The organism is Citrobacter freundii complex sp. 2025EL-00176 (genome assembly GCF_053309355.1).
In genome coordinates this window covers 57,672-115,342 of the sequence record NZ_JBRYHT010000010.1, presented here as the reverse complement: position 1 = coordinate 115,342, position 57,671 = coordinate 57,672, and the positions used below count along the sequence as shown (strand labels likewise).

General features: G+C 51.6%; 45 protein-coding genes and 1 tRNA gene (2 of these 46 cut by a window edge). 22 read left to right on the top strand and 24 right to left on the bottom strand.

All coding sequences use genetic code 11. From position 1 onward, the window contains the following. The 3 genes in view from entF to fes are tightly spaced (at most 30 nt apart) and all read right to left on the bottom strand, a layout consistent with a single transcriptional unit that may run on beyond the window. On the bottom strand, positions 1–652 hold the beginning of the coding sequence (entF, locus tag ACVXHP_RS18175; protein ID WP_447571972.1) for an enterobactin non-ribosomal peptide synthetase EntF. It extends 3,239 nt beyond the left edge of the window; only the first 652 of its 3,891 coding nucleotides appear in the window; the start codon lies at positions 650–652; the stop codon falls past the left edge of the window. Beyond that, the gene (locus ACVXHP_RS18170; protein ID WP_087857112.1) at positions 649–867 is read right to left on the bottom strand and encodes an MbtH family protein; all 219 of its coding nucleotides are present in this window, start codon (positions 865–867) and stop codon (positions 649–651) included. Before ACVXHP_RS18170 ends, entF begins: the two co-directional genes overlap by 4 nt. Before the next feature lie 30 nt (positions 868–897). Then, complete coding sequence (gene fes, locus ACVXHP_RS18165; protein WP_316128982.1) at positions 898–2,115, bottom strand: enterochelin esterase; 1,218 nt, start codon at positions 2,113–2,115, stop codon at positions 898–900. A gap of 253 nt (positions 2,116–2,368) precedes the next feature. On the opposite strand from fes, the gene ACVXHP_RS18160 reads away from it, so the two are divergent. Together ACVXHP_RS18160 and entD are read left to right on the top strand one after the other, a co-directional pair. Beyond that, entirely contained in the window at positions 2,369–4,663 is a 2,295-nt protein-coding gene (locus tag ACVXHP_RS18160; RefSeq protein WP_316128983.1) for a TonB-dependent siderophore receptor, read from the top strand. A gap of 49 nt (positions 4,664–4,712) precedes the next feature. Continuing rightward, positions 4,713–5,390 (top strand): enterobactin synthase subunit EntD, encoded by a 678-nt coding sequence (gene entD, locus ACVXHP_RS18155; RefSeq protein ID WP_316128984.1) that lies wholly within the window; start codon positions 4,713–4,715, stop codon positions 5,388–5,390. 20 nt (positions 5,391–5,410) lie between these two features. On the opposite strand, the gene ACVXHP_RS18150 is transcribed toward entD, so the two are convergent. Beyond that, positions 5,411–6,115, bottom strand: a complete 705-nt coding sequence (locus tag ACVXHP_RS18150; RefSeq protein WP_316128985.1) for a GNAT family N-acetyltransferase — start codon at positions 6,113–6,115, stop codon at positions 5,411–5,413. Between the two features lie 142 nt (positions 6,116–6,257). Between ACVXHP_RS18150 and ACVXHP_RS18145 the strand changes: the two genes are divergently transcribed. Together ACVXHP_RS18145 and ACVXHP_RS18140 are read left to right on the top strand one after the other, a co-directional pair. Beyond that, positions 6,258–7,376, top strand: coding sequence for a YbdK family carboxylate-amine ligase (locus ACVXHP_RS18145; protein WP_447571971.1), 1,119 nt, complete (start codon positions 6,258–6,260; stop codon positions 7,374–7,376). Between the two features lie 66 nt (positions 7,377–7,442). After that, on the top strand, positions 7,443–7,691 hold the full coding sequence (locus tag ACVXHP_RS18140) for a DUF1158 domain-containing protein (RefSeq protein WP_042309887.1): 249 nt from the start codon (positions 7,443–7,445) through the stop codon (positions 7,689–7,691). Positions 7,692–7,712: 21 nt separating this feature from the next. Here ACVXHP_RS18140 and ACVXHP_RS18135 read toward each other — a convergent pair whose 3' ends face one another. Together ACVXHP_RS18135 and ACVXHP_RS18130 are read right to left on the bottom strand one after the other, a co-directional pair. Then, positions 7,713–8,054 (bottom strand): RamA family antibiotic efflux transcriptional regulator, encoded by a 342-nt coding sequence (locus ACVXHP_RS18135; RefSeq protein ID WP_003021996.1) that lies wholly within the window; start codon positions 8,052–8,054, stop codon positions 7,713–7,715. A 17-nt stretch (positions 8,055–8,071) separates the two neighbouring features. After that, entirely contained in the window at positions 8,072–9,184 is a 1,113-nt protein-coding gene (locus tag ACVXHP_RS18130) for an MBL fold metallo-hydrolase (RefSeq protein ID WP_447571970.1), read from the bottom strand. Positions 9,185–9,374: 190 nt separating this feature from the next. Here ACVXHP_RS18130 and ACVXHP_RS18125 point away from each other — a divergent pair, with 190 nt between their 5' ends. From ACVXHP_RS18125 to ACVXHP_RS18110, 4 genes are all read left to right on the top strand, one after another. Beyond that, positions 9,375–9,956, top strand: a complete 582-nt coding sequence (locus ACVXHP_RS18125) for a TetR/AcrR family transcriptional regulator (RefSeq protein ID WP_069323121.1) — start codon at positions 9,375–9,377, stop codon at positions 9,954–9,956. Continuing rightward, the gene (locus ACVXHP_RS18120; protein WP_447571969.1) at positions 9,956–10,324 is read left to right on the top strand and encodes an MmcQ/YjbR family DNA-binding protein; all 369 of its coding nucleotides are present in this window, start codon (positions 9,956–9,958) and stop codon (positions 10,322–10,324) included. Before ACVXHP_RS18125 ends, ACVXHP_RS18120 begins: the two co-directional genes overlap by 1 nt. A gap of 118 nt (positions 10,325–10,442) precedes the next feature. Then, positions 10,443–11,096 carry an oxygen-insensitive NAD(P)H nitroreductase gene (gene nfsB, locus ACVXHP_RS18115; protein ID WP_447571968.1) on the top strand — a complete coding sequence of 218 codons (654 nt, stop codon included), beginning with the start codon at positions 10,443–10,445 and terminating at the stop codon, positions 11,094–11,096. A gap of 64 nt (positions 11,097–11,160) precedes the next feature. Further along, on the top strand, positions 11,161–12,405 hold the full coding sequence (locus ACVXHP_RS18110) for a mechanosensitive ion channel family protein (RefSeq protein ID WP_200007478.1): 1,245 nt from the start codon (positions 11,161–11,163) through the stop codon (positions 12,403–12,405). Between the two features lie 54 nt (positions 12,406–12,459). Here ACVXHP_RS18110 and pheP read toward each other — a convergent pair whose 3' ends face one another. Next, entirely contained in the window at positions 12,460–13,854 is a 1,395-nt protein-coding gene (gene pheP / locus ACVXHP_RS18105; RefSeq protein ID WP_137360461.1) for a phenylalanine transporter, read from the bottom strand. Between the two features lie 293 nt (positions 13,855–14,147). Between pheP and ACVXHP_RS18100 the strand changes: the two genes are divergently transcribed. From ACVXHP_RS18100 to ACVXHP_RS18090, 3 genes are all read left to right on the top strand, one after another. Then, complete coding sequence (locus ACVXHP_RS18100; protein ID WP_447571967.1) at positions 14,148–15,323, top strand: DNA repair protein; 1,176 nt, start codon at positions 14,148–14,150, stop codon at positions 15,321–15,323. A gap of 616 nt (positions 15,324–15,939) precedes the next feature. Then, complete coding sequence (locus ACVXHP_RS18095; protein ID WP_316128989.1) at positions 15,940–16,518, top strand: helix-turn-helix transcriptional regulator; 579 nt, start codon at positions 15,940–15,942, stop codon at positions 16,516–16,518. A 194-nt stretch (positions 16,519–16,712) separates the two neighbouring features. Next, complete coding sequence (locus ACVXHP_RS18090) at positions 16,713–26,051, top strand: autotransporter outer membrane beta-barrel domain-containing protein (protein ID WP_447571966.1); 9,339 nt, start codon at positions 16,713–16,715, stop codon at positions 26,049–26,051. Positions 26,052–26,139: 88 nt separating this feature from the next. On the opposite strand, the gene ACVXHP_RS18085 is transcribed toward ACVXHP_RS18090, so the two are convergent. The 4 genes from ACVXHP_RS18085 to rclA form a co-directional block, all read right to left on the bottom strand. After that, positions 26,140–26,907: a putative bifunctional diguanylate cyclase/phosphodiesterase gene (locus ACVXHP_RS18085; protein WP_447571965.1), complete on the bottom strand. Its 768-nt coding sequence runs from the start codon at positions 26,905–26,907 to the stop codon at positions 26,140–26,142. A 98-nt stretch (positions 26,908–27,005) separates the two neighbouring features. Next, a complete protein-coding gene (locus tag ACVXHP_RS18080; protein ID WP_200007498.1) occupies positions 27,006–27,587 on the bottom strand; it encodes a helix-turn-helix transcriptional regulator in 582 nt (193 codons plus the stop codon). Between the two features lie 21 nt (positions 27,588–27,608). Next, positions 27,609–28,304, bottom strand: coding sequence for a flagellar brake protein (locus tag ACVXHP_RS18075; protein WP_200007500.1), 696 nt, complete (start codon positions 28,302–28,304; stop codon positions 27,609–27,611). A gap of 624 nt (positions 28,305–28,928) precedes the next feature. After that, on the bottom strand, positions 28,929–30,254 hold the full coding sequence (gene rclA / locus ACVXHP_RS18070) for a reactive chlorine resistance oxidoreductase RclA (protein ID WP_447571964.1): 1,326 nt from the start codon (positions 30,252–30,254) through the stop codon (positions 28,929–28,931). Positions 30,255–30,490: 236 nt separating this feature from the next. On the opposite strand from rclA, the gene rclR reads away from it, so the two are divergent. Beyond that, positions 30,491–31,345 (top strand): reactive chlorine-specific transcriptional regulator RclR, encoded by an 855-nt coding sequence (rclR, locus tag ACVXHP_RS18065; protein WP_200007504.1) that lies wholly within the window; start codon positions 30,491–30,493, stop codon positions 31,343–31,345. 52 nt (positions 31,346–31,397) lie between these two features. Here rclR and ACVXHP_RS18060 read toward each other — a convergent pair whose 3' ends face one another. The 4 genes from ACVXHP_RS18060 to ACVXHP_RS18045 form a co-directional block, all read right to left on the bottom strand. Further along, positions 31,398–34,541 carry a CusA/CzcA family heavy metal efflux RND transporter gene (locus ACVXHP_RS18060; RefSeq protein ID WP_447571963.1) on the bottom strand — a complete coding sequence of 1,048 codons (3,144 nt, stop codon included), beginning with the start codon at positions 34,539–34,541 and terminating at the stop codon, positions 31,398–31,400. Positions 34,542–34,552: 11 nt separating this feature from the next. Continuing rightward, complete coding sequence (locus ACVXHP_RS18055; protein WP_316128996.1) at positions 34,553–35,845, bottom strand: efflux RND transporter periplasmic adaptor subunit; 1,293 nt, start codon at positions 35,843–35,845, stop codon at positions 34,553–34,555. A gap of 76 nt (positions 35,846–35,921) precedes the next feature. Beyond that, on the bottom strand, positions 35,922–36,269 hold the full coding sequence (gene cusF / locus ACVXHP_RS18050; RefSeq protein WP_304696852.1) for a cation efflux system protein CusF: 348 nt from the start codon (positions 36,267–36,269) through the stop codon (positions 35,922–35,924). Positions 36,270–36,300: 31 nt separating this feature from the next. Beyond that, positions 36,301–37,683 (bottom strand): efflux transporter outer membrane subunit, encoded by a 1,383-nt coding sequence (locus ACVXHP_RS18045; RefSeq protein WP_447571962.1) that lies wholly within the window; start codon positions 37,681–37,683, stop codon positions 36,301–36,303. Between the two features lie 195 nt (positions 37,684–37,878). On the opposite strand from ACVXHP_RS18045, the gene cusR reads away from it, so the two are divergent. The 5 genes from cusR to uspF all read left to right on the top strand — a co-directional run bounded on the left by cusR (position 37,879) and on the right by uspF (position 41,813). Next, on the top strand, positions 37,879–38,562 hold the full coding sequence (gene cusR, locus ACVXHP_RS18040) for a copper response regulator transcription factor CusR (RefSeq protein ID WP_447571961.1): 684 nt from the start codon (positions 37,879–37,881) through the stop codon (positions 38,560–38,562). Next, positions 38,552–40,003, top strand: a complete 1,452-nt coding sequence (locus ACVXHP_RS18035) for a Cu(+)/Ag(+) sensor histidine kinase (protein ID WP_447571960.1) — start codon at positions 38,552–38,554, stop codon at positions 40,001–40,003. Before cusR ends, ACVXHP_RS18035 begins: the two co-directional genes overlap by 11 nt. Before the next feature lie 120 nt (positions 40,004–40,123). Further along, on the top strand, positions 40,124–40,333 hold the full coding sequence (locus ACVXHP_RS18030) for a hypothetical protein (protein WP_032939981.1): 210 nt from the start codon (positions 40,124–40,126) through the stop codon (positions 40,331–40,333). Positions 40,334–40,416: 83 nt separating this feature from the next. Beyond that, a complete protein-coding gene (locus tag ACVXHP_RS18025; protein ID WP_447571959.1) occupies positions 40,417–41,220 on the top strand; it encodes an MBL fold metallo-hydrolase in 804 nt (267 codons plus the stop codon). 164 nt (positions 41,221–41,384) lie between these two features. Further along, complete coding sequence (gene uspF, locus ACVXHP_RS18020; RefSeq protein ID WP_200007534.1) at positions 41,385–41,813, top strand: universal stress protein UspF; 429 nt, start codon at positions 41,385–41,387, stop codon at positions 41,811–41,813. A gap of 64 nt (positions 41,814–41,877) precedes the next feature. Here uspF and torD read toward each other — a convergent pair whose 3' ends face one another. Genes torD through torC form a run of 3 tightly spaced genes read right to left on the bottom strand, consistent with a single transcriptional unit; the run spans position 41,878 to position 46,197 of the window. Beyond that, positions 41,878–42,492: a molecular chaperone TorD gene (torD, locus tag ACVXHP_RS18015; RefSeq protein ID WP_447571958.1), complete on the bottom strand. Its 615-nt coding sequence runs from the start codon at positions 42,490–42,492 to the stop codon at positions 41,878–41,880. Continuing rightward, positions 42,489–45,029 carry a trimethylamine-N-oxide reductase TorA gene (gene torA / locus ACVXHP_RS18010; protein WP_447571957.1) on the bottom strand — a complete coding sequence of 847 codons (2,541 nt, stop codon included), beginning with the start codon at positions 45,027–45,029 and terminating at the stop codon, positions 42,489–42,491. The genes torD and torA overlap by 4 nt, the downstream gene beginning before the upstream one ends. Continuing rightward, on the bottom strand, positions 45,019–46,197 hold the full coding sequence (torC, locus tag ACVXHP_RS18005; RefSeq protein WP_200007540.1) for a pentaheme c-type cytochrome TorC: 1,179 nt from the start codon (positions 46,195–46,197) through the stop codon (positions 45,019–45,021). Before torC ends, torA begins: the two co-directional genes overlap by 11 nt. A 131-nt stretch (positions 46,198–46,328) precedes the next feature. Here torC and torR point away from each other — a divergent pair, with 131 nt between their 5' ends. Beyond that, positions 46,329–47,021, top strand: coding sequence for a two-component system response regulator TorR (gene torR, locus ACVXHP_RS18000; RefSeq protein ID WP_447571956.1), 693 nt, complete (start codon positions 46,329–46,331; stop codon positions 47,019–47,021). On the opposite strand, the gene torT is transcribed toward torR, so the two are convergent. Beyond that, the gene (gene torT, locus ACVXHP_RS17995) at positions 46,994–48,025 is read right to left on the bottom strand and encodes a TMAO reductase system periplasmic protein TorT (RefSeq protein WP_447571955.1); all 1,032 of its coding nucleotides are present in this window, start codon (positions 48,023–48,025) and stop codon (positions 46,994–46,996) included. The two genes, torR and torT, sit on opposite strands and share 28 nt — an antisense overlap. 82 nt (positions 48,026–48,107) lie before the next feature. Between torT and torS the strand changes: the two genes are divergently transcribed. Next, a complete protein-coding gene (gene torS, locus ACVXHP_RS17990) occupies positions 48,108–50,864 on the top strand; it encodes a TMAO reductase system sensor histidine kinase/response regulator TorS (RefSeq protein WP_447571954.1) in 2,757 nt (918 codons plus the stop codon). Between the two features lie 38 nt (positions 50,865–50,902). Here torS and ACVXHP_RS17985 read toward each other — a convergent pair. Together ACVXHP_RS17985 and ACVXHP_RS17980 are read right to left on the bottom strand one after the other, a co-directional pair. Next, positions 50,903–50,979, bottom strand: a tRNA-Arg gene (locus ACVXHP_RS17985). Between the two features lie 38 nt (positions 50,980–51,017). After that, complete coding sequence (locus ACVXHP_RS17980; protein ID WP_137370905.1) at positions 51,018–51,197, bottom strand: hypothetical protein; 180 nt, start codon at positions 51,195–51,197, stop codon at positions 51,018–51,020. 37 nt (positions 51,198–51,234) lie between these two features. Between ACVXHP_RS17980 and fimW the strand changes: the two genes are divergently transcribed. The 3 genes from fimW (at position 51,235) to fimZ (ending at position 54,155) form a co-directional block, all read left to right on the top strand. Further along, a complete protein-coding gene (gene fimW, locus ACVXHP_RS17975; RefSeq protein WP_447571953.1) occupies positions 51,235–51,828 on the top strand; it encodes a fimbria biosynthesis transcriptional regulator FimW in 594 nt (197 codons plus the stop codon). 385 nt (positions 51,829–52,213) lie between these two features. After that, positions 52,214–52,936 (top strand): fimbria biosynthesis regulator FimY, encoded by a 723-nt coding sequence (gene fimY, locus ACVXHP_RS17970; protein ID WP_316129009.1) that lies wholly within the window; start codon positions 52,214–52,216, stop codon positions 52,934–52,936. Between the two features lie 586 nt (positions 52,937–53,522). Then, positions 53,523–54,155: a fimbria biosynthesis transcriptional regulator FimZ gene (gene fimZ / locus ACVXHP_RS17965; protein ID WP_200007553.1), complete on the top strand. Its 633-nt coding sequence runs from the start codon at positions 53,523–53,525 to the stop codon at positions 54,153–54,155. A 49-nt stretch (positions 54,156–54,204) separates the two neighbouring features. Here fimZ and sfmF read toward each other — a convergent pair whose 3' ends face one another. The 3 genes in view from sfmF to ACVXHP_RS17950 are tightly spaced (at most 4 nt apart) and all read right to left on the bottom strand, a layout consistent with a single transcriptional unit that may run on beyond the window. Continuing rightward, complete coding sequence (sfmF, locus tag ACVXHP_RS17960; protein ID WP_200007555.1) at positions 54,205–54,741, bottom strand: fimbria assembly protein; 537 nt, start codon at positions 54,739–54,741, stop codon at positions 54,205–54,207. Further along, positions 54,734–55,741, bottom strand: a complete 1,008-nt coding sequence (gene fimH, locus ACVXHP_RS17955; RefSeq protein WP_316129004.1) for a type 1 fimbria D-mannose specific adhesin FimH — start codon at positions 55,739–55,741, stop codon at positions 54,734–54,736. The genes sfmF and fimH overlap by 8 nt, the downstream gene beginning before the upstream one ends. 4 nt (positions 55,742–55,745) lie before the next feature. Continuing rightward, on the bottom strand, positions 55,746–57,671 hold the 3' portion of the coding sequence (locus ACVXHP_RS17950; RefSeq protein WP_447571952.1) for a fimbrial biogenesis usher protein. 696 nt of this gene lie beyond the right edge of the window; the window shows 1,926 of its 2,622 coding nt (coding positions 697–2,622); its start codon lies off the right edge, out of view; the stop codon is at positions 55,746–55,748.

The following is a 57,671-nucleotide window of genomic DNA, read 5'->3' as shown; positions in this document are numbered from 1 at the left end:
GCCCCGGTAACGGTTTGTTCGACAACGAGGCCGGGGGCGGTAGCTGCTTGCGTTGCTCGGTCCAGAAAGCACCATCACGTTGCCAGGCATCGCTATGACGATACTGTTGATACTCTTCCACGACCTCAGCGAACGGCGTAAAAGGCGAGTCCGGCGTGGGTTCGCCACTCTGCCAGGCGCGGTAAATTGCGGCTATCTGGCGGGTAATAGCCGGGAAACTGAAGCCATCAACCAGCAAATGATGGTAACGCTGATACCAGTACCAACGTTTATCTCCCACCTGAATGAGCTGATGGAAAACCAGCGGCTTGCCGCCATCAGCACGTAAGCCCTGTTGCAGATCAGCCTGCATCAATGCGCGTGCTGCTTCATATGGGCTGGATTTTTCGCGCAGGTCGATAATTTCGGGTTCCACGAAGGTGAGCGTAGGATCAACCCATTGCCAGACCTCGCCGTTATCTTCGCTAAACCGCATCCGTAGAGTATCAGCCTGCTCCAGACCGGCAACGATTGCCTTTGCCAGCAACGGCGCGTTCAGTTCACCGGTTAATTCTACATAGTGCGCAACGCTCCACGCCGAGGGCAAGGTGGAGAGTTTTTCCGCCATCCAGATCCCCGGCTGAGCCGCGACTAACGGTAAACGCTGAGTCATGGAGCCTCCTGCACATCAACGTAGTTTGCTGGCGTCAGCGTGGTCCAGTTTGCATCCAGCCATTGCTGGCAGGCTTCCTGCGATTGCGGTTCGCACGCGACTTGCCAGCCAGCAGGAAGTGAGCACTGCTGCGGCCAGAGGCTAAACTGACGCTGTGGGTTTTGCAGAATGTAAAACTGGCCCTGCGGATTATCGAAGGGGTTACTGAATTCCATACTCAACTCCTGTCGTGGAACATCGTCCGGTTAAATCGTGGTGGTAAGCGGCTGCCAGAGCGTCATTAGCCCTTGCATCAGGCCACCGCGCCAGCAAAGCGCATCGTGTCCGCCATCAACCTGACGCCAGAAAATAGATTGTGGTGCAGAGGGTAACTGAGCATATAACGCCTGATTGGCACGAAAAATAATCGGCTCGCGGATCCCGGCCTCCAGAACAATACGCAGTCCCTGAACGCTAACCTGGCCGCTCTTCAGTTGCTCAACAATCACCCCATCCTGATGACCACCGCGATGCGGCCACCAGTAAGAACCGGACTGGCTCAGCACACAGCCGAAGCGCGCGGGCCAGTTCAGCCCGGCATACAGCGCAGACAACCCGCCAAAACTTTGTCCGGCGACCACCGTACGCTGCGGATCGTCACTGTACGCAGTAGTCTTCTTCACCAGCGGCAATAGCTCCTGCTGTACCGCTAACCAAAAATCGGCGTTACACGGCAGTTCGCGGCTACGATGAGATGTGTCGATAGCGTCAATCAGGAGATATACGGCGGGTGGGAGATCTCCACGATGCGTGAGCGCAGCCAGTGCAGGCCAGACCGGCATACTTTGTGCCCAAAACTGACCATCCAGCAGGATAGCCAGCGGACGCGCTTCTGGTCGGGCGTCGCCGGTGGTAAATACCCATACGCGACGCGTATTCCCAAGCCTGGTGCTGTGCCATTGCAGGCAAACTGCGGGGCAAGCGGGAGCTTCAGGCTGATCCCATCCGGGCTGTACGGGAGCGTCTGGCATTTCCAGCGCTGACACCGCATGGCCACGACCTCCCCGCCAGCTCTGCGGATTGAGAGGATCGGCAATCGCCTGCGGTAACAATTGTCGCCAGCCATCACGCAACATGGTTCGGTCAGGTGCTTCGTCCACCGCCAGCGTGGCAAAAATATCGTCCCGAGCAGTGGGAATGAAACAGTAGCTACCGCGCCAGTGGGCGCTGAGGGAAACACTCCAGCACCAAACATTTGTACCGTTAATACGTTGCATCGACTGAGGGTGGACATTTTGATGATGGTCGGTGACGCCGGTGATATAGACCCACACACGACGAATGGCTGACTCTTTTTCCGTTCCCTGCGGGTCTCGCCACCAGAAGGTTACCCGATAATTTCCGTTCTCTTCACGCTCCCACTCCGGGCCTTTTTTCGACTGCCACCACGCTTCGCTTCCCGTCTTTAACGTCGTCACCGCCATAACCCCATGTTTATCGTGAATTTTTATGATCTATCTTGAAATATATTGATAATATTATTGATAACTATTTGCATTTGCAATAGCGTATTGTCGCGCTGTGGGAAGCGTGCACAGTTTTTCACCACTTATAAACCGACCTGGCGCTGCGTACTTTTTCTGGAACGGAGGGTTTACGCGGATGCGGGCGACATCAGACCAAATGCCGCACCACGGCACATGGGTTCTCGTGGCTAAAAGAACAGCAGGACATACAATGAACAACAAGATTCATTCACTGGCCTTATTGGTCAATTTAGGGATTTACGGGGTAGCACTGCCAGCAATGGCAGAAGATCAAACTGATAACGCCGCTGTCTCTCATGAAGACACCATCGTCGTTACCGCCGCGCAGCAAAACCTGCAGGCGCCGGGTGTTTCAACCATCACCGCGGATGAAATCCGTAAAAATCCTCCCGCCCGCGATGTGGCGGAAATCATCCGTACCATGCCTGGCGTGAACCTGACCGGCAACTCAACCAGCGGTCAGCGTGGTAACAACCGTCAGATTGATATTCGTGGTATGGGTCCAGAAAACACCCTGATTTTGATCGACGGTAAGCCGGTGACCAGCCGTAACTCCGTGCGTCAGGGCTGGCGCGGCGAGCGTGATACCCGCGGCGATACCGCCTGGGTGCCACCGGAGATGATCGAGCGTATTGAAGTGCTGCGTGGTCCTGCCGCAGCGCGTTACGGCAACGGTGCTGCGGGCGGCGTGGTGAATATCATCACCAAAAAAGGCAGCAATGAATGGCACGGTTCCTGGGATACCTATTTCAATGCCCCGGAACACAAAGACGAAGGCTCGACCAAACGTACCAACTTTAGCCTGAACGGCCCAATGGGCGGGGATTTCAGCTTCCGTTTGTACGGTAATCTGGATAAAACGCAGGCCGATGCCTGGGATATCAACCAGGGTCATCAGTCGGCTCGTACAGGGTCATACGCCGATACGATGCCAGCGGGTCGTGAAGGGGTAAAAAACAAAGATATCAACGGCCAGCTGCGTTGGGATTTTGCGCCGATGCAATCGCTGGAGTTTGAAGCAGGCTACAGCCGCCAGGGCAATCTGTATGCTGGCGACACTCAGAACACCAACAACGATAACAAAACCAACGGGTTGGTAAAAAAATACTACGGTAAAGAAACCAACCGTATGTACCGTCAGAACTATGCGCTGACGTGGAACGGCGGTTGGGACAGCGGCATTACCACCAGCAACTGGGCGCAGTACGAACACACCCGCAACTCTCGTTTAGGTGAAGGTCTGGCAGGAGGTCTTGAAGGGTTATTTAACAGTAATCATTTTACCGACACTGACCTGGCGGATGTCACCCTACACAGTGAAATTAGCATTCCATTCGACCTTTTGGTTAATCAGAACCTGACGCTGGGTACCGAGTGGAACCAGCAGCGTATGAAAGACATGAGTTCCAATACCCAGACTTTTATGGGGGGGAACATACCTGGTGCCAGCAGTACAGATCGTAGCCCGTATTCACAAGCTGAAATTTTCTCTCTGTTTGCTGAAAACAACATGGAACTGACCGACAGCACCATGCTAACGCCAGGTCTGCGTTTCGATCACCACAGTATTGTGGGCGATAACTGGAGCCCGTCGCTGAACCTGTCTCAGGGTCTAGGCGACGACTTTACGCTGAAAATGGGCATCGCGCGCGCCTATAAAGCACCTAGCCTGTACCAGACAAACTCGAATTATATTCTGTACAGCAAAGGCCAGGGTTGCTATGCCACCGGTTCTGCCACCGGTATTGGCTGCTATATGATGGGTAACGACGATCTGAAGGCCGAAACCAGCATCAACAAAGAGATTGGTCTGGAGTTCAAACGTGACGGCTGGCTTGCAGGCATAACCTGGTTCCGCAACGATTACCGTAACAAGATCGAAGCGGGAACCGTACCGCTAAGCAGAACGTCAATTACCCAAAAAAACCCAACTACAGGCAAAGAAACAACAACCTACACCGATATCTACCAATGGGAAAACATTCCTAAAGCGGTGGTTGAGGGTCTGGAAGGTACGTTGAACGTGCCGGTTAGCGAAACCGTTACCTGGACCAACAACATCACTTACATGCTGCAAAGTAAGAATAAAGAGACTGGCGAACGCCTGTCGATTATTCCTGAGTACACGCTGAACTCGACTCTGAGCTGGCAGGCACGCGAAGATTTGTCGCTGCAATCAACCTTTACCTGGTACGGTAAACAGCAGCCGAAGAAATACGATTACCAGGGTAAACCGGTTACCGGCAGTTCAGCCCAGGAAGTTAGCCCGTACAGCATCGTTGGTCTGAGCGCGACCTGGGATGTAACGAAAAACGTCAGCCTGACCGGCGGCGTGGATAACGTCTTCGACAAACGTCTGTGGCGTGAAGGTAATGCCCAAACCACCAGTGATATCAAAACTGGCGACTATATGGCGGGCGCAGGCGCATACACCTATAACGAACCGGGCCGGACGTGGTTCATGAGCGTGAACACGCACTTCTGATAACGTTTATCCCTCTCCTCGCTGCGGGGAGAGGGAAATCATCGCTAGCATGCGCACCACGCACACACCGCTCACTTTCGCAGACCACACGCTGCATATTGTCGAGTTTGATCCCCCCAGCTTTCATGAGCAGGACCTGCTCTGGCTCCCCCACCACGCTCAGCTCCTGTCCAGCGGGCGCAAGCGTAAAGCTGAACACTTAGCTGGGCGGATCGCCGCCGTACACGCTCTGCGTGAATTTGGCCTCAAAACCGTACCCGGCATCGGCGGGCAACGCCAACCGTTGTGGCCGCAAAATCTGTTTGGCAGCATCAGCCATAGCGCATCAACTGCGCTGGCGGTGGTGTCGACGCATCCCGTTGGAGTGGACATCGAAACTATTTTTACACTACCAACCGCCATTGAGCTGGCTGATGGCATTATCGATAACCCCGAACGACAGATTATGCTTCACGCCAGCGTGCCCTTTCCGCTCGCCTTAACCCTGGCATTCAGCGCAAAAGAGAGTCTGTATAAAATGTTTTCGCAACACACTACGGCGTTACCGGGGTTCGCCAGCGCTAAAGTTACCGCCCTCACCCCAACCCAGATAACCTTGCAAATCCTGCCCTTATTTGCGCAAAGCCTCGCCGGGCAGGAAGTTAACGTTCGCTGGTTTCAGCGCGATGAAAACGTCATTACCTTTTGCACGAACAGTACACCATGCTCGCGCTCCTTTTCTGTCTGAGTCGTCAACGGAGAAACGAGCTATGCCTGCTGGTACGCCGCCAGCGATCGGCGTTGCCGCCCATGTTCATCAAAGTTGTCGGCAGCCAGCCAACGCTGCAATGCAGCATCGCGCTGCGGCCATTCGCTATCAATCATTGATAACCAGTCGCTGTCGCGGTTGCGGCCCTTACGCACAATCTTCTGGCGAAAACGCCCTTCGAAGATAAACCCAAGGCGCTCCGCCGCCCGTCGGGACGCGGTGTTTAACGAATCGCATTTCCACTCCACACGACGGTACCCTAACGCAAACGCCTGACGCAGCAGCAGCCAGACGCTTTCGGTGCCGAGTACCGTATTTTTCATGCGCGGCGACCAGGTCACATGACCAATTTCAACCGAACCATGCTCCCGCTCGATCGCCATAAAACACACCAGCCCAACGGCACGCCCGGAACGCTGTTCAATTACCGCATAGGGAACCAGGGAGGCGTCGGTGGATTTTGCCGCAATCCAGCAAGCGGTGGCTTCAACGCTCGTTGGGCGAGAGCTTGCAAGCCAGGTCCAGTCGCGATCGTCGGGTGCCTGCGCATAGGCATCAAACAGGTCGGCGGCATGGCTGTCGGCATCCAGAGGAACCAAACGGCAATACTGCCCGACAAGCTCTTCCCGTGGCAGCACGGAGGCACCTTTCCAGTCTGGCACAACATCGCCGACTGTCTGTCCATAAAGATTTATTTCCGGCACGACTCAACCCCTGTTGCGAAGCAAAAAATAGTTATAGCACCTGCTATTTCGCCTTCAAAGCGTCATGCGATGATTTCTTACGCCGAACAGAAAATCAGCCGCCCTTCTATACTGATTAAAAATCAACGCGGAAGAGAACCCTATGTCACTACCCGATTTTCATGTTTCCGACCCTTTTACGTTAGGCATTGAACTGGAAATGCAGGTGGTTAATCCGCCTGGCTACGACCTCAGCCAGGATTCTTCCCGGCTGATTGACGCCATTAAGCCGCAGCTTACCGCCGGGGAAGTGAAGCACGATATCACCGAAAGTATGCTGGAGATGGCAACCGGGGTTTGTCGCAATATCGACCAGGCTGATGCTGAATTATCAGCCATGCAGCAGATAATCATGCGGGTTGCGGCAGAGCATCACCTCGCCATCTGCGGCGGTGGTACACACCCCTTTCAAAAATGGCAACGTCAGGAAGTCTGCGATGACGAACGCTATCGACGCAACCTGGAAAATTTTGGTTATCTTATTCAGCAGGCGACCGTTTTCGGTCAGCACGTCCATGTTGGCTGCGCCAACGGTGATGATGCTATTTACCTCCTGCACGGGCTGTCGCGATTCGTTCCTCATTTTATTGCGCTTTCTGCCGCCTCGCCTTATATGCAGACATCCGACACGCAATTTGCCTGCGCGCGCCTGAATATATTCTCCGGATTTCCCGATAACGGTCCGATGCCATGGGTGAATAACTGGCAGGAATTTACGGGACTATTTCGTCGACTGGCTTACACCAGCATGATTGATAGCATTAAAGATTTGCACTGGGATATCCGCCCCAGCCCGCACTTCGGTACGGTTGAGGTTCGGGTAATGGACACTCCGCTGACCCTTAAACACGCGGTCAATATGGCGGGACTGATTCAGTCCACTGCTCACTGGATACTCACCAAACGTCCTTTCAAACACCAGGAGCGTGATTATTTACTGTATAAATTCAACCGTTTTCAGGCCTGTCGCTTTGGTATGGCGGGGATTGTCACCGACGTGAATACGGGCGATGGGCATCGCCTGTCGGATGACACGCTACGGCTGCTGGAGAATGTCGCCGCCTCTGCGGATAAAGTGGGTGCGACCAGCGCGATTGAAGCCTTACGCCGACAGGTTAAACATGGTCATGATGAAGCACAGAATATGCGTGATTTCGTGGCGGAAGGCGGATCGTTGAGTGGTCTGGTGAAAAAACACTGTGAGATTTGGGCAGGGCTTTAAGCGTGGGGTTTGCGTTGCCCGCAGAGATCCCGGACAATGGTATTTTAACTCAAGTTTAACAATACCATGAAACACCCGCTTGAATCGTTGATGACCGCCGCTGGGATCCTGCTGCTGGCTTTTCTGTCCTGCCTGCTCTTGCCAGCCCCTTCACTTGGCCTGGTGCTGGCGCAAAAACTGGTCGCCACCTTTCATCTGATGGATCTCAACCAGTTTTACACTTTGCTGTTTTGCCTGTGGTTTTTACTACTGGGGATGATTGAGTATTTTGTGCTGCGCTACATTTGGCGGCGCTGGTTCTCACTGGCGGATTAAGCCCGCGAGAACCCGGTGCCGTTAATGCGTTCGGCTATGATTTTCTTTGCGATAAGCGCCTGGCGGTTGACTAAACGTACGGGTGAAAATACGCGTAAAGGTCTGCTGCGAATCAAATCCGTACTTCAAACAGATGTCGTACACTTTCTGATCGGTATCGCGCAGATCGCGCGCCGCCAGCAGCAGTTTACGCTCGCGGATGTAACGCCCCAGGCTCTCGCCTTTGTACTGCATAAAAAGACGCTGTAGGTGCCATTTAGAATAACCCGCATGGCGTGCAATATCATCAATGCGCAATGGTTGATTCAAATTATCATCAATCCATTCAACAATCGTATCAATTACCTGAGCAGAAATCGTCATCATGCTCTCCCCTGTGTTCATTGATTTGCCTGCTGCCACCAGGCCGTAAACGTTTGGTCCGGTTCGGACAGTATTACCGGTTCACCCAGCATCGGCGTCAGCAGTCGGTAATCTTGTTGGCGGCTGGCAAGCGCCAGTCGTTTGTACGGATCATCCCAGGTATGTTTCGCCAGAACAAAACGACCGGCGTGCCCGGGCAAAACGGCTTTCGCATGCAGATCCGCCGCAGCCTGAGCCGTCTCTTCCGGCATCATGTGAATAAACTTCCAGTCCTGGTCATACTGACCGTTCTCCATAATCGCCAAATCAACCGAGCCAAACTGCTCACCAATGGCTTTAAAATGCGGGCCATAGCCGGAATCGCCGCTGTAATAAACATTCTGCTCCGGCGTTTCAAACATGAAGCTGGCCCACAGCGTCTGATTACGCTTAATGCCTCGTCCCGAAAAATGGCGGGCTGGCAGAACGTGAACAATCAGTGAATCCGTCACTCTGACGGACTGATTCCAGTCACGTTCGTCGATTATCTCGCTGCGCATTCCCCAATAACGTAGATGCGACCCCACTCCCAGCGGCGTAATCACCCGCTTAATCTTCGGCATTAACGCCTTGATGGTGGCGAGATCCAGATGGTCATAGTGATCGTGCGAGATGATGAGCAGATCGATCTCCGGCATCGTCTGCGCGGTCCACGGATAATCCCCGGTAAAAGCTTTATTCAGAAATGAAAACGGCGCAGCATAGTTGCTAAACACCGGATCAATCAGGATACGTTGACCCGCCAGTTGCAAATACCATGAGGAGTGACCCAGCCAGACCAGAGTATCCTGCTGCGGCGGTAATCCGGCGAGATCGCTCGCCACCAACGGTAACGGCTGCGCTGGCCGCGCATTTTCACGCTTAGCGACCAAAAACTCCCACCAGGCCGCCAGCATACCTTTGTTGCCGGTATAGCCCGGTGTCGGCAGCTGGTTATGAAACTGTCCATCACGATAGTGTGGCGACTGTTCAACCTGACTCAGTTGTGCCCCCTGCGGCGCCTGGCCAAATCCGGCATTGAGTACAAACGGTAAACCTGCAGCTGCGGCAATAAGCATAATAACAACCACACAAACTGTGAGACGCTTCATATCCTGACCTTAAACGCGCCCCCTTTCCGCTGGTTTGCGCGACTGACTCTTGATTATGAGTGAGTAAGCACTCATTATAGAAATCGAAAGTTCGCCGTCAAGATGATTTTCAATCTTTGACATTCGCCGTTGCGGTGCTGCAAAGGCCGTGATTCAATCATGTTTTTTACAGACTTAAGGGTAAAGTGTAGTGGCTCGTCCGAAGAGTGAAGACAAAAAACTGGCATTACTGGAAGCTGCAACCACAGCATTTGCACAATCAGGTATTGCGGCCTCAACCGCAGTAATAGCGCGCAATGCAGGGGTTGCGGAGGGAACGTTGTTTCGCTATTTCGCGACCAAAGATGATTTGATCAACGAGCTTTACCTCTTTTTAAAACACGATCTCTGCCAGTCGATGATGGCAAATCTGGATCGCTCAGTGACCGATGCCAAAACCATGACTCACTACATCTGGAACAGCTACATTAGCTGGGGTCTGAATCATACCTGCGGGCATCGTACCATTCGCCAGTTGGCCGTCAGCGAAAAAATCAGTAAAGAAACCGAGCAACAGGCTGACGATATGTTCCCGGAACTGCGCGATCTTTGTCATCGCTCCGTGCGACCTGAATTTATGTCAGACGAGTATCGCGCCTTCGGCGACGGGCTTTTTTTAACGCTTGCAGAAACAACCATGGAATTCGCTGCCCGCAATCCTGCCCGCGCAACTGAATACATTTCGCTGGGGTTTGAAGCCATGTGGCGCGCCCTGACTCGCGAGGAAAAATAATGGACGGAAAAACACTGCATGCCTGCGCGAAGCGCCTTGCGCTTGATCTGCCTTTTACCGAGCACTGCTGGCCTTTTGGCCCGGAATACGACGTGTTCAAGGTCGGCGGCAAGATTTTCATGCTGGTGTTTGAACATCACGGACGCCAGCTGATTAACCTGAAATCCGATCCGCAAAAATCACTGTTAAATCAGCAGATCTACCCCAGCATTAAACCCGGTTATCACATGAATAAAAAGCACTGGATCTCAGTCTATCCAGGCGATGACATTACCGAGTCATTACTGACGGACCTGGTGAGCGATTCATGGCACCGGGTGGTGGATGGTCTGCCTAAGCGGGATCAGAAACGCCTGCGGCCTGGCTGATTTATCGTTAGCGTCGATAAGTGTTTTTGCATTTTCCTGTCTTATCTTTTTTCTGCTAACCCTGTACCCTGCTGGAACAAAACGCACCCGCAGGGTAGGAAAATCACCAGGAGTAGTTATGGATATTGTTTCTGTCGCCTTAAAACGTTACTCCACTAAGGCATTCGATCCGAATAAAAAATTGACCACTGAGCAGGCCGAAAAATTAAAAACGCTGCTGCAGTTTAGTCCGTCCAGCACCAACTCTCAGCCGTGGCACTTTATCGTTGCCAGCACTGACGAAGGTAAAGCGCGCGTGGCGAAATCCGCAGCCGGTGGCTTTGTATTCAACGAGCGTAAAATGCTGGATGCCTCCCACGTTGTGGTGTTCTGCGCCAAAACGGCGATGGACGATGCGTGGCTGGAGCGTGTTGTCGATCAAGAAGAGCGCGATGGGCGTTTCGCTACCCCGGAAGCCAAAGCCGCTAACCACAAAGGCCGTACTTTCTTTGCCGACCTGCACCGCAAAGATCTCAACGATGACAACCACTGGATGGCGAAACAGGTGTACCTGAACGTCGGTAACTTCCTGCTGGGTGTTGCGGCGATGGGCCTGGACGCGGTGCCAATCGAAGGCTTTGATGCCGCCGTTCTCGACGCAGAGTTTGGCCTGAAAGAAAAAGGTTTCACCAGCGTGGTCGTGGTCCCGGTAGGTCATCACAGCGTGGAAGATTTCAACGCCGCGCTGCCGAAATCTCGTCTGCCGTTGGAAACGACGCTGACGGAAGTCTAGCCCTCGCATTTGCATAAGCTCCCAACAGCGGTCATCATAGGCCGCTGTTTATTAAGGAGACATTATGCAGGAATTGATATCTCAGGTAGAAGAACTCGGCATTGAAATAAATCACACCACCTCGCTGGTGATGATTTTTGGCATTATTTTTATCACCGCCATTATTGTTCACGTTATTTTGCACTGGGTGGTATTACGCGCATTTGAAAAGCGCGCGAACGCCAGCTCCCGTCTGTGGCTACAAATCATCACGCAGAACAAGTTATTTCACCGGCTGGCATTCACCCTGCAGGGTATCATTGTCAATATTCAGGCCGCGTTGTGGTTACAAAAAGGCAGCGAAGCCGCAGAGATATTAGTGACCTGTGCACAGCTGTGGATCATGATATACGCCCTGCTGTCCCTGTTCTCCCTGCTGGACGTTATTCTCAATCTGTCGCAAAAACTCCCTGCTGCATCTCAGCTACCGTTGAAAGGTATATTCCAGGGAATCAAACTGATTGGCGCAATTATCGTTGGGATTTTGATGATTTCCCTGCTGATTGGTCAGTCTCCGGCAATACTAATAAGCGGTCTGGGCGCCATGGCCGCCGTCTTAATGCTGGTATTTAAAGATCCTATCCTCGGTCTGGTGGCCGGGATCCAGCTTTCAGCGAACGATATGCTCAAACTGGGCGACTGGCTGGAAATGCCGAAATACGGCGCAGACGGCGCGGTTATCGATATTGGTTTAACCACCGTAAAAGTGCGCAACTGGGATAACACCATCACCACTATCCCCACCTGGTCACTGGTATCGGACTCTTTTAAAAACTGGAGTGGGATGTCAGCTTCCGGTGGTCGACGCATTAAACGCAGCATCAGCATTGATGCCACCAGCATTCATTTTCTTGACGAAGATGAACGCCAGCGACTGCATAAAGCACACCTGTTAAAGCCGTATTTAACCACGCGTCATCAGGAAATTGACGAGTGGAATCAGCTATTGGATGCGCCTGAATCCGTATTGAATCACCGCCGGATGACCAATATAGGCACTTTCCGTGCCTATCTGAACGAATATTTACGTCACCATCCGCGGATTCGCAAAGATATGACGTTAATGGTACGCCAGCTTGCGCCGGACGATCACGGTTTGCCGATCGAGATTTATGCGTTTACCAATACGGTAGTCTGGCTGGAATATGAAAGTATTCAGGCTGATATCTTCGACCATATATTTGCCGTGATCGAAGAGTTTGGCTTACGCATTCATCAGTCGCCTACCGGAAATGATATTCGCGCATTGTCAGGGGCGTTTCAGCGTTAATCGGCAATGAGAAGCAGTGACCGATCTCATCGCCAGGATGAGATCGGTTAGATATTAGCGGGATTTGCGGCGCAGCAGTTTGAAGGCAACAAACAGGAACAGGATCCATACCGGCAGCAGAATAGCTGACAGACGCATATCATCCATTGTGCACATCAGCACCAGAATCATGCCGAGGAAGGCAATGCACAGGTAGTTTCCGGCCGGATACAGCAGTGCTTTGAACTGCGTATCACGTCCTTTGCGGCGCATCGCCGCGCGGAATCGCAAATGCGCCAGACAAATCATAATCCAGTTTAATAACAGCGTCGCGACAACCAGCGCCATCAACAGACTGAACGCTTTTTGCGGCAGCACATAGTTGATCAACACCACCAGTGACGTAATCGCGCCGGACAGAATCAATGAGTTCACCGGTACGCCACGACGACTAACGCGGGTTAAAAACTTCGGCGCATTCCCCTGGACCGAGAGGCCAAACAGCATGCGGCTGTTCGAGTAAACCCCGCTGTTATAGACCGACAGAGAAGCCACCAGAATGACAAAGTTTAGTGCAGAAGCCACCACGTTACTGTCAAGATTATGGAAAATCATCACGAACGGGCTGCTATTCGATTTCACTTCCACCCACGGGTACAAGGCCAGCAGCACCACCAGAGAACCGATGTAAAACAGCAGAATACGGTATACCACCTGGTTTACCGCTTTCGGAATGCTTTTCTGCGGATCCTGCGCTTCCGCGGCGGTGATCCCTATCAATTCCAGTCCGCCAAATGAGAACATAATGACGGCCAGCGACAGGATCAATCCGTTCCAGCCAGTGGCAAAGAAGCCGTTGTAACGCCAGAGGTTATCGATGCTCGCATGTTCCCCGCCGTTACCGGAAAACAGCATCCAGATACCAAAGCCAATCATGCCGATAATGGCCAGCACTTTAATCAGTGCAAACCAGAATTCCGTTTCGCCATACAGACGTACGTTCACCAGATTGACGGCGTTGATGATCACAAAGAAAGCGGCAGCCCAAATCCAGGTCGGGACATCGGGTAGCCAGTATTGCATGTAGATTCCGGCCGCTGTCAGCTCCGCCATGCCAACCAGCACAAACATCACCCAGTAGTTCCAGCCGGACAAAAAGCCAGCAAATGGTCCCCAGTATTTATAGGCAAAATGGGCAAACGATCCGGAAACGGGCTCTTCCACCACCATTTCGCCCAGTTGACGCATAATCAAAAAAGCGATGATTCCGGCTACGCCGTAACCCAGTAACACCGCAGGCCCCGCCATCTGAATGGCCGGTCCAATGCCCAAAAACAGGCCGGTTCCAATTGCGCCTCCCAGCGCAATTAACTGAATATGGCGGTTTTGCAACCCCCGGTGAAGCGTCGGCTCATTCGTCGACGCGGCATCAGACACGCTGGTGTCAGATGCAGTTGACGCGTTTTTCACGCCCTTCCCCTGTGTCGTTTTTATTGAAGGGGCTTCTTTTAACATTTCAATCTGGTTGCCGCAAGGCGCAATCGTTTAACATCATGGTCATCAGCGATACCTGAGCCGTTGTTCTTTTTCATGGCTGGGCGCCTTACCAGAGTTCACGCTTTTCATAATTACAGTGAATTATTCTGGACGAAAAGGCATTGCAGGCCACAGAATGCGCTTTACTGTTTTTCTAACATTTTCAAACGGGTGAGCCTGTTGTATTTCAGCCATTCGTTTTTGAGCCAGGCCAGGCAACGACTGTCATGAATAAGATCATCAAACGACTGGAAATCGTCAAAAGCGCTATTGAACTGGAAGATGAGGAGATTATTTTCCAGCAGGTGGCGCATCTGAAAAATGAGCCTTTGTCAGTCGTGCCAGACACCATCGTGCAGGCGATTGAAGCCCGCCGCTTTAACGATGCCCTGCGTGAAATCACGGCCTGGCTGCAATCCCAGCGGGCGGTCTCTACGTGGCAGGATCCTGCCATTGCGGCGAGTAAACTCGAACTGAAAGCCCTCGAAACACAACTTCGCGACCTGATTGATAAGCGCAACACGCGTATTCAAATCCTCGATGATTTCAACGATCTATACCATCTTCGTCTTGGGCCGTTGATGAGCCGCATCCTTGAGCTGCGTAAGCAACTGGCCGCCAGCGCCCAACGTAAACAGGAAGCGGAGCGAAAACGCCGGGAAAAAGATTATCAATCCTGTCAGCACTATATTTCCCAGGCCGTTGAGCAGTTAGCCAAACTCAATCAGCACTGGATGAACCAGAACTCAGATTCGCGCGAATCTGTCGAAACCCGGCAACGCATTCAGCAACAAACGGAGCTGATCACCGCCTTGCTGGCGGAGATTCGTGAGCTGGAAAACGACTTTTCCCGGCAGGACGACAGCGCGACTCGCCAGGCACAAGAAGAGGCCAGTCATGAATATGATGAATATCAGGAGCAGCAGCAGGACGCACAGCATCGTTTTACTCGCGACCAACGACTTTCTTCTGATGAGCGTAGCGAGCTAAAACGCCTGTGGCGGCAGGCCAGTCGTCTTTGCCACCCGGACGTGGTGGCGGATGATCTGAAAGAGAAAGCGCACCAGATGATGGTGCAGCTCAATCAGGCCCGCCAAAATGCCGACCTTGCTGCCGTACGGGCGTTACTGACCCAGTTACAAAGTGGTCTCGAACCAATGATGGCGAGCGACCGATTGAACGATCTGCAGCATTTACGCAGCAAAATACAGCAGCTCAGAGAACAAATTAACGCCCTGCTTAAAGAGATTACCGAACTAGAGGCTGAAAACGCCTGGCGCCTTGCTTCCTCCGTGACGGATAAAGAGGCCTACTTCTCTGATCAGCAACGGGCGCTGACGGAAATCCGCAACACGTTGGAACAACAGGTGCAACAGGTCGAACAGGAGCTGTTAGCGGGCTGAGCGCTAACAGCGAAGCAATCAGACAAAACAACAACTGCAAGGCACAATTTCAAATAAGGCACAAAAAGCTCAATAAAGAATAAAATACTAAAAATTAATACTTACATGGATTAATAATCTAAAATTAAAACACTTTAGGATGATTAATGTAAATTTGACGATATCTTCACCTTCCCCGGCTCATCTCCCTCCTTCATCCTGGTATTAATTAAGAATTATCCTACCCATTAACCATCCCACCATAAAAAACAGGCATCCACTTGAAATATAATCATTTTTAAATAAAACACCGTCACTAAGCCCAGGAATAACCTGCCTTTATGGAAAAGCTTGGCTCATTATTATGGTGATCCATAAGCGAAATCTATCAATCATCTTCTCAGGGGTGATATAAACGATTTATCTTAAATTTTAACAAAGTGTAATATCTACTTTTAGAATAGTTAATGATTCTACTAAATACAGAAAACATCTGTTGAATCTGGAACAAAATAAGGATGTGTTCAAACAAAAGAATATCATCCGAGATTTAATTAACATTCCATGCGTCGTAAGAAACTCTTTTTTAGTCTAAAAAAGAGGCGACTGCTTGCATTAAAATTTCAAGGAGATCGTTATGTCTAAGGCTATTTTTTTGGGTGATTCAATTTATCCCTGGCTAGGCATGCGAGAAATTCTACGTGGTTCATCATTATATATTGATATTGCGTACTACTCCTCTCAGACGCTCTCTGCTGTCAAAATCCAGCCTGATGACCTGGATTACATTGTTATTAATCCTGACAAATCAGATTTTTTAAAATATGCCAGGATTATCCGCAGCATGGCGATACGTCCTGCCACCAATATTATTGTTTTGGCAGATGAAGCCACCTTTTCTCTTTTTCAAACTGTTTGCGGGAAGACCATGCAATTACTCGATCAAGATGCCAGTCTCGATCGGCTACTGCATGCCGTCACACGTATCACACAGAATAAAAAACAAAACAATATCAAAGCACTGCATACCAAAATCACCGCAAACGAATTCAATGTCATGATGATGCTTGCCCGGGGTTGGTCACTGGCACAAATCGCCGGGGCATCACAAAAAAGTGAAAAAACTATCGGGGCGTACAAAAGCAACATTGCCAGAAAGCTCGGTAAAAATAACACCCGGCTCAAGTACACCATTTCCCATTATAGCCAGCCGTAACTGACTTATTTAAGGACAATTATCACGGTTATTATTTAAAGCTTTCCTTTCGGCTCATTTTTAATTCCGCATCGCTCGGAAGGGAACCCTATTTCCCAAAATCACTATACCGGGTAGCGCATCCGCGGGCCAACCATAGCCAACAACTCAACGTATTAACACATCCATAACAGGAATGTAGACAAGGGTTATATATGAACAAAGTTTACAGCATTATTTGGAACGCGGCGCTCGGTATCTGGGTGGTCGTTTCTGAATTAACTAAAGGTAAGAAAAAAAGCAGCTCGCGTAAAACTGTCGCCGTACTGGCGGCTGGCGCATTAAGCGCAGCTTCAATGCAGGCTTCGGCGACTCCGATTATTGATATCGGTGAGCATAATATTTTTACTGATTACCAGAGAGGTATTTCCGCTGGCGTTTATGAGGGAATTCATGACTATGGCTTCTTATATGAAGATAATACCACTGGTCAGGCGCTCAATATCAGCGGTGCGATCCCAACGATTGCCCCAGGCCAAAGCGGCGTTGTTGGGTCCACCACCATCAGAGAGCTGCTGCAAACCGGAAAAATCACCCTTAAGGCTACCAGCCCTGACCAGAGCGTAAAAACAATCTCCACGGAGGAAGAGCTGGCAGAATACCTGACTCATACCCAATCAGCGAAACCTTCGCAAAGCACGGACTTTGATATTTTTGATCCGGCGCTTCCTGGAGAACCAGAAACCATTAAAGTTTTTGATACCAGTGCGTTAGCCGGGTTTATTACTGAGTCACAAATCGGCGATGCTGTTTTAAATACTTATGATCCGCAACAAACGCAAATCTATAAGCAATTTGGTATCGCGTTGGCGACCAATGGCGCCACGGCCAACCTGAATATTGGCAACGATACGCTTCATGTGCGTGACAAAGCCAATACCATCGAGTTACTGGCTAAAGATTCCTCGCTGCTGGAAGCGCAAGGCACCAACAGCCAGGTGAACTGGCAATCCGATAACTACATCAAATTTAACGCCGCCCCCGTTATTCCGACCAGAACATTTAACGGCTCCAGGACAACGTCCGTGTTTGGCGGCGATGTATCGCTGATGACCTATGGCTATAACGACGCCGGCGAGGTTATCGAAACAGGTGAAAAAACGTTCTCAATTACCACTGCTGCGGAACTGGCCGAGTTCAATAGTTGGCTGCTAGGCGAAAGTGATGATGCCGCGCAAAAACCGGATGGACAAAAAGTCAGCCAGATCCAGTTGTGGCTGGATGTTGAAGACAGTCAAATCACCACCGTATCCGCCGCGCAAGCGAAGTATGCCGAGCTGATTGATAACTTACTGACTTCAGGTAAACAATCTGATGTTATCAGCTGGGATTACGACGTCTGGACCGATGGCGAGTCGCACAGCAATAACACAACCGCCGACCGCGGTGAGCTGCACGCTATCTACGCCAACGGCGCGGGTACCGCCGGTACGTTGAACAAAGACGCGATGATCGCCGTAGACGGCAGTATTAATGGCGTCATGAAAGCCATTGACGGTGGGGTTATCACTAACCTGGGCGAACTGAACGCCTTGCGTACCTCTACCGGGCAAAGCCTGGCAATTGGCATGCTGGCGAAAGATGCAACGGCAACCAACCACGGAACCATCAACTCCGGGCTGTTTATTGATAAAGACGGTAACCAAAACGTCAACAGCTACGGTGCATTTGGTATGCAGGGGCAAGGTGCCAGCGTCATTACCAACGAAGGCACCATTAACCAGGCGATTACAACCGATAACTTCGGTACCGCTTCTGCTGCCGATCCCTGGAGTAAAGACGATCCCGAGACTTCGTTGACGCTGGCCATTGGTATGCAATTGTCCAACGACGCGCAGGGCACGAATAACGGCGATATCAATATCGTCGACGGACGCAAAAACGGTAAGTCCTTTGGTAACGGCACCGCCTTTGGCGTGGAAGTCGCCGACAACGCCACATTTACCAACGCCAAGGACGCCTCTATTTACCTTGGCCGCGATGCGAATAATTCCTCCCAGGATGCCGTACTGCCAGGCGGTGCCAGCCCAAGCGCCGGTATCATGACCAAAAGCGCCAAAGAGGTGATTAATAACGGTCTCATCACCCTTGGCGTCGGCATACGTAACGCCGCCGGGATCTTGATCGGCAATGCAACAGGTGATGTGCTGAATACCGGCACTATCGCAATCAATGGCGATGGCCGTGGAGGAACCAGCAAGAACTACGGCATCACTGTGCGTGACAGTGGCGCAGAGAATGGTCAGATCATTAGAAACGACGGTAAGATTAACGTTAATGGCAACAATAACGTTGGGATCCACGTCAGCGCCAATAAGAAAAATGCCGAAGTCACCACCAGCGCTTCTGGTTCTATCGTAGTAGACGGTGACGGCGGCGTCGGTAACCGAAACTATGCAATTTGGGCGGAAGGTGGTGCCAACGGTCAGGCAACGGTCAACGTCTATTCTGATATCACCCTGAATCAGGCAGGAAACATCGGCGTGCACGTGCGTGATAACGCCATCGCTAACGTCGATAGTCTGAGTAGCCCGGCATTCAACAATACCGATCAGATTGGTTATTACCTGTACGGTAAAGGCGCGACCGCGAATATTGGACAGGCGGTGATGAATGACAACGGTCAGGATCGCACCACTATTTTCCGTATCGCCAATGGCGCATTGTTGGCCGGTAATACGACTAACCCGAAAGATCAGTCCACTTCTGACCTGAACCTGACGCTCAACGGCACCAATTCTGTTGGCGTTCTCGCCACCGGCGCAGGCAGCAGCGTAGATACCGGGGAAGCGACATTTACCGTTAAGGGCACCAATTCCGCAGCACTGCTCATCGAAGGCGGTGCCAACGGTACCATCAGCGATAAAACCACCATCAATTTAACCGGTGAAAGCACCATTGCCGGAGTGGTGGATGGCCAGGCGCATCAGTTGAATGGCAACACGCAGGGGAATGCCACAAACACGACCCTCACCTCGAACGCGAAGATCACCTCTGAAGCCAGCGGCAACAAGGTTATCGCCTATGTGGCGAGAAATCTGGGCAATCTGCTCCTCGATACCAAATCGATTATCGACCTGGCCAGCGTCGACAGCATCGGCGTTGATGTGCAACAAGGCGGGAGCTTAACCAATAACTCCTCCAGCGCCCTCCATGTCAGTAACGGCATCGGCGTACGCGCCTCAGGCTCTAACGCGCAGATTAATAAGCTAGGCAAAATTCAGGTTGATGATGGTACTGCTGGCGTTCTGCTGACCCAGGGGGCCAGCCTGCTGATTAACGGTAAAACTGGCGACAGCATTACCACTAATGGATCCGCTGACGGTATTCGTCTGGCCGAGGGCGCAGGCGCACTGGCCGCGCAAAGCGTGATGATCCGCGCCGAGGGTACAGGTGCCGGTATTCAAAACGATGCCAACAACACCAATATCACGCTGCGTGATGTCACCATTGATTCTAATGATGGTCCAGGGATCCGCACCAGCGTCGCGCTGACCATGAACGATGGTCTGAACAACACCCTCAACGTCAACGGTAAAGGTACCGGTTTCGCCTTTGAAGAACGCAATGGCGACGCGGTGACGGGCGATCTGAAAATCGGCAAAGGCTATACCGTTGAGGTGCGAAACAGCGAAGGTAGCGGTATCCGCGCCAACACGGATGGTCGCGTCACCACCAGTGCCGACATCAATGTACGTGACAGCGCGGGCGGTTCTGCGATCATCGCGAAAAACGTCAACGCATTGACCAACAGCGGGAAGATTATTTCTGCCAGCACGACGTCACCGGTGATTGAGGCCAGCGGCGACAGCAATAAAAAAATCACCAATACCGGCACCCTTCAGGCCATTAACGACACGGCCGTAGCAATTCAGTCTGGTAAAGGCAACGACACCATAGATATCAGCGGCGGTGTCACCAGCGGCGTAATCAATACCGGCGAAGGCAGGGACACCTTCAACTGGCGTAGCGGTTCCTATGCCGGTGAAGTGAATTTCTCCGGCACTGGCGGCAACAATAAAGCCAACATCGGCAATGTAATACTGGATAAAACACGTCACATTACTACCGCCGCGGGTACGGGCAATGCCCTCACCTTCACCAATACGAAAGATGCGAAGATCGGAACGCTTGCCAGCGACAACCTGAATACCGGCACCAACATTGGCTCCGGCTGGGATTCACTGACCATCAGCGGATCAAACGCGGATGTCCGCGTCGTTGAAAACCTGAGTCTGGCGAGTAAGACCATTGCCGTAAATAATGGCGCAACGCTGCGCACTGGCGATCACGTTGAGCCGACCAGTACTGCCGCCAGCATTGGCGATTACGATGTGACGACCCAGGGCGCAGGCAGTCGGGTTATCTTCGATACCCAGGGGGATGCGTCAGCGGCGCAAATCTATCGCGGTATCATCAGCGGCGACGGGAAATTTGAACGTGCGGCGGGCGGCACCACGGTGTTTACCGCCAACAACACCTACACCGGCTCTACCACCATTGATCAAACCGGTACGCTGCAGTTGGGTGACGGCGGAAATGCAGGCGAAGTCAGCGCCGTGTCTGACATCATCGACAACGGCGTGCTGGCGATCAACCGCGCCAACAACGTGCTGCTCAACGGGGTGATCTCGGGCATCGGCGCGCTGCAACAAATCGGCAGCGGTATTACCCGTCTGAACGGCAATAACACCTATACCGGCGACACCACCGTCACCAACGGTACGCTGCTGGTGAATGGCGATCAAAGCGCGGCGCACGGCGCAACTACCGTCAGCGGCACATCCACACTTGGCGGGAATGGCATTATCGGCGGCAATGTGGTGATGAACGATGCCACCACCCTCAGCGCGGGTGATGGCGGTGCGGGTACGTTATCCATTAACGGTAATCTGCAGCTTGGCAGCAAAACGACCTCCGCTTTCGAACTGGGCAACGCTTATACGCCAGGCGGTGCGCTGAACGATCTGGTGAACGTCGCAGGCGATTTGCAGCTTGACGGAACTCTGGATGTTACCACCTCACAGGGTGGGAACTTCGGACCGGGCGTATATCGTATCTATAACTACGGCGGCACGCTGAATAACCAGACTCTGGAACTGGGCGCAATACCGGACAGCCAGGATAAGAGTAATATTTTTGTCCAGACCTCAATCGACAAACAGGTCAACCTGGTGAATGCCAACGGCGTTACCCTGCAGTTCTGGGACGGCGCAACCGTCAATCAGAGCCATGGCGCGTCGGGCATTGAAGGCAACAGCAAAATTGACGGCGGCGATGGCAAATGGATGGCGATCGGCAGCCAGGGCGATAACAACTGGACCACGGCAACCGGTGAAGGTAACGCCCCCTGGGCGCAGAAATCCTTTGCCGTCTTCACCACTAAAGGCGGAACCGTGACCGTGGATAACGCCGCGGGCGAAGTTAATTTCTCCGGGGCACAGTTTGACGCCGATGGCTATGTCGTTAAAGGTGATGCGCTTAACGCGTATGCCACCACAGAAAACGCGACCCATGCAGGCCAGACGCCAGGTACCGGTGAGCTACTGCTGCGCGTTGGTGCCGGTGGCGCGGGCCAAAACTATACCGCGACCATTGAGTCCGTGATCCGCGAAGCCAGCACGACTGACAAGCTGACGCTGGTGAAAAACGACCTTGGCCGTCTGATCCTCAGCGGCGACAACGAGTATCGCGGCGGTACGCGCATTGATGGCGGTACGTTGCAGATTTCATCCGACAGCAACCTCGGCCAGAGCGGAACCGATCTGGTGATTAACAACGGCTCCACCCTGCAGATGGGCGCAGACCTGACCAGCAATCGCACTATTGAGCTGGGAGCGAGTGATAACGCGGCGGTGTTTGACCTCAATTCGCACCACTTCACGCCAGCCGGTGAGATTACCGGCGACGGTAAACTGAAAGTCACCAGCAGCTCAAGCGACGCGGGCAGCACCTTGTCGCTCGATCGCGCCAACAGCTACAAAGGCGATACCGAAATTGCCGGTACGGGCAATGCCAACAATGTCACGGTGAACGTCAGCAAAACCGGAGCCTTTGGTAGCAATGAAAGCAGCACCGTGAACGTCAATAAGGAGGCGACGCTCAATGTCAGCGGGGCTGATACCAGTCTGAAATCCCTGACCATGAACATCACCGACAGCCTGTTAACGCTGGCGGATAACGTCACCGCCGCGAGCGCCAAACTGAACCTGACGGGCACAGCGAAGGCGCTGTTAACCGACAACGCCACCGCAGGCAACGCGACGGTCAACGTGGCAAAAGACAGTACGCTGGCTCTGGAAGAGAATGCCAGCGGCGGCAATGCCAGCGTGAATAACAGCGGACTGATGACCTTTGCCGACCGGGCGATGGCTGAAAATACCATCGTTAAGAACCTGGCGGGCGGTAAGGTCGATATCAGCGCGGTCGACAGCGCAACGTCTATCGGCTCATTGTCCGGCGCGGGGAATGTCGAACTGGGCAATAAGGCATTGTCGCTGGGTAATCTGCATCTTGATGACACCATCAGCGGCATTATCAGCGGTAACGACGGCAGCCTGGTGAAAATCGGTGACGGCACCTTAACGCTGACTGGCGATAACACTTACACCGGCACCACGGACGTCAATGAAGGCGTGCTGCTGGTCAACGGTAATCAATCTGCCGCGACCGGTCAGGTAACGGTTAAATCCGGCGCGACGCTCGGCGGTAACGGTATTATCGGCGGCGCGGTTGACGTGCTGGACGCCGGTCATATTACTGCTGGTGCCGCCATCAACAGCGTGGGTAAACTGACCACCGGTTCACTGACGCTGAGTGATAACGCCCAACTTGATTATCAGTTTGGTCAGGCTTATACCCCAGGCGGTGCCTTCAACGACCTGATTGATGTGAATGGCGACCTGACGCTCGACGGTAAGCTCAATATCGAGACCTCTCCGGGCGGCAGCTTTGACGTTGGAGTTTACCGCGTCATCAACTACACCGGCACCTTGACCAACAATGTGATGGACATTGCCAACGCGCCGGAAGCCGCAGACAGCCTGTACGTGCAAACGTCAGTTAACAACCAGGTTAACCTGGTCAACCATGCCGGGCTGACGCTGCGCTTCTGGGACGGCACCGGCGGTGAGAATGGCGAGCTGAAAAACAACGGCGTCATCAACGGCGGCGACGGTATCTGGCAATCCAGCCAGGGTAACGACAACTGGACCACGGATGAATCAACGCCAGAAGGCGCGCTGAACGCACCGTTTACCGATGCCGCCTTCGCCGTCTTCCAAGGGGAAGCTGGCAACGTAACCGTCGATAACAGCAAAGGCGACGTTATCATCAGCGGCGCACAGTTCGCCACCGATGGCTATCGCGTGGGTGGTGAGGCCATTACCACCGACACGGCGAACACGCTGATTCGCGTCGGCGATGGCACGGTAGACGGCGCGAACTACACCGCAACTATCGACAGCGTGATCCGCGGTACCGGCGGCCTGAATAAAGGCGATCTCGGGACGCTGATTCTTACTGGCGACAACACCTACAGCGGTGGAACCACTATCACCTCAGGTACGTTACAGGTGGCAGGTGATACCAACCTCGGCGCGTCAGAGACAGGTATTACCTTCAACGGCGGTACGCTGAAGTATGGCGAAGCATTTGATACCGCCCGTCAGGTGACGCTGGAATCCGGTGGCGGGACATTCGATACCAACGGACATAACGTTTCCCTGCTGACAGAAGTCGAAGGTAATGGTCATCTGACCAAAACCGGTAAAGGTTCCCTCACTCTGACGCTGGATAACACCTACACCGGTGGCACCACCATCGAACAAGGCGTTTTACAGTTGGGTAATGGCGGTAATATCGGCAGCATTCAGGGGGATATCGTTGATAACGGCGTACTCAATGTTGATCGTGCCGATACCCTGGCGCTGACCGGTAATATTAGCGGTAAAGGTCAGTTGCACCAGACCGGCAGCGGTATTACGGAACTGCAAGGTGAAAACAGCTACAGCGGCGCAACGTTGATTGCCAACGGCGTCCTGCAAGCGGGTAACACCAACACCCTGAGTAGTGCGTCACACCACTACGTTGTCGCTGATACCATGTTGAACACGCAAGGATACAACCAGACAGTCGCGGGCCTGAGCAACGGCGGTGATGTCTCGCTCATCGGCCAGCAGACTGGCACAACGTTAACCGTCAAAGGGGATTACGTCGGCGAAAAAGGGACCATCAACATGGCGGCCATCCAGAATGGTAGCGGTGCAGGCATTGCCGACCGTCTGATTATCGATGGCGGTAAAGCCAGCGGCAGTACGCTGCTGGACGTTGATGGTTCTGGCCTCGGCGCGCCGACCGTCGGTGATGGTATCGAAGTCGTTACGGCGCTCAATGGCGCAACCACCACCGCGCAAACGTCGCGTGACGCCTTCCATCTTGCCGCCGATCGTATGGCCGCGGGCGCGTTTGAGTACCAACTGCATGCGGGCAATGCTCAGGGTCAAGGGGAAAACTGGTATCTGAGAAGCGAATATCGTCCGGAAACCATGTTGTATTCTGGCCTTGCCAGCGTTGTGCGTCAGGGTGACATTAGCCTGCTGGGTAACATGCACCAACGTATGGGCGACGAGGTTAAACCAGGTATTGATGAAGATAATCGCGCCTGGGCGAGAATGCTTGGCTACTCCGGTAAAACCAAACTGGACGATGCGGCCGGGACGCAAACCAGCACCCATACCATGGGTATCCAGGTCGGCGTCGATATGTATGCTAACGAAAACTGGAAAGCCGGGATGTATACCAGCATCCTTGACATCGACAGCAATGTGAAAGGCACGAAGACGGGTAGCGATGGCAAAGGCGGAAACATCGACGACAATGCGTTTTACGTCGGCGGTTACGCCACCTGGTTCTCAGGCGACGGGATGTATGTTGATAACGTCCTGCAGTACGGTAACCATAAATCTCGCCTGGCGGCGACCGGTAACAATGGTTCTTATACCGTCAAAGGCAACACGCTGACGGCGTCAACCGAAGTGGGTAAAGCGTTCCGTCTGGGTTCAAGCGCCTGGAGTCTGGAACCTCAGGCTCAGTTGATCTACCAATACAGCGATTTTGATAATGGTCGGCTTGATGGTGTGACCCAAACGAAAGTGAAAATGGATACCGCGGATTCCTTTACCGCCCGTCTGGGCGTACGTCTGGTTGCTGACTATGACACTAACCATGGTAAATTCCAGCCGTACGGCAGGGTAAACGTCTGGCAGGGTCTGGGGTCAAAAGACAAAACGCACTTTAGCAATGCGGTCGCCACCACCACGCTGGAATCCTCACAGCAGTATTCCAGCACCGAAGTTGCGGCCGGTCTGTCCTGGTCAATCGACAGAAACGTACAGGTCTACGGTGAACTGGGTACGCAATTCAGCAACGGAGGCAGTAAGTCGCAAGTTGAAGCACCGATCAATGCTTCCATTGGCTTTAAGAAATCGTTTTAATCCGACATAAACTCGCCAGCCCTCTGTTATGCAGGGGGCTTTTTTTTGCTTTGCAGTTTGCAGGGCCGGGAAATATAAAAAGGAGAGATTAACGATTATACTGCGTCAGGAGTAACGGGATATCTTCTGCCAACACTGGCGGAGAAATGAAAAAGCCCTGAATTTTGTCACAACCAATCTGCATTAAACGGTCCAGTTGGGACTGGGTTTCCACCCCTTCGGCGAGAACTTCAATACCAAAATTGTGTGCCAGTGAAATAATGCCCTCCACAATCTTTGTCGATCGGGTATCGGGTTCAATGCCAGCAACAAATTCCTTATCAATTTTCAGGGTATCAAAAGGATACTTCAGCAGATAATTAAGATTCGCGTGGCCGGTACCAAAATCATCAAGCGCGAGTTTAACCCCGATCTCCTTTAGCTCCAGCATATTGTTAACCGCTATCTGGCTGTCGCGCAGTGGGGACGTTTCCGTAACCTCAATTTGGCATCGATGAGCCGGTAGTCCACAGAGAGTAAGATTACGTCTGACACGTTGGGGTAAGAGAGGGTCACAAAATTCAAGTGCGGAAATATTGATTGATAATACAAGAGGATCGGGCCAGGACGTCGCCACATCCCAGGGGGTGTGGGTAACCATGTCTTCAATTGAAATGATATTGCCGCTGTCTTCCAATAACGTAATAAAAATATCGGGAGAGATCATCCCCATCTGAGGACTGTTCCAACGCATTAATGCTTCAAATCCGCTAATTTGCTGAGTGTGCAAATTAAAAATGGGCTGATAAACCATATAAAACTGACTGGTATTCAATGCCTGTTCAAGCGCGGTGAGCACCTCGTTGGAATTAAACATTCCCTCTACCTCTACAAATCATAAAATTTAAAACCAGTCACATCGCTCCCGAATTATATCTACTATGAGATGTTTTACATCAGAAAAGAATCACCAGACTAGGGTAAAAAAGACATACGATGGGTGAATCTGACAATTAATTTATTTAAATCAGAAGTATTGTTCAGTCCCAACTTGGCGACGACTCGCATTTTATGAGCCTGAATGGTTTTATAGTTAAGGCTCACTAACTCAGAAATTTCTTTAGCGGTATAGCCGCTTACCAGCAAACTCAGGATCTGCTGTTCCCTTTCGGTTAGCCTTTTCTGCGAACGATACAGCCGGGGATTCCATTTCCCGACCGACAACGTCGCCAATTGAGCGAAATCTCGCAGTGAAGATTTCTCAGTCAAAACTATTGCTTTCTCAATATATAATAACTCCACGCATAATTTCGCCACCAAACTGTCAGCTACAATGACTACGACGTTATTATAGAACTTAAATCGATTTTTATTCAGAAACTGTACGACGTCTGAACACGGTTGTTCATTATTAATGATATTAAAAACCATGGTTTGATGCTGGCATAATGATGACTGATGCAACATATCCTCAAACTGGAATGTTTGTACGGGTACATGTTTGCTGGTCAGGTAGGCGAACATACCGTTGCCCACAAAATTATCATTGCCACACATCAACATCCTGTTTACCGCTCCTTATAAGCTTCTGATCTTGTTACTCATTAAAAATTTGATAATAATTTTCTCGACTTCAGCCTCTTCACGACGATTTTTAAAATCGAACTCACATGAGATCTGATGACAGGAGTACAACTGATTATCCTCATCAAACTCATTGATCGTGACGACATCGATCACTTTTAAATCCAGCTGCAAACTGCCGAACGTATCAAACTCCAGCGAGGCATTTTTAATCACCGCATCTTTATAAACAAAACGGGTATTTACATCTTTAACAATTAACGCACAGCCACCCTGAGAGATGTTTTTAATCTTGAAAGAGTAGTTTTCTCCGTTTTTGTAGCGACCAAAACAGAAAAAGTCATAACCCTTCATGAAGGAAAAACGCTGATTTTGTCGCTGCTGAGCAAAGAAAATCATATCCGGGATGAGGTAGGATAATCCTGCCTCGACACCTGCTGGTGGGGTTTGCTCAAATCTGGCACTAAATTTTACAATCCCGCTTTCGCTGTGCAGGATAAAGTATTGGACCTTTTCAGGCGCAATGTCTTCATGGCCGGAGATGACAAAGCGTTCGAAATCGACCTTCTCTAGCTGTGTGATAACGCTACTGTTTTCACATAAGACTTCCAGTTTCGTTTTCTTGTGCAGCTCTTCACGAAGGATAGCGATGATTTCAAACTTGTTGTCCTTTGCTAATCCAAAGCTCATTCTAAAACCCTTATTTCCATATTTAAGATATGTCCCGCTTTTGGTTACCCAAAAACACGAGATCAGCATCCACCCTGGTGCTTAATTACCATAGTGGATTCCATGTACGACAGTTGGTTAAAAATTAAGTTTTTAACTATCTTTAGCCAATTATTGATACGTAAAAACATTTAATCCGGGTTAATTCTAGCTTAAGCCGCACCTAAAACCACGCAAACTTGCGGATTAATTATAACGAAAGTGAATAACAAACTTTTTTAAGTTGCTGTTTTGAGATAAAAAATAGCAAGAATTGCACAGAAAAAAATAGAGAAAAGTGAAGGTGTTGTGAGGGAATAGCTATGCGCAGTTATTCTTATACAGTGAATAATTACATTTTATATATTAAATAAATTTCCCTTAAGTCAGAAAAAAGCCAGCATCCTGCTGGCCCGGTAAATACCGAATCGAACTAGAGTGGCTTGCTACCTTACAGAGGGCACAACGTTAAAAATTCAATACCGTTGCATAACGATTGAGCGGACTGATTCTGCAACGATCATCCCCGCTCCCGCCTGCATTAACGTATCTTTCAACACCTGACAAGTACTGAAATCCGTGGTGTATATCTTCCCTGCGCTTTTATTATTTAACGAGAGAAAAGAGATCGTTTAATGATTCACTCATACTCGGATGGGTAAATATTTGATCGCGTAAGGTTGTATAGGGTAGTCCTGCATCCATAACCGTCTTGATGATATTAATCATCTCATGCGAATCCACACATAATAGCGAAACACCTAATATCTGTTTCGTTTCGCTATCCACCACCGCTTTAAGTACGCCACGTGTGTCATCCATCACCCGCGCACGCGGGATCGCCGCGACCGGCAGCGTGACTACCTGTACAGAAGCACCGCTGGCGCGAGCCTGTTCTTCGGTCATCCCCACACGGGAAAGCGGCGGCGTCATAAAGACAGAATACGGTATATTTTGACGATCGCCGGTGTGACGTAACCCCTCGCCTAACAGGTTGTCACGCACAATACGGAAGTCATCCAGTGAGATATAAGTAAACTGCAATCCCCCGGTTACGTCGCCCATTGCCCAAATATTATCTGCCGAGGTACGCAGATATTTATTCACGATAATGGCGCCACGGTCGTTTACATCCACACCCGCTTTCTGCAACTGCAGATTTTCAGTCGCCGGTTTACGGCCCGATGCCACCAGCAGCGCTTCCACATTCTGAGCGCCCTCCGGCAGTTGCACCTGCACAGCGCCGTTCTGAGACGAAACGGCCTGTACGTTGGCGTTGAGGATAATCTCAACCCCGTTGTCGCGTAAAATCCCGGCGATCGCTTCGGCAATATCCCGATCTTCACGGGCTAAAAACAGCGGAGCAGCTTCATAAATGGTGACTTTGCTGCCAAAGTTAGCAAACATCGATGCAAATTCAACACCAATGTAACCGCCGCCCAAAATCCCCAGACGCTCAGGCCGTTGCGTCAGATCCAACAGCCCGGTGCTGTCAAACACGCCTGGTGTGGTGGTTAACCCTTCCACATCTGGAATCGTTGACTGCGCACCGGTATTAATAAAGATCTTCTCGCCGCTTAGCTCAATCACGCCAGTTGACTGCACGACCCGCACAGTATGGTTATCGACAAATTCAGCACGACCGTCGATCACATCCACATTCTCCAGATCGGCCAGATTATGGAAATTTTTATCGCGCAGGAAACTGACAACGACAGCTTTGCGCTCCATCGCCGCAGCAAAGTCATGCTGGCGTTCAGCGTCGTGTACCAGGGTTTTGGTTGGAATACAGCCGATGTTGATGCATGTCCCGCCATACATGGTGTTCGACTGTTCAACAATCGCCACCCGCCAGCCCGTTTTTGCCAGGGTAGCTGCCAGCGTTTTACCCGCTTTGCCAAATCCAATAATTATCGCCTGATACTGATTCATGCTGTCTCTCCACCTGGTCACTGTTCGTTTGTTGAACTGAAGTATAGGGGTTACCAGGCAAGGGAAAGGTATTCAGAACGCGCTTATTACTGTCAAATCGTCTAATTGACATTTAACCTCCTTTCACAAAACACATGGGAATAATAAATTAACCATTTGAAGGTATTACTTTAATTTAAAATTAGCGAGATAATACCGCCCAAACTAATAGTGGTAAAAACTGCTCAGGAGTCTTCATGGATACGCTAAGTCGATTACTTATGCTTAACGACCCGCAAGGCTCGATCGATCAAAACTGTTTGTTGAGCAGAGACTGGCAACTGCCGCATGCGGCGGGCGAGCTGTCCGTTATTCGCTGGCATACGGTCACTCAGGGAGCAGCCCAACTTGACATGCCTGGCGGGACATCTTTTATCCTGCGGCCTGGGACTGTTGTTATCCTGCCGCAAAACTCCGCCCATCGACTTTGCCAGTCCGGCGATGAGCAAACGCATATCGTATGCGGCAGTTTGCGACTGCACGCCACCTCGCGCTATTTTTTAACCGCGCTACCGGAAGCACTGATTCTGGCGCCCGAAGAAAAGAGTCCCGTCAGCCACTGGCTCAAGGCCGTGATTGCGCTATTGCAACAGGAATCCCTCAGTGGGCTGCCGGGTTCCAGCGCTGTATGCAGCCAACAATGCGCCACCCTATTCGCCTTAGCCGTTCGTGAGTGGTTAACCAGAGCGTCGCCCGCACAAAACGTATTGAATTTACTGCTGCACCCCAAACTGGGAGCCGTGGTGTTTCTGATGCTCGAATCACCGGCCTTTGCGTGGACCGTCGAAGAGCTGGCGAAACGCGTACACATGTCGCGGGCCAGCTTTGCGCAATTATTCCGTGAAGTGTCAAACGCTACACCGCTGGCGGTGTTAACCACTTTGCGCCTGCAAATCGCCGCTCAGCTGTTGTCACGCGGATCGCAACCATTGATTGTGGTGGCTGAATCGGTGGGCTACGCCAGCGAGTCATCGTTTTATAAAGTCTTTCTACGCGAATTCGGCTGTACGCCGGGCGAGTACCGCAAACGCGTGAAAGCGCTGGAAGCATAGCACTACGCCTGCTTCGGTGTTCAAACCGACGGCAGGCGAGCGCTTCAAGGCATTACTTTTTGTCACGATGCCTGTGCAGCCACATCAGCTTATAGGCTGCCGGAATAATGAATAGCGACAACAGCGGCGCAGTAATCATGCCGCCAATCATCGGTGCAGCGATGCGGCTCATCACTTCTGACCCGGCTCCCGTCCCCCACAAGATGGGCAACAGACCGGCGATAATCACCGCCACGGTCATCGCTTTCGGGCGCACGCGCAACACAGCGCCGTGATACAACGCTTCATCCAGTTTATCCGCCGTAAAGGTGTGCGGATTTTCCAGCGCAGGTTCTGCTTCTATGGCGTGGCGCAAATACATCAGCATCACCACGCCAAACTCCGCAGCCACGCCGGCCAGCGCAATAAACCCGGTTCCGGTCGCGACCGACATATGGAATCCCATCCAGTAGAGGAACCAGATGCCCCCTACCAGCGCAAAGGGGACGCTGGTGATAATCAGCAGCGCTTCGCCAAAGCGACGAAAAGCCAGATAAAGCAGGACGAAGATAATCATCAGCGTCATCGGCACCATCAATTTGAGCTTATGGCTTGCGCGTTCGAGCAGTTCGAACTGCCCGGAGAACGCCACGCTGGTCCCCGGCTTTAACTGTACCTTTTCCGCGATCGCTTTTTGCAGATCGTTCACCACCGAAACCATGTCACGATCGCGGGCATCGATATAAATCCAACTGGTGGGTCGCGCATCTTCGGTTTTTAACATCGACGGCCCAGAAACTACCGTGATATCCGCCACATCAGCCAGGGTGATTTGCTGTTTCATCGGTGTCAGAATGGGCAGATTACGCAGCGCTTGCGGGCTATCGCGATAGCTCTGTGCATAGCGAAGGTTTATAGGATAGCGCGCGATCCCTTCTACCGTTTCTCCCACCATCGCGCCCCCCACTGCGGAGGTCACAAACAGCTGTACATCGCCGACGGTCATGCCATAACGAGCCGCTTTCTCACGATTAATATCCACGTTGAGATAGCGCCCCCCAACCAGGCGCTCAGCTAACGCAGAGGCGACGCCCGGCACGGTTCTGGCCACCTCTTCAATTTGTTCCGCCGTGGCATCGATATCAGCCAGAACGTTACCTGACACCTTAATCCCGATGGGGCTTTTTATCCCGGTAGAGAGCATGTCGATGCGGTTACGAATCGGTGGCACCCACAGATTCGCCAGCCCCGGCAAGCGCACGGTTTTGTCCAGCTCGGCGATAATTTTGTCCATCGTCATACCCGGACGCCACTGATCCTGCGGCTTCAGTTGGATCGTCGTTTCCACCATTTCCAGCGGCGCGGAATCTGTTGCTGTTTCTGCTTTGCCGGTTTTACCAAATACGCGCGCCACTTCAGGAACGGTCATGATCAGCTTATCGGTTTTTTGCAGCATGTCCGCCGCCTGCGCCGCCGAGATCCCCGGCAGTGTCGAAGGCATATACAGCAAATCGCCTTCATTAATCTGCGGCAGGAATTCACCACCGACTTTATTCAGCGGGTAGACAACCGTCAGTATTGACAGCACCGCTACCAGGATGGTGGTTTTGGGCCAGTGCAGTACCTTCAACAAGAGCGGATGGTAAATACGGATCAGGAAGCGGTTAAGCGGATTGCTGCTTTCCGCCGGTATTTTCCCGCGGATCCAGAACCCCATCAGGATCGGAATAACCACAATGGCCAGAAACGCCGCCCCCGCCATGGCATAGGTTTTGGTGAACGCCAGCGGACCAAACAGCCGCCCTTCCTGCCCTTCAAGGGTGAAAATAGGGATAAATGACAACGTGATAATCAGCAGGCTGATGAACAATGCCGGACCGACTTCCACCGAGGCGTCGGTAATGACCTTCCAGCGCGTGGCGTTATCCAGCGTTTCACCCGGATGCTGATGCCCCCACTCTTCCAGCCGCTTATGGGCGTTCTCAATCATCACGATTGCCGCATCAACCATCGCCCCAACGGCAATGGCAATTCCCCCGAGCGACATGATATTGGCGTTCAGCCCCTGGAAATGCATCACGATAAACGCGATACACAGCCCCAACGGCAGGGAAATAATCGCCACCAATGCCGAACGCAGATGCCACAGAAACAGTGCGCACACCAGCGCAACGACAATAAACTCCTCCAGTAGCTTGTAGCTCAGGTTATCAATGGCGCGATCGATAAGCTGACTGCGATCGTATGTTGTAACTACCTCAACGCCTTCCGGCAGGCTGCTTTTCAGCGTATCGAGTTTGGCTTTAACGGCGGAGATCACCTCACGCGCATTTTTACCGGAGCGCAGAATAACCACCCCGCCCGCCACTTCGCCTTCGCCATTGAGTTCGGCGATCCCACGGCGCATTTCCGGCCCAATCTGGACGCGTGCCACATCGCGCAGATAAACCGGTACACCGTCGGCCCCGGTTTTCAGGACGATATTATTGAAATCATCAAGCGTTTGCAGATAGCCACTGGCGCGAACCATATATTCGGCTTCAGCCATCTCCACAGACGAGCCGCCCGCTTCCTGATTTGACGTATCCAGTGCAGATTTCACCTCCGCCAGGCTGATGCCATATTGCGTCAGCTTCATCGGGTCAATAACCACCTGGTATTGTTTAACCACGCCGCCTACCGAGGCGACTTCCGCCACGTTAGAAATCGTTTTTAACTCATATTTTAAGAACCAGTCCTGAAGAGAACGTAATTCCGCGAGGTCATGTTTTCCGCTGCGATCTACCAGCGCATATTCAAAGATCCAGCCAACGCCCGTGGCATCCGGCCCCATTTCGGCACTAACACCTGCCGGTAATTTTCCCTGCACCTGGTTGAGATATTCCAGTACGCGCGAGCGCGCCCAGTAAGGATCGGTACCATCCTCGAAAATGACGTACACGTAGGAATCGCCAAACTGCGAGAAGCCGCGCACCGTTTTCGCGCCCGGTACCGACAGCATGGTGGTGGTCAACGGGTAAGTAACCTGATTCTCAACGATTTGCGGTGCCTGTCCGGGGTAGCTGGTTTTGACAATCACCTGAACATCAGAGAGATCGGGCAGCGCATCAACCGGCGTGTTAATGATGGTCCAGGTTCCCCAGATACTGAGAAACAGCGCCCCCATCATTACCAGGAAACGGTTTGCCACTGAACGGCGGATAATCCATTCAATCATTTATCATGTCCTCAATGTGAATGGGTCGCCTGGGCCGGCATCGCGCCTGCGTCTTGCGCACCACTGTTCTGGGCGCGCATACGGTCAAGGGCGCCAGAAATATTCGCCTCGGAGTCAATCAGGAACAGACCGCTGGACACCACTTTTTCACCTTCGGTCAGGCCTGAGCGAATAGCCGTCAGCCCCTGAGATTCATGGAAAACAGCCACCTGCTTCGGCACAAATCGACCTTCATGATCAACAGTGATCACCCGTTGTTCGGTACCCGTATCAATCAACGCTTTAGACGGAATCAACAGCATCGGCTCGCTTTGCGTTTTCAGTTGCAGGTAAGCATTCATTCCAGGCTTGAGCGCTTCGTCGGGGTTATCAACCTGCAAACGAAGCTGGAGTGTACGCGTGGTGGCATCAACGCTTGGCAAAATACTCCACTTACTGATGGTGAATGGCTTATCCGGCCAGGCAGGAACCGTGATGCGAAATTGCGAGGCGTCTTTAATCAGCCAGGCAATAGATTCCGGGACCGACGCGCTGACCCATACCGGATCCATTCCCTGAATTTTCGCCACCACATTGTCTTTGGAAATGTTCATGCCGGTACGCAAATCGAATGCGGTGATCACCCCATCAATGGGGGCTTTCAGGGTAAAGCGGGTCTGAATTTTACGCGTCGACTTTAAACGCTGGATATCCGCTTCCGGCATACCGGCAAGGCGTAATCGCTCCAGAATCCCTTCCACCTGCGTCGCGCTGCCGCCGGTCTCGCGCAGCAGCAAGTATTCGCTCTGGGCCTCAACCCAGTCAGGAATCGTCAGGTCAATGAGCGGAGAACCCTTCTTGATTTTGTCACCCACGGTAAGCGGGTAAACTTTCTCGATAAAGCCTGCGGAGCGTGCCTGGACAATAACAAACTGGTATTCGTTATAGCTCACGTTAGCCGGGAAAGTTTGCGCGTAGTGCAGGGGTCCCCGACGCACGGGTTCCGTTTTTAGCCCCAGATTCTGGGTCTGAGTGGGATCGATACGCACGCCAGGTGCTGACGCGCTCGCAGTCTCTTCATCGGCATATTTCGGGATCAGGTCCATATCCATGAACGGCGATTTGCCCGGCTTGTCAAAACGCGTATTCGGATACATGGGGTCATACCAGAACAGAACTTTTCTGGCTTCTTTTGGCGAAGCTTGCCCGGTTTCGGTCGATACTTTTGCGGATGAATAATAAGTATAAACACCGACAGAGATAATCCCGCCTGCAATCATGCTACCGAGAATAAGCGCGGTATTTTTAATATTTAAAGACGCCATAATGATTTCCATTGCGCGATAGTCTCACCCGCGTTCGCAAGAACCCGGGCAAGAATAAAAGAGACCAGCGAGAACGTTATTTACTGATGTGAATATCGCGTAAAACAGAGATATTTCCCTGCTGAACAAACGTAAACGCGACCTTATCGCCCGGTTTAATATCGTCAGCCCTGGTGTCGGCCACCAGCGTAAAACGCATCGTCATAGCCGGCCAGTTCACCGCCGGAATAGGGTCATGTTTAATTGTGACTTTTTTACTATCCATATCAATAGCTTCAATCACCCCGGTAGCGCTAATACGTTGTTCCTGTTGAGCCGCTGGCTGCATATTCATCATCTCGCCATGTTGATGCTCATTGGCCTGAGCGTTAAACATGACCACAGAGAAAAGGCTAAATAGCACGGCTTTGGCGGTAGTATTCATTTTTGATGCTCCTGAAAGTTAATATTAAGGATTACTCCACCCAACCGCCGCCCAAGGCAGCAAACAGCTTAATTTCATTAACCTGCTGGGAGTAATTAAGATCGAGCAGCGATTGCTGCGTGGCAAATAAAGAACGTTCGGCGTCCAGAACTTCGATATAGCTAACCGCGCCATTCTGATAAAGCGCTCTGGCACGTTGTAGTGTGATTTGCAATGACGCCAGATAACGCTGCTGGCCGCTAATTTGATCGGCAATGCTTTGGCGCAACGCCAGCGCATCCGCCACTTCTTTAAATGCGCCCTGAATTTTTTGTTCGTAATTCACCACCGACTGCTGTTGGCGAATTTCAGCCAGATCGAGCCTGGACTGATTACGTCCGGCGTTAAAAATGGGAATATCTATTTTGGGGACAAAATTCCACATGCCGCTGGCAGCATTAAACAAGCTGGAAAGATCGCTGCTGCTACTGGACACGGAGCTGGTCAGGGTAATCGACGGGAAAAATGCCGCCCGCGCGGCGCCGATGTTGGCATTCGCCGCCATTAATCCGTGCTCAGCTTCCATAATATCCGGACGCTGTAACAGTATTTGCGACGAGAGTGATGGCGGCAGCGTAACCGGTTTAATATCTCCGTGACTGCGCGCCCGATCGTCGGGTAATTTTCCGTAGGTACCCAGCAACAGCTGCAGCGCGTTGTTCGCCTGCGCCAGTTCACCTTTACGCTTCGCGATTTCGCTGCGCGTACTTTCAATCACGCCCCGCGCCTGTTCCAGTGCCAGTACGTTAGTGCTACCGGTTACCAGTTGTTTTTCAACAAAAGCGTAGGAACGCTGATAGTTTTGCAGCGTTTCTTCAGCAATTTGCAGTTGTGCATACGCCAGACGCTGATTGAAATAACTTTGCGACACGTTAGAGATTAATGAGATATGGACCGCCCGACGCGCCTCTTCGCTGGCAAAGAAATTCTGTCGTTCGGCTTCACTCATATTTTTCAGCCGACCAAAAAAATCCAAGTCAAAACTGAGATTCAGCCCGGCCTCGAATTCGCGATCGGTGCTGCTGTCGCCTTTTAATTTACCGCTGTAGGTACCGCTGGAGCCTGCCGTAATTTGCGGATAGCGGTCAGCGTCCGTGACGCCATATTGCGCGCGCGCCTCCTGAACCTTCAGCACTGCCATACGCAAATCTCGGTTATTGACCAGCGCCTCACCAATCAGCGCCTTAACCTGATCGTCAACGAAGAAGGTTCGCCAGCCTGTGTCCTGATAATTCCCAGAGGCTGGCACCAGCGCATTCTGACTTAAGGAGAATTGCTGCGGCACCGGCAAGGCCGGGCGCTGATAGTCCGGCGCTAATGAACAACCGGCGAGAACGAATATTGCGCTGAGGGTAAGAAGCTTAAATTTGCTCATAGTTCTTCGCGTCCTGACCGGACTGATGACCCTAAAATAGGTAGGAATTTATAGGGTTGTACTTTAACGAAGTGACTCTGTTTAACCGGTGACAGGAAAATGACAAAACTGTCATTTTCCTAATAACCGATTGCTATCCGATCCCGCTTCCCTAGAATTGAAAGTCCGCATAAGCAGTGCGAGAAGGAGAATGCGATGAAGATTTTGATAGTCGAAGATGAGAAAAAAACCGGTGAATACCTGACGAAGGGCCTGACGGAAGCGGGTTTTGTCGTGGATTTGGCGGATAACGGCCTGAACGGGTACCACCTGGCGATGACCGGCGATTACGATCTGCTCATACTCGACATCATGCTGCCGGATGTAAACGGCTGGGATATCGTGCGCATGCTGCGTAGCGCCAACAAAGGCATGCCCATTCTTCTCCTCACCGCGCTGGGTACCATTGAACATCGGGTTAAAGGCCTGGAATTAGGCGCTGACGATTACCTGGTCAAACCGTTTGCCTTTGCCGAGCTGTTGGCGCGGGTCAGAACGCTATTACGCCGGGGCGCGGCGGTCATTGTCGAAAGCCAGTTTCAGGTCGCAGATTTAATGGTTGATCTGGTGAGTAGAAAAGTCACCCGCAGCGGGGCGCGTATCACCCTGACCAGTAAAGAGTTTACGCTGCTTGAGTTTTTCCTGCGCCACCAGGGGGAAGTTTTACCCCGCTCGCTGATTGCCTCTCAGGTCTGGGATATGAATTTTGACAGCGATACCAACGCCATCGACGTCGCCGTTAAGCGTCTGCGCGCCAAAATCGATAATGACTTTGAGCCAAAACTGATTCAGACCGTGCGCGGCGTGGGATATATGCTTGAGGTTCCTGATGGCCGGTAAACGATGGCAACGCCCTTTTTCACTGGCGACGCGACTGACCTTTTTTATCAGTCTGGCGACTATCGCTTCATTTTTCGCCTTCGCATGGATAATGATCCACTCAGTGAAAGTGCATTTCGCCGAGCAGGACATCAATGATTTACAAGAGATCAGCGCCACGCTGGAGCGTATTCTTAATCAACCGAACGAACCTGAATCACGCCGACTGGAAACGCTAAAAAACGTGGTGGCGGGTTACTCAAACGTCATTATTTCTCTGGAAGATAGCAATCAGCAGGCTATTTTTCATTCACCTGGTGCCCCGGATCTCCGGCAATTTATTGCCAGCGCAAGGCCGGATAAAAATGCCCGTGCCCGCGATGTCTTTATTATATCCGGCCCCATGCTGCAAACGCCCAAACATACGCACGGGCAGATAACATCATCAAACTGGCGCATGATTCGTTTGCCTGTAGGACAGCTTGCCGATGGAAAACCGGCATATACGCTGTACCTGGCATTATCGATCGATTTTCATCTGCACTATATAAATGACCTGAAAAACAAACTGATTATGACGGCATCGCTGATTAGCATGATGATTGTTTTTATCGTGCTGTTCGCCGTTTATAAAGGCCATGAACCTATCCGTAATGTCAGTCGCCGCATCCAAAATATCACCTCGAAAGATCTCGACGTACGCCTCGACCCGCAAGCCGTGCCTATTGAACTGGAACAACTGGTCAGTTCGTTTAATCACATGATCGAACGCATCGAGGATGTTTTTAAACGTCAGTCGAACTTCTCGGCAGATATTGCCCATGAGATCCGCACCCCAATTACCAATCTGGTCACGCAAACAGAAATTGCGCTGAGCCAGACCCGCAGCCAAAAAGAGCTGGAGGACGTGCTGTATTCCAATCTCGAAGAATTTGGCCGGATGTCAAAGATGGTGAGCGACATGCTGTTTCTGGCGCAAGCAGACAACAATCAACTGATCCCGGAAAAGACCGCGCTCAATCTGGCTGATGAGGTCAGTAAAGTGTTCGACTTTTTCGAAGCCTGGGCAGAAGAGCGTGAGGTTGGTTTACGTTTTGAGGGGCGCGAATGCTGGGTTGTGGGCGACCCGTTAATGTTACGCCGGGCAATGAGTAATCTGCTTTCAAACGCCATGCGCTACACACCAAAAGGTGAGTCAGTGACCGTGCGGGTGAAAGAGGCCGATGAACAGGTGCAGATAGTTGTTGAGAACCCCGGCCCGCCAATTCCTCCGCAACATCTTCCGCGACTCTTTGACCGCTTCTATCGGGTAGATCCTTCCCGGCAACGTAAGGGAGAAGGCAGCGGCATAGGCCTGGCGATCGTGAAATCGATAGTCATTGCCCATCATGGAAAAGTTGCGGTGACATCTGATTCACATGCCACCCGTTTTATTCTGACACTGCCCCGGCATGCAATTTAATCTTTAGTGACGACGGTTAAATCATTTCTGTTCTCTGACTTAACCGTCATATTCCTGTCACGTCGCTGACAGCGTGCGCTAATTATAATTTCTTCCGTAAACCCACACAGGAGAAATATGATGAATAAGATGTCCTCTTTTTTAGCTATCGCGTTTTTTATCTCAGCGGGCGTTAATGCGGCAGAAACGTCATCCCATGCACAATCGTTTTCACAAATGAATGAACATGAAAAAGCGATGGTAGTACATCAGTCGACAAATAATGGTCATTCCTATGCCCATGAGCAACAGGCGGAAAAACACCGTGCGCAAGCAAACTCTGCACAATAACGGATAACGCCAAAGGGCGCTGCGATCACAGCGCTCTCAAAAGCTGTGCGCTACAGTATACCGTTTTAATACTGGAGTCAGGCATGGCTTTAACCCTCACGGTATTGCTTGAAAACCGGCGCGCTGCTGGCGCAGATAAATCATTACGGGCAAAGCCTGGATTAAGCATGTTAATTCAGGATGAAACCACTACCCTACTGTTTGATACCGGGCCGGATGACAGCTTCATACTAAACGCTGCGCAAATGGGGATCGACCTGACGCAATTAACCGCCGTGGTGCTGTCACATGGTCATTACGATCATTGTGGCGGCGTCCCGTGGCTTGCCGATAACAGCCGTATTATTTGCCATCCGCAAATAGCCTGCGAGCGTTACGCGTCGATAACGCTTGCGGGAAAGCCGCGACAAATTAAAAAACTCTCCCGCGATAACGACTACTCTCGTCTGAATATGGAATACACCCGCGAACCGGTGGCGATTAGCGATCGTTTTTTGTGGTCCGGGGAAATTAGCGTGCCCACACCGCAGGCCTACGGTGTTATTCGCGAGAAAACACCACAGCCGGATTACATCAGCGATGAAGGCGTATTGATCTATAAATCTGACCGTGGGCTGGTGATCATTACCGGCTGCGGGCACCGGGGAATAGAAAATATCGTCCGCCATTGCCAGCACATCACCGGCATTCGCAAAATTCACGCCCTCATCGGTGGGTTCCATTTACGCGCCGCCTCCCCCGCTAAGCTGTGGCGGACGCGGCAATTTATTAAGCAGCAGCAACCGGAAAAACTGCTCGGCTGTCATTGTACCGGTTCGTGGGGACGATTGTGGTTACCGGGAACAGAAGCCCCGGCAACGGGGGATGTAATCGTGCTGGCGAACTAAAGGCGGTAAAACGTTACCCACATCTGCAATAGAAAACGGGAACCTTACGTTCTCCGTTTATCATTGACGACAATTATGCACGCAACCTTGATCTGGTCACTTATTATACAGAGACAACGTTGGGTACACTCGGGGTAGAGGTAAACAAACAGGAGGTAGTGAATATGTATCGCTCAATTCTGGTGCCCATTGATATCTCTGAAACCGATTTAACCCGCCATGTTGTGCCGCAGGTTCAGGCCCATGCCAAAACCGCCAAGGTCCATTTTCTGGCCGTTATTCCTACCGTTCCGTTCTATGCCTCGCTGGGGCTGGCCTACTCTAGCGAATTCCCGGACCGCAGTGGTCTGCAGGCCAAGGCCAGCGAAAAGCTCGAAGAGATTGTTAAGCAGTTCAATATTCCTGCTGGCAGGAGTCAAATCCACGTCGTTTACGGCCCGCCGAAGGATCAGATCCTCAAACTGGCGGAAGCAGTTGACGCCGAACTTATTGTCATCGCCTCGCATAAGCCTGGTTTTAGCACCTACCTGCTGGGTTCAACGGCTTCTGCCGTAGTCCGCCATGCGAAATGTCCGGTGCTGGTTGTACGGTGATACTGGCTAACATAATAAAAACGGGAGTAATTTACTCCCGTTTTTTTCCGACGAAGGTCAGCACTCAGTGCTGATTATCCAGCCTGACCAATCCCAACAAAAGCTGGCTCAGCGCACCATAAAACCCAAAATCATCATAACGACAGCATTTAGCGGTGAAGTCCGGTAACCAGCGTAACAACCCCGCCAGCGTTTCTCTGCGCAGCGCGTCAATTTGCTGATGACGCAACCCAGCTTCAGCCAGAGAAAAATGCAGATGGCTCAGCAGTTCGACGAAGATCGCCAGGTGATCGGCTGACTCGCTAAACGTATCGCTGACCTGCATGCCCGCATCAGATAACAGTTGTTTAATGACGCCGTAGTTCGGTCCCTCTTCAAGATGAGCCGACGCATAGGGTAACGCCGCGTGTTTATCCGACATCAGAAACAGACTGCAAAAATCAGCGGCCAGTTCCAGAGTGACGTCTTCACGCATCTTAAGCGCCGCAATTTTTTCCTCCAGCAGGAGGACTTCCGCCTCAAGCGACGGCTCACTTTTTAGCAACGCAAACCACTCAGCCATTTCGCTGGACTGCAACTGCTCCAGGCTTTCGTCATCGCGCTCACGGGAAAACAACTGCGCTAGCCAGGCGTAAACGCAGGCCACCTGCTCGGGCGTCAGGGAAGCGTGTTTCATCATGACCTCACCTGTTCTGCCGGAACATATTCGCACTGCGCCACCATTTTTATCGGGCCGCTGAACGCCGTCACATTCGCCAGCTTGCCGGTATATTTCTCGATTTCCACCAGCGCAGTATGGGCACTGGTGGCTTGTGCCAATTGAGACGTGCCGATATCTATCGTTAACACGTTCGGGTTGCCGTATTTGCACAGCGCCCCGATTTCTCCGCCGTTCTCCGGATCGTACCAGGCGCCTTCATGAATACGCACGACGCCTGGCGAGTAGAGATCGGAGACAACCGCCCCGGCGAGCACTTGTCCACGCGCATTAAATACGCGGACGATATCACCATTGCGAATCCCTCTTGCACTGGCATCCTGCGGGTTGATAAACACCGGCTCTTTGCCACTTACCGCATAATGCTTACGGAGCGCTTCAGATTCACAAAGCTGCGAATGCAGACGGAAGTCCGGGTGGACGGATTGCAGATGCAGCGGCCAACGCTGCGACCCCGGCCCGCCGTGTGAACGTTCGATTTTCTCAAACCACATCGGATGCCCCTGGCAGTCGTCATACTGCATATCGGCAATGGTTTTCGAGAAAATTTCGATCAAACCGCTTGGTGTCCCCAGCGGCTCAAGATCGGGATCTTCGCGGAATGCCTGATGTCGAACAAACATCTGCGGATGCTCGAACTCAACGTACTCCTGCTGATTCCAGAAGACGTCAAATGCCGGAAGATGAACACCGCGCCCTTTTCCCTGCTGGCTTCCTTCCTGCCAGATCCGCTTCAACCACCCCATCTCATCCAACCCTTCTGTGAAGGCCTCTTCACGATTAAAACGGCGGCAAAGATCGCGGAAAATATCGAAATCATTACGCGCTTCAAATTGCGGCTGTACCAGCTGTTTCATGGCGATAATGCCACGGTTGGAGTGGTTGCCATACTGGTCGAGATCGTTACGTTCAAATTGCGTCGTCGCGGGCAATACAATGTCGGCGAAGCGACAGGTCGAAGTCCACTGATTATCAATAGCGATAACGGTTTCCAGCTTCCGCCAACCCTCAATAATGCGGTTGATCTGCTGGTGACGATGGAAAGGATTGGTCCCGGCGAAAACGCACATCTTCAACGGCGGCAGTTTCACCGTTTTACCGTTCCAGTTAATTTGCTTGCCCGGCTCCAGTATCGCATCAATAAAACGTGCGATAGGGATGGTGCTGCTATAGCCCTTATAATCGGTGCTGTCATGTATCGGAGGAACGGTAGTGGAGCCAGAAAAACCACTCAGGATCAGACCCTTACGGCCTGGCGTTCCCGCGCCGTTATAGTGCCAGCCAAAACCAAAGCCCCCGCCGGGTAAACCGATTTGCCCGAGCATTGAAGCCAGCACCACAATCATCCACGCCCATTGCTCCCCATGCTGCATGCGTTGGACGCACCAGCCGGCAATAATTTGCGTTCTACCACCCGCCATCTGCCGTGCCAGTTCACGAATCGTGTCGGCATCAATCCCACATATTTTTTCCGCCCACAGGGCATCTTTAGGCTGTCCGTCACTTTCTCCCAGCAGATAAGGCAGAAACTGTTCAAACCCCACGCAGTAGTTATCGAGAAAATGCCGGTCATAGAGCTTCTCGGTATAGAGCGTGTGCGCCAACGCCAACTGTAGCGGCACATCAGCCTGCGGATTTACGGCAATGTGTTTAACCTTATCACGACCCAGATAGTCATGAGTCGAGGTGACGACCGGGTCAATGCTGATGACAGATATCTCGCCACGCGCCACTTTTTCCTTCAACTGCTCGTAGTATTCGTAGACATCATGATCCGGACACCACCAGTTCGCCTGCTGGTTTTTGATCAGATCGGAGCCCCACAGCACAATGGTTTTGCTGTTCTTCAGCACCAATGGCCAGGAGGTTTGCTGCTCATACACCTCCATTGAACCCACCACCCGCGGCAGGATCACCTGCGCAGCGCCGGTGGAATAGTCCCCTCCGGTGCCCACGCTGTTGCCGTGCAGCGCAATGGCGCGCGCCAGCATGCCAGAAGCATTATGGAACATGCCGGTTGATTGCCAGCCGCTGGCCGTCAGCAGCGCGCTTGGACCATAGGTCTTCTGAATGCGCTCCAGTTCCTGATAGAAGAAATCCAGCGCTTCATCCCAGGAAACGCGCACGAAGCGGTTATCGCCGCGCTGTGTGGTATCGCTTTGGTGCCGTTTACGCAACCAGTCAACGCGCACCATCGGATAACGAATACGCGCACCACCGTGCACATGATCCGGCAGTCCGGCGATCATTTTGGACGGGTACTTATCACGCTCAAACGGCTTCGCCTCGATAAACCGCCCATCAACCACGGTGGCACGGATTGCCCCCCAGTGAGAACCGGTCAAAACTCCCTCTTTAACACCCGTTCCCTGTACCTCGGCGGCACTGGCGCTTCGCGGTGTGAGTAGAGAGGGTCCTAACATACCGGCGACGGTCAAGCCGCCCAATTGCAGCAGGAAACGTCGGCGAGATGCCTGAAAGAGATCGTTATTTTTCATTGCTTTCTCCCGTAGCGCTATGCGGCTTGTCCGTGGTGTCAGAGGCATTCATCTGCAGATATTTCAGCAAGGTACGTTCTTCGCGTTTATCCAGACTGGTAAATCCAATCATGCCGTTCAACGTGCCAATCCAGCCGTTGGCGTCAAAGTGTTCTTTCTCTGGCGCGCCGTGGCACTGGTTACAGGTTCCGTTATAGAGTGAGTCAGCGTAGGCCCAAATCGGCTTGATATCGTTAACCATATCGCCCTTCTGCATCCAGGCGGTGGCTTGCAACTTACTCCACGGCGTATTCGTTTCCGCGACGGTGGTTTGCTCCAGCGTTTTCACATGCTGCTGGATATCACCGCGAATAGAAGCCACAAAAATGCGCTTACCCGGCAGTTGCGCCAACACGCGCTGACGTCCGTTACTTTCGGTCCAGCCCACAATTTCAATTTGCAGCCAGTCGCCGTCACGCTTTAACACTTTTACTTCAGAGGCGGGCAGCAGTGAGCCTGCGGGTTCTTTATCACCTTTCGCGGCATACAGGGGTTTGATGTCGAGGGAGTAGAGCGTATCGCCATCATCATTCGCACCGGCGCGTAGCGCATCAAACTGCTTGCGGAAACCGCTGCTCATGTCGGGAAGTTGGTGCGCAATGCCTTTATGGCAGTCGATACAGGACTGGTTATCCTTCGCCGCAATTTTCATCTGGCGCGCGGCTTCGGGATGCTGTTTAGCGTGATCCATCGCATCATAGTTATGACAGGAACGACAGGTTGCGGAGTTGTTCTCCTTCATTCGGGCCCATTCGCGCTCCGCCAGTTCGGCGCGTTTGGCTTCGAATTTCTCAGGCGTATCAATTGAGTGGGCAACAAAGGTCTGGTAGATATCGTTGCTGGCCTCCAGCTTACGTTTCACCATACCAGGGATATCTGATGGAATGTGGCAATCGTGACACTCTGCGCGCACCCCGGAGGCATTCTGAAAATGCACCGACTGTTTATATTCTTCATAAACCGGCTGCATGCTGTGGCAACTCACGCAAAACTCGGTTGAACTGGTTAATTTAATGCCAACGTGCGGTAAGACGATCAGCGCGATGCCGACCACAATCCCGATAACGACCAGCGCCAACACTGACCAACGTGCGCTCGGTCTGAGCAGCGCCCTCCATAGTTTCCGCATGATAGCCCCTGTAATTATATGGTTTAGTTACAGAGGATCTTATTTACCAAATGTGAACAGCAACACTGGTCAGGATGAATGGCTTACGGCACAATGTGAACAGATATGAACAGAAAGAGACAGCAACCAGCATGTCGCATCACATTGTCATTGTTGAAGATGAGCCGGTCACCCAGGCGCGATTACAGGCTTACTTCGAACAGGAAGGTTATCACGTCTCGGCCACCGCCAGCGGAGCTGGCCTGCGTGAAATCATGTTGCAACACCCTGCCGACTTGATTCTGTTAGACATCAATCTCCCGGACGAAAATGGCTTGATGCTGACGCGAGCCCTGCGCGAACGCTCAACGGTGGGCATCATTCTGGTGACGGGTCGCAGCGACCAAATCGATCGTATTGTGGGCCTGGAAATGGGGGCAGATGATTATGTCACCAAACCGTTAGAGCTACGTGAATTGGTGGTTCGGGTGAAAAATTTACTCTGGCGGATCGATCTTGCCCGCCAGGCGCAGCCGGAGACCAAAGACAACTGCTATCAGTTTGCCGGATATTGTCTGAATGTCTCCCGCCATACCCTGGAGCTTGGCGATGAGGCCATCAAACTCACCCGCGCCGAATATGAAATGCTGGTCGCCTTTGTCACTAATCCGGGGGAAATTCTCAGTCGGGAACGCTTATTGCGCATGCTTTCCGCACGACGGGTAGATAATCCGGACTTACGCACCGTGGACGTTCTGATCCGCCGTTTGCGCCACAAGCTGCGGGCTGATTTACTGGTGACACAGCACGGGGAAGGCTATTTTTTAGCAGCCGATGTGTACTGATACAGATAAACAGGACGAAATCCGCCGGGTGACAGTGAACGCTGAACATGCCGGCTGTCCGCATTTTTCGACGTAAGTACGAGGATTGGCGGACTGATATTTTCCGGCACCGACTGTCCTTGTAACACTCTGATAGCCTGCTGAATCGCCAGTTCGCCTTGCCAGACCATTTGATCGCTGGCAGCCATAATAATTCTTTCGCGTTTAAGCCCGCGATACACCTGATGCGACAAATAAAAAGAGACCACGGTCAATGGCGTTCCCTGATTACGTCTCTCCCCCATCGCCGCTTCTGCCGCAATTGCCGTACCGGCAACCACATCGGCATCCGGGTGACGCTCAAGCATCTCCTGCAGCAGGTTACGCTGTATTTCAATATCATTATCGCCCAACGCCATATCCACAATCTGAACCTGACTACCGGCAATCGCCTGGCGGAATCCATCCGCCATCTCACGACTGCCGCCTGCGTCATCAGGGCCGGGCAATAATAAAACTTTTAGTGGCCTGCCACCGCTCCATTTAACCAGATAGCGGCCTGGCTGATACCCCATCTGGAACCACGGCACCCCAACCCGGGCTTTGACCGTTGCGTCATGTATCGCATTCACCACCTCAATAACCGGCAGCGTGCCCACCTGCGCCTGCAAATCCGGAAAAGTCGTCGTGCTGCTGCCTAACAATATGGCATCCGCGCCCCATTGCTGACACTGGGCGATTTGCGATTTTTGTGTGCTAAACTGGCGATACCCTCCCGCTTCAAACACCTTCAGGTTTACCCCATATTTTCTCGCGGCCTCAAGCATGCCGTAATTGACTGAAAGCCAATAGGAATCCTTCAGACTGGGATACAGCGCGCACAGTTTCCATGGCTTGTTTGCCGTCACGGTCATTTGCGATTGCGGGACAGCCTGCTGCGTATCCTGCCAGCGCAGCAATAGGGACCCGGTCGCGTGACCCAGACCGGGAAAAAGTGTGATCAGCAGGAAAAGCAATACGCGCATGATAGCCTCATCATTGATAAGGCTTTATCCTAGTTGCTTTCCTCTTTTGGACTCAACCTTTTTAATCTGTGGCGACCAGACAGTGAATTTATCTCTGACAAAACGACTGTGGATTGGCTTTGCGCTGATGGCGGCACTGACCCTCATCAGCACACTGGTAGGCTGGTATAACCTGCGTTTTGTCAGCCAGGTTGAGCAGGCCAATACCCAGGCGCTCATGCCGACCATGGATATGGCGCGCCAGCTCAGCGAAGCCAGCGCCTGGGAACTGTTTGCCGCGCAGAATCTGACCACCGCAGATAATGAAAACATGTGGCTGGCTCAGGGACGGATGTTAACCGCCCAAAGCCTGAAAATCACTGCATTACTGAAAACCCTTCGCGAGCAGGGCTTTGACACTTCGGCCATTGAACAACAGGAAAAAGAGATCGCCCAGTCGTTAAGCCATCAGGGGGAGATGGTTGGCGAGCGTTTGAAGCTACGCGATCAACAACAGCAACTCAGCCAGCAAATTGTTGAGGCCACCACAGACGTAGCCGAAATGGCGCGCGGTCAGGCCAGTAATGCCGCCACGTCTGCGGGCGCTACTCAGGCCAGCATTTATGATCTGATTGAGGGCCATCAGGGCCAGGCCGCTGAACAAGCGCTGGACAGACTGATTGATATCGATCTGGAATATTACAATCAGATGAACGAACTGCGTCTGAGCGCGTTACGGGTGCAGCAAATGGTGATGAATCTGGGGAATAACCAGGCGCAGAATAACCTGACGGCGCTGGAAACCCAGCTCGATGCCGCTGTCAGAGTGCTTCACCGCCGACAAATTCGTATTGAGGATCCGGTGGTACGCGCTCAGGTTGCCAACACCGTCGATACGATTGGCCGTTATGTTGATTTGCTGGCCCTGTATCGACAGGATAATGACATCACCACCCAGTTACAGATCTTATCGCAGAATAATATCGAGCAATTCACCCGTTTCAGTAGCGAAGTCAGTCAACTGGTGGAAATCATCGGCCAACGCAACCAGACCGGGCTGGCACATCTCAAACAAGCCAGCCAGCGCGGGCAAAACCTGTTGTTGCTATTGAGCGGCATCTCATTGTGCCTGTTGATTCTCATTCTTTGGCGTGTGGTTTATCGCTCAGTCACTCGTCCGCTGGCACAGCAGACGCAGGCGTTACAGCGCCTTCTGGAAGGCGATATTGATTCCCCCTTCCCGGAAACCGCGGGCGTTCGTGAACTGGATACCATTGGTCGTTTGATGGATGCCTTTCGTACCAGCGTTCATACGCTCAATAGCCATCGTGAGCATCTGGCAGCTCAGGTTAAAGCTCGCACCGCAGAGCTTCGTTCTCTGGTATATGAACACCGACAGGCACGCGCTGAGGCCGAAAAAGCCAACCAGTCGAAATCGGCGTTTCTTGCCGCCATGAGCCATGAAATACGCACTCCGCTGTATGGGATCCTTGGCACCGCGCAATTGCTCTCAGACAATCCCGCTCTGGCGCAGCATCGGGACAATTTACGCGCCATCACCGACTCGGGTGAGTCTCTACTGGCCATCCTTAACGATATACTGGACTATTCCGCCATCGAAGCAGGGGGGAAAAATGTGGCGATCGGCGATGAACCTTTTGAACACAAACCGTTGCTGGAAAGTACGCTTCAACTCATGCGCGGCCGCGTCACGGGTCGACCCGTCGAGTTGGTAGCAGAATTTGCCGATGACGTCCCCGTTGCCCTCCGCGGCGATCCGCGGCGCATCCGACAAATTATTACTAACTTATTAAACAACGCACTACGCTTTACCGATCATGGACACATCATCCTGCGTAGCCGGCGTGCAAACAAAGACTGGTATATCGAGGTTGAAGACACCGGGTGCGGGATTGCCCCCTCCCGTCAGCGCGATATCTTTCAACCGTTTGTACAAGTCAGCGGCAAACGTGGGGGAACCGGGCTGGGACTCACCATCAGCGCAAGTCTGGCTCAGGCGATGCAGGGAGAATTGAGCGTGACCAGTACACCCGGTGTCGGAAGCTGTTTTCGACTGCGTTTACCATTACGCGCGGCCGCAATGCCCATGGTTAAATCCATCCAACACACGGTATCGTTACAAGGTTTGCGTTTATTGCTTATTGAGGATAATCCCCTCACGCAGCGCATCAGCACTGAAATGCTCACTCTCAATGGTGCGCAGGTCACCGCTGCCGACAGCGCTGCTCAGGCACTAAAAATATTGCAGGAAGATGCTCGCTATGACGCTGCCCTGGTTGATTTCGATCTGCCGGATATCGACGGTATCACGCTGGCACAACAGTTAACCCGCGCGTATCCTGGGCTTAACCTGATTGGCTTTAGCGCGCACGTTATCGACGAAACGCTTAGCCAAAGAACCAGCGCCTTGTTTCTCGGCATTATTCAAAAACCGGTCCCCCGGGATGAACTCAGTCGGCTGATTACCCATTATCTGTGCGATAACGAAGCCATTTCGCAAATCCCTGGGGATGAAAGCGCACGATTGGACACTCAGCAATTGGCCGACGATATCCAGACCATGGGGAAGCAAAAAGTACATGAATGGTTAGCACTCTTTAAGCAACATACCCTGCCTTTATTAGATGACATTGACGCTGCACGCGCAGAAGGCGAATACGAGCAGCTAAAGCGCCTGGCGCATCAGCTTAAAAGCAGTTGTGCCAGCATGGGAATGCACGCAGCCAGCAAGATGTGTGCCGCGCTTGAACAACAGCCGTTTGCGGACTTTTCACTCAGAGAGGAAGTGCAACGCAGTCTTAATGAAGTAGAAATATGGCTGGAAAAGAAAGGTTCTTAGCGGTACGCAGAAGCTAAGAATTGGGGCTTACTTTGAAATGGTACGCCCTGTAGGATTCGAACCTACGACCTACGGCTTAGAAGGCCGTTGCTCTATCCAACTGAGCTAAGGGCGCATTGTGAAGTGATAACTTCATGCAGAGAAACGCGTGAATTATACGGTCAGCGCTTGCTGAGTCAATGCCTTTTGTTTCAGTTGCTGGCGAAGTGTACGAATGTTGATTTTTTCTGGCCGTTCAAGGGTATCCAGGAAATCACCTGGTAACAACTCAGCCCGCATAGCGCCAGATTTAAGGATACATGTATTTAGAATATTTATGATTTTGCTTAACATTCCCCTACCCTCTTTCCAGCGGTTCAGGAACTCTTCAATGTTAAGTATCGCCATCAAGGAAGAAAATAGTCACTTCGAACACGGGCTGAAAATCATTATTTCCCATCTGGCAAATCAGTGGCATCAGGAGATTAGTTTTTTGCCTGTCGAGGATATCGATCGCGCCGACATCGCGTTTATCTCACTGGATGAAGATTGGCTCAGCGCCGAATGCTATCAGGTTCCGGTTCATACCAGGCGCCAACACCGAGTGGTTATCTGCAACAGAAACGATAAAGATAAGCTCATGTTCCGGCCCTGCCTTTACATGTTGCCGCTGATCTATCGGGAAGATGACGTTGACGAGATCACCAAAAAGTTAGTCCCCATTTTGCAAAAACGCGCGCTACGCCACAGCGTGCCGGCGACTATCTGCCATTACTGCACCACCCGCAACTTTTCTATCGCGGAGCGCCAGTTCTTAATGTTTCTCGCCAGTGGGTATACGTTAGCCGAAACCGCTCACCTGCTCTCAATCAGCGATATCCATGCCAAAGCGACCCGTCGCAGCATTATGAAAAAGCTGCACGTGAAAAACGATCAGCAATTCTTAAGATACATCCGGGCGCATCTGAACTTTCTACAAAATTAGGTGGAGCCTCTCCGCCTAATTTTTTATTGAGAAATATCTCACCATCAATTAAGTATCGGCTCCTACTGTACCTATCACCTGACTGCCAGAATAATCCAGCCATACTATTTATGAGGTAACCGAAAGGCACACCAGGTAATATTTTACCTAATCCCAGAGAGAGGTTGCACTGATAAAACGATCTTTTGGGCATTGAGTAAGACATCAGAAAACTTCCGGCAGATTATTCTGATGGGATACTCAATTGCCAGTCTGGTGATTGTTGAAGACATTGAAACCCAACGGCACAAGGGAACTCACCGTCGCGCTGGAAAAATTTGGGTCAGGGATGTTTGTTGTCAGCAATTTATCCAGACCTGCCGCAACAGAAATGGAATGGAAACGGATGCACAGCGCAAAACGCCGGGAACGACATCGCCGTATACGAAACGCTAACTGTACCCATCAATATCCTCACTGTACCTCACAGGTACTCGACCAGATCGAGTATCTGGCGCAAAAAATCGAATATACCATACCGGGCGACACTATATCTCAGGCGATTATTACGGCGGACTATTATCTTGCCTACTCACTGAGCCGCCATTTATTTTCAGGCACTCGCACCGCGATCTTCCGGTCCATTGAATCGGCGCTGGTCTGCCTGCAAAAGTCGGTCATTAGTCAGTTAGTGGTTGATATGGAAGGTTTAACAAGTTCTTACTTCGATATTCTTCAGTGCTTGCGTCAACTAATTAAACAGCGGGATGATATCCAAATCTTCATATTACTTTCCAGTCATGATGAGGACCTTAAAAATTTCATATCACTGTCTGGCCCATTTTATATCTTATCACGCAGTCTCCACCTCCCAGAGATGCGTCAGGCGTTATTATCCCCGGTGCTTAATTATATTCATTCCAGGCGCATGAAGCAGGTCGATTGGGAGATGATTGCCTTACTTTTACAAGGTAACTCCTTAAAAAAGATTGCTCAGTTACAGACACAACCCTACCACCGTATCATCTATCGCCTGAACCAGTTGATTACACGCCTGGGATTACCAAACCGGCAACGTTTTTTGCATCTGATACATCGCCTCAACGTTACCTCTCATCATTTAATTTAACACCATAACTCCATGTACAGTAAGATTTTTTAGGAAATTACTTATTTTCGCATGAGAAAATTGATCCAATTTTCACAAATATTTAATATTTACAACTATTCCTGGTATTATGGTTACTACCTCTTCGACACTTAACCCCACTGTTTCTGCGTACATCATACGAAAATAACCCTCCCGCTGACTTAACAAAACCTAAACAATTAGCTTATTGTATCGTTTTTACTATTTAAAATAAATTTTCAATCTGCCATAATTCGAACCACAGATAAATAATACCAATAGTCATTAACACATCTGGATCTTTCAGAACATCCTAACTGGCATTAACATTCGGGATGTTGTAAGTCTTTTCCGCAAGAGCGGAGCAGGTATAATCCTCACTGTTTCCTGATTAATTGTTAGTTTTCCCGGTGTGAAATGGATGTTCCACAAATTCATTGTTCTGTAGAAGAACAACCGAATAAACAAGGACGAAATAGTATTTATTCGGTTCTCCTCAGAACAACTCTTGGCTATTTGACAATATTATAACGCCTGATGTTTTATCAAATTCGCAAGATACGCAAACAGTTTGAGGCATACAACAATGAAACCAGCATCCGTTATCATTATGGACGAACACCCTATTGTCAGAATGTCGATAGAAGTTCTACTCGAAAAAAACAGTAATATCCAGGTTGTACTGAAAACCGATGACAGCCGCGCGGCAATAGAACATCTCCGCACGTACCCTGTCGATCTTGTCATCCTGGATATTGAACTGCCTGGCTCTGATGGGTTTACATTACTCAAGAGAATAAAATCATTGCAGGAGAAAACTCGGGTGCTATTTCTGTCTTCAAAATCTGAGTCTTTTTATGCCGGGCGCGCTATTCGCGCCGGGGCAAATGGTTTTGTCAGTAAACGAAAGGATCTAAATGATATCTACAATGCGGTAAAAATGATTTTATCAGGATATTCTTTCTTCCCTTCGGACACACTTAACTTTATTAACAATGTAAATGTGCAAAAAGGTGTATTAAATGATATGCCGCTCTCTAACCGCGAAGTTACGGTTTTGCGTTATCTGGCAAACGGGCTATCCAATAAGGAAATTGCTGAGCAGTTGCTACTCAGTAATAAAACGATTAGCGCACACAAGGCTAATATCTACTCCAAGCTCGGTTTGCATACCATCGTTGAACTGATCGACTACGCCAAAATGCATGAATTAATGTAACAACACTCCCGGCGAGATGTCGTTCGGGAGTGTTTTGTCAACGCAATTATTAGTTATAGTTAATCATAAATGTGGCATCGGCCCTGGCGACACCGGGCTGCACCCCATCAGCCAGCGCGATATAGTTGGCAAAAAAAGTCAGCGTGGCATTGCCATTCTCATCAATACCGACAGTCTGGCTGGCCTGCTCAAGCGGCAATCGCGTCCGGTCACTATCGCGCAACTCAATCGCCACCTTTTGCGCCATAAGCGCATTATCAAGCGCCAGTAGCGTAGTGCCTGGGGCCGGAGTCCCGGAAAACGTTATCGACGCGGATCCCGGCGGGCAGCCTTCAAGCTTCAGCGTAAACGAGACCGGTTGGGTGGTGTCTCCGCTGGTCTGTAACTGCTTTGTCGGCCAGGTGCCTAAATCAACCGACTTATTGCTGTCGCTGGCAATCACCGCGCAGGTAAAATCCACCACGTTACCGCGCAGTTCAATATTGATTTCACCCAGCGACGAGGCGGCCTGGCATAAAGCGCTGAATGCCAGCATCGGCATAATCGCCAGAAATGCCCATGCGGCGGGCGTTTGCTTATTAGTCATAGTCCACTCGCAGATAGCCACGGGCAGTAAAAGGCCCTTCCGTGGGTTTATTGCCCGTCACGCTGACAGGCCATGTCCGGATCCCAACACTCGCCGCGGCGTTATCATCCAGTTGAAATGGAATAGTACTGGACAGATTGTTGGGCGTGAGTGGATTACCGCGGCTGTCGGCGACAATGAAACCTAAATCCGGGTTATTTGAAACCATCATTTGCCCGGAGGCTTTTTCTGCTTCTACCCGCATGGTTAAGTAGGCCTGAGCGGCAACGTTGGTGCATTTTATGGCCACCGTTTTGGTCTGCGGATTGATGCCTTCAGGCTTATTGCCCGCGCCCGCCTTGCTAAACAACGATGCGCCAATATCGCCAAAATCAAACTCGACAATCTGCCCGGCGTTCACTTCGCAGTTTTGTGGAACCTCCACCTTACCGCTGTAGCTGATAGTATAAACCGGTGTGCTCAGCGCATCTCCGGTACTGGTGGTGACATAGACTCTGAACATCGTCTGCCGGGGGATGGGCACCATGTTAATAAACGAGCGGATCACTTTGAGTTTAAACACCAGCTTTGAATCCATTACGCCAAAAGGTTGCTGCTTAGGCACGTTAGGGTGAGTCCCCATGCGGATATAATTACGCGGGGGATAAAACAACCCGGCGTAGCTGTCGGTAATGCTCATGGCCCCCAGCAGGTAGTCATTGAGTTTCAGGTATTGAAAACCACCCTCAGTACTTTGAACTGGAAGTTCAGTGACATAGCTTCGATAGGTGTAATCCACCGTTGTCCCTGCCGGACAGGTGGCATTAACGCCAACCCAACCCGATTTTTCCGGTAACGTCACCACCTGTCCCGGCTGGTTGTTGCTGCTGTTAAAGACATTCGACAGATCGTAAAAAACATCCGTTGGTGTGCCATTTGAATTGTGGCAGACCGTCGCCCAGGACGGTTGTGCCATCAGCAGCAAAGTGCTTGCCAGTAACAAACCTGTTTGTCGTTTCATCGTATTATTCCTGTCGTGCCGCTGGCGATTCGCACGTTACATTTGTGCGCGTCACCGCCTGTTTCAGGCTCTCTTCAGGCAAGGCATAATGCGCCACGCAGCGAGCGTTTGCGCCTTCCCCCCATTGGATCAGCAACTCGCCTTTAAGCGGCAGGCCGCTCAGATAAATTTGCCCGTCTTCACCCACCATGCTGGTCACGCCGCTGGTGTTTTCACGCACAACGGAGCCAAATGGCACAGGTTTGCCGGCATATTTCGCCGTCATCAGCGCCCGTACACCGATACGTGTATCAAATGCCGCTCGCACCAATGCCCCTTGCGTTGGCACGACGCTGCTGACGTTGTTTTCCACATCGGTATTGTTATTCATTGAATTGGTGTCTAACGCGACACGGTTATAGCGATAGACAGTGGCATACGGCATCACCGCGTATCCACGCCAGTCGGTCTGCACGCCGGTCTGGTTTTCTATCCGCACACCCTGAGCGCCAGGTGCTTTAACCAACACATTGGTATCGCCGAGCGGTTGACTAAGCGTAATGCCGTCCGCATGCCCTACCACGCCGCCGGAGAGCTGCCAGTTGTAGTCATGCTGGTCGCGGTCGTAGTTATATCCCACGCCAAGCGTGCCATAGGCCGCCTGCCAGTTGGCGCTGGCGTTTCCGCTGTAACCATTGGTACTGCTGTGACCCTGATTCACGCTATAGCTCAGGTTACGACCATCCAGCAACGTACCGCCGATCCCGCTCTGCCAGCTATTTTGTCCGTTGCTATTGCGGTTGGCATTGAAGGTGGCGTAGGTGCGATCGAAGGCATTATCACGCGAGTAACGCCGCCCGCTCAGCAAGCTGAACGGGATGGACATATTGAACGCCAGAATGCGGTCGGTGTCGGAGATGCCGACCGATTCATTCCACGACCAGGAGAGTGAATAGCTAATCCCCTGCCAACCACTGGCATAGCCCAGTTGATACCAGGTATTGGTGTCTGAGGTATTCCAGTACGTTTGCTGGCTACCCGAGATATACAGCGATCCGTAATCCCCCAGATTCTGCGAAATGTTGATCTGAAAACGACCTTTCTTGCTGTAGCTCAAATTGTGGTAACTCTTCACATCCGGCACGTCGTGGCGATTGCCTTCACTGTCGTATTCGTACTCATAGCCTTCCATACTGCGATACGCGACATCGTCGAGGGTATAGAAGCCACGGGTAGAGTAGCGATAGCCCAACAGCTGAAAGTTAGTGCCAAAATTGTTCAATGATTTCGCATACAGGAAACGCAGCGACTGCCCCTGGTGCGTACTGTCATCCGCCAGTTGGCTGCGCGCATGGGTTAAATCGACGGAAACTGCCCCCCAATCCCCCAGATTTCGGCCGGTACCTAAAACCACCGCAGTGTAACGTGAGGCTAACTGCGTACCACCATAGGCGGTATACCCCTCTGGTAACCCGGCGATTAATGTTCCCTGGAAAAAGAACGGTGAGGATTGCTGGCTATTGCCGCTGCGAAAATCCCCGGCAACCACGTCATACTTGAAACGCCCTTCGCGCTGTAACAACGGAACCGTAGAGTACGGCACCGTATAGCGCTGCTGGCTACCGTCTTTCTCATCCACCGTCACCTCAAGGTCACCGCTGGAGGAGGTCGGGTTAAGGTCGGTTATCGCAAAAGCGCCCGGTGAAACATAGCTTTGATAAATCACGTAGCCATTCTGACGAATAGTCAGTTTCGCTGCGGTACGCGCAATGCCGCGCACGGTAGGCGCGTAACCTTGCAAGCTGTCGGGATACATGCTGTCTGAGGAATAGAGTCGCGCGCCACGAAAACCGACGCTGTCAAAAACGTCATTTCCGGTATTGCTGTCGCCCATCACCAGTTCGCCCTTCAGCGGGATAATCGCGCGCTGAAGCCATGTCCCGATGTTTTT

Bases quoted from the DNA above. Each gene is read 5' to 3' on its own strand.
- ACVXHP_RS18170 (WP_087857112.1), bottom strand. From the start codon at position 867: ATGGAATTCAGTAACCCCTTCGATAATCCGCAGGGCCAGTTTTACATT.
- fes (WP_316128982.1), bottom strand. From the start codon at position 2,115: ATGGCGGTGACGACGTTAAAGACGGGAAGCGAAGCGTGGTGGCAGTCG.
- ACVXHP_RS18160 (WP_316128983.1), top strand. From the start codon at position 2,369: ATGAACAACAAGATTCATTCACTGGCCTTATTGGTCAATTTAGGGATT.
- entD (WP_316128984.1), top strand. From the start codon at position 4,713: ATGCGCACCACGCACACACCGCTCACTTTCGCAGACCACACGCTGCAT.
- ACVXHP_RS18145 (WP_447571971.1), top strand. From the start codon at position 6,258: ATGTCACTACCCGATTTTCATGTTTCCGACCCTTTTACGTTAGGCATT.
- ACVXHP_RS18140 (WP_042309887.1), top strand. From the start codon at position 7,443: ATGAAACACCCGCTTGAATCGTTGATGACCGCCGCTGGGATCCTGCTG.
- ACVXHP_RS18135 (WP_003021996.1), bottom strand. From the start codon at position 8,054: ATGACGATTTCTGCTCAGGTAATTGATACGATTGTTGAATGGATTGAT.
- ACVXHP_RS18130 (WP_447571970.1), bottom strand. From the start codon at position 9,184: ATGAAGCGTCTCACAGTTTGTGTGGTTGTTATTATGCTTATTGCCGCA.
- ACVXHP_RS18120 (WP_447571969.1), top strand. From the start codon at position 9,956: ATGGACGGAAAAACACTGCATGCCTGCGCGAAGCGCCTTGCGCTTGAT.
- nfsB (WP_447571968.1), top strand. From the start codon at position 10,443: ATGGATATTGTTTCTGTCGCCTTAAAACGTTACTCCACTAAGGCATTC.
- ACVXHP_RS18110 (WP_200007478.1), top strand. From the start codon at position 11,161: ATGCAGGAATTGATATCTCAGGTAGAAGAACTCGGCATTGAAATAAAT.
- ACVXHP_RS18100 (WP_447571967.1), top strand. From the start codon at position 14,148: ATGAATAAGATCATCAAACGACTGGAAATCGTCAAAAGCGCTATTGAA.
- ACVXHP_RS18095 (WP_316128989.1), top strand. From the start codon at position 15,940: ATGTCTAAGGCTATTTTTTTGGGTGATTCAATTTATCCCTGGCTAGGC.
- ACVXHP_RS18090 (WP_447571966.1), top strand. From the start codon at position 16,713: ATGAACAAAGTTTACAGCATTATTTGGAACGCGGCGCTCGGTATCTGG.
- ACVXHP_RS18085 (WP_447571965.1), bottom strand. From the start codon at position 26,907: ATGTTTAATTCCAACGAGGTGCTCACCGCGCTTGAACAGGCATTGAAT.
- ACVXHP_RS18080 (WP_200007498.1), bottom strand. From the start codon at position 27,587: ATGTGTGGCAATGATAATTTTGTGGGCAACGGTATGTTCGCCTACCTG.
- ACVXHP_RS18075 (WP_200007500.1), bottom strand. From the start codon at position 28,304: ATGAGCTTTGGATTAGCAAAGGACAACAAGTTTGAAATCATCGCTATC.
- rclA (WP_447571964.1), bottom strand. From the start codon at position 30,254: ATGAATCAGTATCAGGCGATAATTATTGGATTTGGCAAAGCGGGTAAA.
- rclR (WP_200007504.1), top strand. From the start codon at position 30,491: ATGGATACGCTAAGTCGATTACTTATGCTTAACGACCCGCAAGGCTCG.
- ACVXHP_RS18060 (WP_447571963.1), bottom strand. From the start codon at position 34,541: ATGATTGAATGGATTATCCGCCGTTCAGTGGCAAACCGTTTCCTGGTA.
- ACVXHP_RS18055 (WP_316128996.1), bottom strand. From the start codon at position 35,845: ATGGCGTCTTTAAATATTAAAAATACCGCGCTTATTCTCGGTAGCATG.
- cusF (WP_304696852.1), bottom strand. From the start codon at position 36,269: ATGAATACTACCGCCAAAGCCGTGCTATTTAGCCTTTTCTCTGTGGTC.
- ACVXHP_RS18045 (WP_447571962.1), bottom strand. From the start codon at position 37,683: ATGAGCAAATTTAAGCTTCTTACCCTCAGCGCAATATTCGTTCTCGCC.
- cusR (WP_447571961.1), top strand. From the start codon at position 37,879: ATGAAGATTTTGATAGTCGAAGATGAGAAAAAAACCGGTGAATACCTG.
- ACVXHP_RS18035 (WP_447571960.1), top strand. From the start codon at position 38,552: ATGGCCGGTAAACGATGGCAACGCCCTTTTTCACTGGCGACGCGACTG.
- ACVXHP_RS18030 (WP_032939981.1), top strand. From the start codon at position 40,124: ATGAATAAGATGTCCTCTTTTTTAGCTATCGCGTTTTTTATCTCAGCG.
- ACVXHP_RS18025 (WP_447571959.1), top strand. From the start codon at position 40,417: ATGGCTTTAACCCTCACGGTATTGCTTGAAAACCGGCGCGCTGCTGGC.
- uspF (WP_200007534.1), top strand. From the start codon at position 41,385: ATGTATCGCTCAATTCTGGTGCCCATTGATATCTCTGAAACCGATTTA.
- torD (WP_447571958.1), bottom strand. From the start codon at position 42,492: ATGATGAAACACGCTTCCCTGACGCCCGAGCAGGTGGCCTGCGTTTAC.
- torA (WP_447571957.1), bottom strand. From the start codon at position 45,029: ATGAAAAATAACGATCTCTTTCAGGCATCTCGCCGACGTTTCCTGCTG.
- torC (WP_200007540.1), bottom strand. From the start codon at position 46,197: ATGCGGAAACTATGGAGGGCGCTGCTCAGACCGAGCGCACGTTGGTCA.
- torR (WP_447571956.1), top strand. From the start codon at position 46,329: ATGTCGCATCACATTGTCATTGTTGAAGATGAGCCGGTCACCCAGGCG.
- torT (WP_447571955.1), bottom strand. From the start codon at position 48,025: ATGCGCGTATTGCTTTTCCTGCTGATCACACTTTTTCCCGGTCTGGGT.
- ACVXHP_RS17980 (WP_137370905.1), bottom strand. From the start codon at position 51,197: ATGTTAAGCAAAATCATAAATATTCTAAATACATGTATCCTTAAATCT.
- fimW (WP_447571953.1), top strand. From the start codon at position 51,235: ATGTTAAGTATCGCCATCAAGGAAGAAAATAGTCACTTCGAACACGGG.
- fimY (WP_316129009.1), top strand. From the start codon at position 52,214: ATGCACAGCGCAAAACGCCGGGAACGACATCGCCGTATACGAAACGCT.
- fimZ (WP_200007553.1), top strand. From the start codon at position 53,523: ATGAAACCAGCATCCGTTATCATTATGGACGAACACCCTATTGTCAGA.
- sfmF (WP_200007555.1), bottom strand. From the start codon at position 54,741: ATGACTAATAAGCAAACGCCCGCCGCATGGGCATTTCTGGCGATTATG.
- fimH (WP_316129004.1), bottom strand. From the start codon at position 55,741: ATGAAACGACAAACAGGTTTGTTACTGGCAAGCACTTTGCTGCTGATG.